Annotated in this window: 52 protein-coding genes (1 of these 52 only partly in view); 17 read left to right on the forward strand and 35 right to left on the reverse strand. The window is 66.3% G+C overall.

Annotated elements, in window-relative coordinates; all coding sequences use genetic code 11:
- The 7 genes from QZX93_RS27460 to QZX93_RS18595 all read right to left on the reverse strand — a co-directional run.
- A partial coding sequence (locus QZX93_RS27460; RefSeq protein WP_366760222.1) for a transposase DNA-binding-containing protein occupies positions 1–71 on the reverse strand: 71 nt, incomplete at its 3' end.
- A gap of 91 nt (positions 72–162) precedes the next feature.
- On the reverse strand, positions 163–426 hold the full coding sequence (locus QZX93_RS18570; protein WP_295385613.1) for a type II toxin-antitoxin system RelE/ParE family toxin: 264 nt from the start codon (positions 424–426) through the stop codon (positions 163–165).
- Positions 426–611, reverse strand: a complete 186-nt coding sequence (locus QZX93_RS18575) for a hypothetical protein (RefSeq protein WP_295385615.1) — start codon at positions 609–611, stop codon at positions 426–428. The genes QZX93_RS18570 and QZX93_RS18575 overlap by 1 nt, the downstream gene beginning before the upstream one ends.
- A gap of 66 nt (positions 612–677) precedes the next feature.
- Positions 678–971: a hypothetical protein gene (locus QZX93_RS18580; RefSeq protein WP_295385617.1), complete on the reverse strand. Its 294-nt coding sequence runs from the start codon at positions 969–971 to the stop codon at positions 678–680.
- Between the two features lie 20 nt (positions 972–991).
- Positions 992–1,159: a hypothetical protein gene (locus QZX93_RS18585; RefSeq protein WP_295385620.1), complete on the reverse strand. Its 168-nt coding sequence runs from the start codon at positions 1,157–1,159 to the stop codon at positions 992–994.
- 38 nt (positions 1,160–1,197) lie between these two features.
- Positions 1,198–1,494 (reverse strand): tyrosine-type recombinase/integrase, encoded by a 297-nt coding sequence (locus tag QZX93_RS18590; RefSeq protein ID WP_295385622.1) that lies wholly within the window; start codon positions 1,492–1,494, stop codon positions 1,198–1,200.
- The gene (locus QZX93_RS18595) at positions 1,491–2,438 is read right to left on the reverse strand and encodes an integrase arm-type DNA-binding domain-containing protein (protein ID WP_295385624.1); all 948 of its coding nucleotides are present in this window, start codon (positions 2,436–2,438) and stop codon (positions 1,491–1,493) included. The genes QZX93_RS18590 and QZX93_RS18595 overlap by 4 nt, the downstream gene beginning before the upstream one ends.
- 421 nt (positions 2,439–2,859) lie before the next feature.
- On the opposite strand from QZX93_RS18595, the gene QZX93_RS18600 reads away from it, so the two are divergent.
- Positions 2,860–3,066, forward strand: a complete 207-nt coding sequence (locus tag QZX93_RS18600; RefSeq protein WP_295385626.1) for a hypothetical protein — start codon at positions 2,860–2,862, stop codon at positions 3,064–3,066.
- A gap of 21 nt (positions 3,067–3,087) precedes the next feature.
- Here QZX93_RS18600 and QZX93_RS18605 read toward each other — a convergent pair whose 3' ends face one another.
- Positions 3,088–3,450, reverse strand: a complete 363-nt coding sequence (locus QZX93_RS18605; RefSeq protein ID WP_295385628.1) for a hypothetical protein — start codon at positions 3,448–3,450, stop codon at positions 3,088–3,090.
- Positions 3,451–3,715: 265 nt separating this feature from the next.
- On the opposite strand from QZX93_RS18605, the gene QZX93_RS18610 reads away from it, so the two are divergent.
- Together QZX93_RS18610 and QZX93_RS18615 are read left to right on the forward strand one after the other, a co-directional pair.
- The gene (locus QZX93_RS18610; RefSeq protein WP_295385631.1) at positions 3,716–5,272 is read left to right on the forward strand and encodes an alkaline phosphatase; all 1,557 of its coding nucleotides are present in this window, start codon (positions 3,716–3,718) and stop codon (positions 5,270–5,272) included.
- Positions 5,269–5,427: a hypothetical protein gene (locus QZX93_RS18615; protein ID WP_295394832.1), complete on the forward strand. Its 159-nt coding sequence runs from the start codon at positions 5,269–5,271 to the stop codon at positions 5,425–5,427. Before QZX93_RS18610 ends, QZX93_RS18615 begins: the two co-directional genes overlap by 4 nt.
- A gap of 144 nt (positions 5,428–5,571) precedes the next feature.
- On the opposite strand, the gene QZX93_RS18620 is transcribed toward QZX93_RS18615, so the two are convergent.
- Together QZX93_RS18620 and QZX93_RS18625 are read right to left on the reverse strand one after the other, a co-directional pair.
- Positions 5,572–6,636: an AI-2E family transporter gene (locus tag QZX93_RS18620; protein ID WP_295385638.1), complete on the reverse strand. Its 1,065-nt coding sequence runs from the start codon at positions 6,634–6,636 to the stop codon at positions 5,572–5,574.
- A 5-nt stretch (positions 6,637–6,641) separates the two neighbouring features.
- Positions 6,642–7,076, reverse strand: a complete 435-nt coding sequence (locus QZX93_RS18625; protein WP_295385641.1) for a hypothetical protein — start codon at positions 7,074–7,076, stop codon at positions 6,642–6,644.
- 585 nt (positions 7,077–7,661) lie between these two features.
- On the opposite strand from QZX93_RS18625, the gene QZX93_RS18630 reads away from it, so the two are divergent.
- Positions 7,662–8,969: an outer membrane protein transport protein gene (locus QZX93_RS18630; RefSeq protein WP_295385643.1), complete on the forward strand. Its 1,308-nt coding sequence runs from the start codon at positions 7,662–7,664 to the stop codon at positions 8,967–8,969.
- A gap of 98 nt (positions 8,970–9,067) precedes the next feature.
- Here QZX93_RS18630 and QZX93_RS18635 read toward each other — a convergent pair whose 3' ends face one another.
- The 3 genes from QZX93_RS18635 to QZX93_RS18645 form a co-directional block, all read right to left on the reverse strand.
- On the reverse strand, positions 9,068–9,547 hold the full coding sequence (locus tag QZX93_RS18635) for a DsrE/DsrF/DrsH-like family protein (protein WP_295385646.1): 480 nt from the start codon (positions 9,545–9,547) through the stop codon (positions 9,068–9,070).
- Between the two features lie 52 nt (positions 9,548–9,599).
- Positions 9,600–9,827 (reverse strand): sulfurtransferase TusA family protein, encoded by a 228-nt coding sequence (locus QZX93_RS18640; RefSeq protein WP_295385651.1) that lies wholly within the window; start codon positions 9,825–9,827, stop codon positions 9,600–9,602.
- A gap of 102 nt (positions 9,828–9,929) precedes the next feature.
- Complete coding sequence (locus tag QZX93_RS18645; protein ID WP_295385768.1) at positions 9,930–10,253, reverse strand: rhodanese-like domain-containing protein; 324 nt, start codon at positions 10,251–10,253, stop codon at positions 9,930–9,932.
- A 95-nt stretch (positions 10,254–10,348) separates the two neighbouring features.
- Here QZX93_RS18645 and cysG point away from each other — a divergent pair, with 95 nt between their 5' ends.
- Together cysG and QZX93_RS18655 are read left to right on the forward strand one after the other, a co-directional pair.
- Positions 10,349–11,770 (forward strand): siroheme synthase CysG, encoded by a 1,422-nt coding sequence (cysG, locus tag QZX93_RS18650; RefSeq protein WP_295385654.1) that lies wholly within the window; start codon positions 10,349–10,351, stop codon positions 11,768–11,770.
- 38 nt (positions 11,771–11,808) lie between these two features.
- Entirely contained in the window at positions 11,809–14,625 is a 2,817-nt protein-coding gene (locus QZX93_RS18655; protein ID WP_295385657.1) for an SUMF1/EgtB/PvdO family nonheme iron enzyme, read from the forward strand.
- 340 nt (positions 14,626–14,965) lie between these two features.
- On the opposite strand, the gene QZX93_RS18660 is transcribed toward QZX93_RS18655, so the two are convergent.
- From QZX93_RS18660 to QZX93_RS18675, 5 genes are all read right to left on the reverse strand, one after another.
- Complete coding sequence (locus QZX93_RS18660; protein WP_295385660.1) at positions 14,966–16,597, reverse strand: pentapeptide repeat-containing protein; 1,632 nt, start codon at positions 16,595–16,597, stop codon at positions 14,966–14,968.
- A 5-nt stretch (positions 16,598–16,602) separates the two neighbouring features.
- Positions 16,603–16,758, reverse strand: coding sequence for a pentapeptide repeat-containing protein (locus QZX93_RS27465; RefSeq protein WP_366760709.1), 156 nt, complete (start codon positions 16,756–16,758; stop codon positions 16,603–16,605).
- A 132-nt stretch (positions 16,759–16,890) separates the two neighbouring features.
- Positions 16,891–17,301, reverse strand: a complete 411-nt coding sequence (locus QZX93_RS18665) for a type II toxin-antitoxin system VapC family toxin (protein ID WP_366760721.1) — start codon at positions 17,299–17,301, stop codon at positions 16,891–16,893.
- Entirely contained in the window at positions 17,283–17,507 is a 225-nt protein-coding gene (locus tag QZX93_RS18670; RefSeq protein ID WP_295385662.1) for a hypothetical protein, read from the reverse strand. Before QZX93_RS18670 ends, QZX93_RS18665 begins: the two co-directional genes overlap by 19 nt.
- 448 nt (positions 17,508–17,955) lie before the next feature.
- Complete coding sequence (locus QZX93_RS18675) at positions 17,956–21,351, reverse strand: DUF2126 domain-containing protein (protein WP_295385664.1); 3,396 nt, start codon at positions 21,349–21,351, stop codon at positions 17,956–17,958.
- A gap of 314 nt (positions 21,352–21,665) precedes the next feature.
- Between QZX93_RS18675 and QZX93_RS18680 the strand changes: the two genes are divergently transcribed.
- The 3 genes from QZX93_RS18680 to QZX93_RS18690 all read left to right on the forward strand — a co-directional run bounded on the left by QZX93_RS18680 (position 21,666) and on the right by QZX93_RS18690 (position 25,202).
- On the forward strand, positions 21,666–23,138 hold the full coding sequence (locus QZX93_RS18680; protein ID WP_295385666.1) for a circularly permuted type 2 ATP-grasp protein: 1,473 nt from the start codon (positions 21,666–21,668) through the stop codon (positions 23,136–23,138).
- 199 nt (positions 23,139–23,337) lie between these two features.
- On the forward strand, positions 23,338–24,300 hold the full coding sequence (locus QZX93_RS18685) for an alpha-E domain-containing protein (protein ID WP_295385668.1): 963 nt from the start codon (positions 23,338–23,340) through the stop codon (positions 24,298–24,300).
- Positions 24,297–25,202 (forward strand): transglutaminase family protein, encoded by a 906-nt coding sequence (locus QZX93_RS18690; protein ID WP_295385670.1) that lies wholly within the window; start codon positions 24,297–24,299, stop codon positions 25,200–25,202. The genes QZX93_RS18685 and QZX93_RS18690 overlap by 4 nt, the downstream gene beginning before the upstream one ends.
- Positions 25,203–25,420: 218 nt before the next feature.
- Here QZX93_RS18690 and QZX93_RS18695 read toward each other — a convergent pair whose 3' ends face one another.
- Complete coding sequence (locus QZX93_RS18695; protein ID WP_295385672.1) at positions 25,421–26,410, reverse strand: adenosine kinase; 990 nt, start codon at positions 26,408–26,410, stop codon at positions 25,421–25,423.
- A 161-nt stretch (positions 26,411–26,571) separates the two neighbouring features.
- Between QZX93_RS18695 and QZX93_RS18700 the strand changes: the two genes are divergently transcribed.
- Together QZX93_RS18700 and QZX93_RS18705 are read left to right on the forward strand one after the other, a co-directional pair.
- Positions 26,572–26,988 carry a type II toxin-antitoxin system HicB family antitoxin gene (locus tag QZX93_RS18700; RefSeq protein WP_295385674.1) on the forward strand — a complete coding sequence of 139 codons (417 nt, stop codon included), beginning with the start codon at positions 26,572–26,574 and terminating at the stop codon, positions 26,986–26,988.
- Positions 26,989–27,014: 26 nt separating this feature from the next.
- Entirely contained in the window at positions 27,015–27,638 is a 624-nt protein-coding gene (locus QZX93_RS18705) for a hypothetical protein (RefSeq protein ID WP_295385676.1), read from the forward strand.
- Between the two features lie 143 nt (positions 27,639–27,781).
- Here the strand turns inward: QZX93_RS18705 and QZX93_RS18710 are convergent, their stop codons facing one another.
- The 5 genes from QZX93_RS18710 to QZX93_RS18730 are packed head-to-tail and all read right to left on the reverse strand — an operon-like array spanning position 27,782 to position 33,165.
- Positions 27,782–28,708, reverse strand: a complete 927-nt coding sequence (locus QZX93_RS18710; protein ID WP_295385678.1) for a glycosyltransferase — start codon at positions 28,706–28,708, stop codon at positions 27,782–27,784.
- Positions 28,696–29,805, reverse strand: coding sequence for a glycosyltransferase (locus QZX93_RS18715; protein ID WP_295385680.1), 1,110 nt, complete (start codon positions 29,803–29,805; stop codon positions 28,696–28,698). The genes QZX93_RS18710 and QZX93_RS18715 overlap by 13 nt, the downstream gene beginning before the upstream one ends.
- A gap of 7 nt (positions 29,806–29,812) precedes the next feature.
- The gene (locus QZX93_RS18720; RefSeq protein ID WP_295385682.1) at positions 29,813–30,067 is read right to left on the reverse strand and encodes a hypothetical protein; all 255 of its coding nucleotides are present in this window, start codon (positions 30,065–30,067) and stop codon (positions 29,813–29,815) included.
- Positions 30,068–30,089: 22 nt separating this feature from the next.
- A complete protein-coding gene (asnB, locus tag QZX93_RS18725; protein WP_295385684.1) occupies positions 30,090–31,907 on the reverse strand; it encodes an asparagine synthase (glutamine-hydrolyzing) in 1,818 nt (605 codons plus the stop codon).
- 37 nt (positions 31,908–31,944) lie between these two features.
- On the reverse strand, positions 31,945–33,165 hold the full coding sequence (locus QZX93_RS18730) for a phosphatase PAP2 family protein (protein ID WP_295385687.1): 1,221 nt from the start codon (positions 33,163–33,165) through the stop codon (positions 31,945–31,947).
- Between the two features lie 245 nt (positions 33,166–33,410).
- Between QZX93_RS18730 and QZX93_RS18735 the strand changes: the two genes are divergently transcribed.
- Positions 33,411–34,289, forward strand: coding sequence for a CPBP family intramembrane glutamic endopeptidase (locus tag QZX93_RS18735; RefSeq protein WP_295385689.1), 879 nt, complete (start codon positions 33,411–33,413; stop codon positions 34,287–34,289).
- 75 nt (positions 34,290–34,364) lie between these two features.
- Here the strand turns inward: QZX93_RS18735 and QZX93_RS18740 are convergent, their stop codons facing one another.
- Positions 34,365–35,099: a GGDEF domain-containing protein gene (locus QZX93_RS18740; RefSeq protein ID WP_295385691.1), complete on the reverse strand. Its 735-nt coding sequence runs from the start codon at positions 35,097–35,099 to the stop codon at positions 34,365–34,367.
- A gap of 207 nt (positions 35,100–35,306) precedes the next feature.
- On the opposite strand from QZX93_RS18740, the gene QZX93_RS18745 reads away from it, so the two are divergent.
- Together QZX93_RS18745 and QZX93_RS18750 are read left to right on the forward strand one after the other, a co-directional pair.
- A complete protein-coding gene (locus QZX93_RS18745; protein ID WP_295385694.1) occupies positions 35,307–36,395 on the forward strand; it encodes a toll/interleukin-1 receptor domain-containing protein in 1,089 nt (362 codons plus the stop codon).
- 160 nt (positions 36,396–36,555) lie between these two features.
- Positions 36,556–40,269: an AAA family ATPase gene (locus QZX93_RS18750; RefSeq protein WP_295385696.1), complete on the forward strand. Its 3,714-nt coding sequence runs from the start codon at positions 36,556–36,558 to the stop codon at positions 40,267–40,269.
- A gap of 1,190 nt (positions 40,270–41,459) precedes the next feature.
- Here the strand turns inward: QZX93_RS18750 and QZX93_RS18755 are convergent.
- From QZX93_RS18755 to QZX93_RS18775, 5 genes are all read right to left on the reverse strand, one after another.
- A complete protein-coding gene (locus tag QZX93_RS18755; protein ID WP_295385697.1) occupies positions 41,460–43,190 on the reverse strand; it encodes a nickel-dependent hydrogenase large subunit in 1,731 nt (576 codons plus the stop codon).
- Positions 43,187–44,464, reverse strand: a complete 1,278-nt coding sequence (locus tag QZX93_RS18760; protein ID WP_295385700.1) for a (Fe-S)-binding protein — start codon at positions 44,462–44,464, stop codon at positions 43,187–43,189. The genes QZX93_RS18755 and QZX93_RS18760 overlap by 4 nt, the downstream gene beginning before the upstream one ends.
- The gene (locus QZX93_RS18765; protein ID WP_295385702.1) at positions 44,461–45,123 is read right to left on the reverse strand and encodes a hypothetical protein; all 663 of its coding nucleotides are present in this window, start codon (positions 45,121–45,123) and stop codon (positions 44,461–44,463) included. Before QZX93_RS18765 ends, QZX93_RS18760 begins: the two co-directional genes overlap by 4 nt.
- Positions 45,120–46,220 carry a hydrogenase small subunit gene (locus tag QZX93_RS18770; protein ID WP_295385704.1) on the reverse strand — a complete coding sequence of 367 codons (1,101 nt, stop codon included), beginning with the start codon at positions 46,218–46,220 and terminating at the stop codon, positions 45,120–45,122. Before QZX93_RS18770 ends, QZX93_RS18765 begins: the two co-directional genes overlap by 4 nt.
- 112 nt (positions 46,221–46,332) lie before the next feature.
- Positions 46,333–46,821: a HyaD/HybD family hydrogenase maturation endopeptidase gene (locus QZX93_RS18775; protein WP_295385706.1), complete on the reverse strand. Its 489-nt coding sequence runs from the start codon at positions 46,819–46,821 to the stop codon at positions 46,333–46,335.
- 111 nt (positions 46,822–46,932) lie between these two features.
- Here QZX93_RS18775 and QZX93_RS18780 point away from each other — a divergent pair, with 111 nt between their 5' ends.
- A complete protein-coding gene (locus QZX93_RS18780; protein WP_295385708.1) occupies positions 46,933–47,181 on the forward strand; it encodes a HypC/HybG/HupF family hydrogenase formation chaperone in 249 nt (82 codons plus the stop codon).
- An 11-nt stretch (positions 47,182–47,192) separates the two neighbouring features.
- On the opposite strand, the gene QZX93_RS18785 is transcribed toward QZX93_RS18780, so the two are convergent.
- Positions 47,193–47,678 (reverse strand): hypothetical protein, encoded by a 486-nt coding sequence (locus QZX93_RS18785; protein ID WP_295385710.1) that lies wholly within the window; start codon positions 47,676–47,678, stop codon positions 47,193–47,195.
- 237 nt (positions 47,679–47,915) lie between these two features.
- On the opposite strand from QZX93_RS18785, the gene QZX93_RS18790 reads away from it, so the two are divergent.
- Positions 47,916–48,353 (forward strand): DUF29 domain-containing protein, encoded by a 438-nt coding sequence (locus QZX93_RS18790; protein ID WP_295385712.1) that lies wholly within the window; start codon positions 47,916–47,918, stop codon positions 48,351–48,353.
- Between the two features lie 412 nt (positions 48,354–48,765).
- On the opposite strand, the gene QZX93_RS18795 is transcribed toward QZX93_RS18790, so the two are convergent.
- Positions 48,766–49,779 carry a Na/Pi symporter gene (locus QZX93_RS18795; protein WP_295385714.1) on the reverse strand — a complete coding sequence of 338 codons (1,014 nt, stop codon included), beginning with the start codon at positions 49,777–49,779 and terminating at the stop codon, positions 48,766–48,768.
- Positions 49,780–49,802: 23 nt separating this feature from the next.
- Complete coding sequence (locus QZX93_RS18800; RefSeq protein ID WP_295385716.1) at positions 49,803–51,668, reverse strand: alpha/beta fold hydrolase; 1,866 nt, start codon at positions 51,666–51,668, stop codon at positions 49,803–49,805.
- Between the two features lie 360 nt (positions 51,669–52,028).
- Between QZX93_RS18800 and QZX93_RS18805 the strand changes: the two genes are divergently transcribed.
- Positions 52,029–52,199 carry a hypothetical protein gene (locus QZX93_RS18805; protein WP_295385718.1) on the forward strand — a complete coding sequence of 57 codons (171 nt, stop codon included), beginning with the start codon at positions 52,029–52,031 and terminating at the stop codon, positions 52,197–52,199.
- A gap of 611 nt (positions 52,200–52,810) precedes the next feature.
- Here the strand turns inward: QZX93_RS18805 and QZX93_RS18810 are convergent.
- Positions 52,811–55,954, reverse strand: a complete 3,144-nt coding sequence (locus QZX93_RS18810; RefSeq protein WP_295385720.1) for an ATP-binding protein — start codon at positions 55,952–55,954, stop codon at positions 52,811–52,813.
- On the reverse strand, positions 55,951–56,616 hold the 3' portion of the coding sequence (locus tag QZX93_RS18815) for a PAS domain S-box protein (RefSeq protein ID WP_295385723.1). The gene runs 591 nt beyond the window's last position; the window shows 666 of its 1,257 coding nt (coding positions 592–1,257); its start codon lies off the right edge, out of view — the gene reads right to left on this strand; its stop codon occupies positions 55,951–55,953. Before QZX93_RS18815 ends, QZX93_RS18810 begins: the two co-directional genes overlap by 4 nt.

Below are 56,616 nucleotides of genomic sequence, written 5' to 3' on the forward strand. Positions count from 1 at the left end.
CGCTTCGCACGGTCGTTGCGGCGCGTGTCGCCCAGGTCGATCGCCAGAAATTCCTCGTCTGCCCAGCCCATGCCGCCCCCAGAAACTATGATGGAGGCGATATTTTATACCGTACACTAAAAGTTGTGTGTAATCGGATGGCCTAGACCCGGCCGTAACTGGTCAATGGTCGCGGTAGACTTCTCGACGGTGGCCCACCTTGACAACGACGATGATTAAGCGGGCGTCTTGGATTTCGTAAATCACGCGATAGTCACCAACGCGCAACCGATACAGGCTCTCGCTCCCTTCAAGCTTGCGGGTTCCCGGCTTACGCGGATCGCTTGCCAGTGAATCAATAGCCTCACCAATGCGCGAGCGGTAAGCATGGGGCAACGACAGCAGGGCCTTGCGGGCGTTGCGCTTGATTTCGATTCGATAGGCCATCACAGCCCTAATTCTGCTTTAACCGTTTCCCATGGGGTGGTCGGCTCATTCATGGCGTTGCGTGCGTCCGCAAGGTCTTCCATGTCTTCAAGCTGTTCAAGAATGGCCTCGTATTCAGCGAGCGACAGCACGACAGACGGATTACCGTCCGGGCCGGTGAGAAATTGCGGGTGTAGTTCGAGCATGGCATAACCTCTAGTCGGAAATCTCCAAGCGGTGTTCAATGCCGTCCAATGGTTGACGCTCTCGTGTTAGATCAGCTTCGCCATCTTGAGCAAGCCAGCAAGGACGATGATTTGCAGGGCACCAGCGCCGATAACCCAGCGGGTCAGGTCGGCTTTGATCTTGGCCGTCAAGGCGTTGCTCTCCGCTATCTTCGCGTCCAGCCGTAAGGCTTCGCCGTCTGGGTCCGGGGTGTTGTCGCGGGCCTGGGTCTTGGCCTTGGTTTTCGCCATCCGGTTGAGGATCTCCGCCAATGTGCGGGCCAAGGTCTCGGCTTGCTGTGCGCTGAACCCTCCCGCCTTGAGGGTGTCGGCATAGGCCAAGGTATCAAGAACAAAAGCGGTCATAGGTGCGCCGCATTGAGATAGACGGCCGCGGTCAGTCCGGCCAGTTGTTGACCGACGGCGGATAGTTGAACGCTGTTGCCTGTGACCTCCCGCTTAAGGTCTGCCAGGTCTGCCCGGATCGCCCGCAGATGCTCAAGAACAAGGCTTTCGATTTCTGCCGTCATGGTGGGGCGCTCCGCGTGTTCGGTTGTTCGTCTTGGGGTCACTTGGTGGCGGTCCGGGCGCGGGTCGGAAGCTCGGTAACCTGTGCCGTGGGGGTCAGTCCGGCCGCTCCCATGATCCGGGCGCCGTGTTGATCCAGAGCCGCCCGTACCGAATCCTCCCCGAACCGGGCATAGACCGCCGTTGTTGACTGGTTGGAGTGATTCAGAACCCGGCCGATCAGGTGCAGCGAATTGCCCGACTGTGCAAGCCAACTGCCGACGGTGCGCCGCAGGTCATGTAAGCGCACGTCCTCGACACCGGCCGCCGCGCGCACCCGGCCCCAAGGCTTGCTCACGTTGACCAGGTGGGCCCCGGCCGCTTGCCGGGCAGGATGAAGGGGTTGTCATCGGCCCGGGGCAGGTCGCGCAGCAAGGCCACGGCGGGAGGGCTCAAGGGGATGTAATGCACCCGCCCGGCCTTGGTATCGGGTAACCGAAGCTCTGCCCGGGTCCAATCCACATCAGCCCATTGGGCCTTGAGTAGTTCGGACTTCCGGCAGCCGGTCAGCAGGTAGAGCCACAGGGCCGCGCGGGCTGATTCGTTCGGTTCTTCGTTGATCGCTTGGGCCAGGCGGGGCAGTTCGTCAGGGGTTACCCAGCGGTCCCGCTTGGTTTCCTGGAATCGGTCTATGTCGCGGGCCGGGTTGGCTTGGCCTTCAGGCACGAACCCCCAACGGCGGGCAAGCTCGAACATCTTGGACAGCAGAGCAAGAACGCGGTTGGCCTCATAGGGTGCCGTCTTGCCTATCTTGCGGTGTAGAGCCTCCACATCCGGCCGGGCAATCGTCCGCGCCTTGAGGCTTGCCCACTTGGGCAGGATGTAGCGGTCTATCCGCCGTTGATCCTCGCTCCCTGACTTCTTGGCGTTGCCGTGGCGGTCCATGTAGGCCTCGCACAGGTCCCGCACGGTTTCGCCTTGGCGTTCCTGTTCCCGGACTTGTGCAGGGTCGGTGCCGCGTACCACATCGCCAAGGGTGACAATCGCCAGCTTGCGGGCTTCGTCCGCGGTCAGGTCCTTGCCGAAGGTCCCCAAGGTCAGGAACCGCTTGCGGTTCCCCACACGATAGGCAACGAGGAACGCCTTGCGTCCGCCCGGATAGACCCGCACCCCGAAGCCCTTAACCTCTGGGTCCCAGGCATAGCACGCACCGTTCCCGGTGCCGGTGTAGGTCAGGGCGTCAACCGCTCGCTTCGTCAGCTTGACCGCCGCCGCTTGTTTCGTCTCGGTGTCCGCGTTCATAATCCCCGCTCGGTTGGCGCCTCACACTGGCCCCGCCGGTTGGTTGCTCAGGAATCTGAGCAACCACTGAGCAACCACAAAGGGGCGAATCGGGGCGTACTGTGTCGCAAAGGATAGCACGGCTTGAGCGGGTAAGCTGTTGTTAAAACGTAGCGAAGCGTAACCGATAGCAACTGAGAGAATGCCCAAATCTCAGATTTGTAATCAGCGGGTCGGGGGTTCGACTCCTCTCGCCGGCTCCAATAAAACAAGGGGATGGGTGAAAGCCTGTCCTTTTTTTGTTTGCGAAATCGCCCGCGGGTTAACCAGGGTGGTAACCAACGACACCTGTTAGGCCCTGTTTTGGGGGGTGTTATAACCGTTTGTCGGATCGCTCTCCCGACCGGGTCGGCGGTCTACAACTGCAAGGGACGAACACGCCATGACCGCAGAGACCGAAAGTCTCGTCTTGGAACATCTGAGCGCGATCCGGGGGGATGTCTCGGACATCAAGGCGCGCCTGGGGCGCGTGGAACTGCGCCTGTCCGCCATCGAACACACCTTGGGCAGTGCGCTGTCCGAGACCGACCATGAAACCGTCCAGTGGGTCATTCGGCGCATGGAGCACATCAACGGCGCGCGCCGGTAACCGTTTCGCTCCCACCGACCCTCATACGAGCGCCATCTGCGGTCGATCGGTCACAATCACCCGCAGCAGGTCCTCCTGGACTTGGCGCGGGGCAATAGTGAGGCCCGCTTCGCGGATCGCCTGGGCCTCCGCGGCGGCACTGTCCAGGGAGGGCCAGCAAACCGGTTCGGTTGGGGCATGGTTGGCGGTAAGCCAGCCCAGGACTAGCCACTCAGCCTGGGGCTCGCCAGGCTCCGCGGCGTCTGCATAGCGCGGCACTGAGTACCCCAGGCGCCAAGCGCCGGGTTCCCATTCCACCAGGACCAAGACCAAGCGCCACCCCTGATCGACATCGGCGGTGCCCAGGACGGCATCTAACCACTCCAGCAGTTCTGTTTTGGTCATTTTGGGTCAGCGACACGCCCAATTAACCCACGACACAACATGGCGTGTCTCCAGCAGAGCGGGCGTCGCCTGGGCGGCGTCGTGTCTGGTCGCAGAGGTGTCAAATTGTTGGTTCAACATATTAATCTGTCCGTTAGGTTAATGTGTTCAGGGTATCGCTGGTGTTCATCGCATCCGCGGTGCGCCTTCCTAGGCTTTTCGCCCACTGCATAGACTACTCTGCTTGTGCATAGCCGCAAGAAGATTAATGTAAAAGTTGTGTTAAATGACGCAGAAAACATACCGGCACGGGCGATTCGCCGCCGCTTACGTCCTGGTCCTGATCTTATCTGGTGCCGCGTTCCCGGCCGCGCCCGAGGTGGCCAAAAACGTGATCCTGATGATCAGCGATGGCGCCGCCTGGGGCACTTGGGCCCTCGCGAGCGATTGGGAATTCGGCGAGAAGGGTCATCAGCCCTATTATCGGTTTCCGGTGCAACTCGGGGTGACCACCTTTCCGCTCAACACCGCCACGGCCCCGACCAACAGCGCCACTCCCCTGATGGGTTACGACGCGGCGCGCGCCTGGGACCCGACCCCGAACTTCGGCAGTCTCCGCGGCATCCCCAATTTCTTCAACGGCTACGCCTATCTGAAGGCCGGCGCGACGGACTCGGCGGCGGCGGCCACGGCCTTCGCCAGCGGCACCAAGACCTATAACACCGCGCTCAACGTAGACAATTTCGGCCAGCCACTGCCGTTCATCACGCAGTTTGCCAAGCGGCTCGGCAAGGCCGCCGGGGTGGTGACGAGTGTGCCCTTCACGCACGCCACCCCGGCCGCCTTCGGTGCGCGCAATCGTAGCCGCGCCAACTATGGCGAGATCGGTCGGCAGATGGTGGGCGAGCCGACGCTCGACCTCATCATGGGCGCCGGCAACCCACTCTATGACGTGGACGGTCGGTTGAATGGCAGCCCCCGCTTTGCCAATGAGACCGGGCCGGGCGGGGCCTATGTGGCGCGCAGCACCTGGGAGGCCCTGGTCGACGGCAGTGCCGGCTGGCGACTGATCCAGTCCAAAGGCGACTTCGCGGCCCTGGCCGCCGGCACCCTGACGCCGACCGGTCAACGGCTGATCGGGGTCCCGCAAGTGGCCGACAGCCTCCAGGTCAACCGCACCGAGGCGGTGCGGGGCGCCGACCCGGCCAACCCGAGCGGCATCGCCTTCAATCCGCAGGTGCCGACCCTGGAGATGATGGCCCGGGGCGCCCTGAACGTGCTGGCCCGCGACCCGGATGGGTTTTTTGTGATGATCGAAGGGGGTGCCGTGGACTGGGCGGCGCATGCCAACGACACCGCCCGGGTCATCGAGGAGCTGATGGACTTCAACCACGCCGTGCGCTCGGTGGTGGCCTGGGTGGAGGCCAACAGCAGTTGGCGCGAGACCCTGTTGATCGTCTTGCCCGACCATGGGACCGGGATGCCGATGGGGCCGGACTCGGCGAGCGTTGCGTTCGAGCCGATCCGCAGCCATGGGGTCGGGAAGCTGCCCGGGGTACGCTGGCACACCGGCAACCACGCCAACGAGATCGTCCTGATGCGTGCCATCGGGGCCGGGGCCGAGCTGTTCAAGGACCATTTGGCTGGCCAGGACCCGGCGTTGCGCACCGTGCTGGGCTTCAATGACGGCAGCTACATCGACAACACTACAGTGTTTACAGTGATGAAGGCGGCGATGCAGCCGGCCGAACCGGCTGTCACTGCGATAGACACGAGATGCGCATGTACTGGCGGGCCGCCGCGCGTCGGGAAGACCCCGGGGAACCGGATACTCTGGCGATGATGCGAGTCATGTCGGACGAGGAACCGCGCGACGCGGCTGAACTGGTCGACTGTGTCCGCTCGGCCCTGAACCGGTTTGAGCAGCACTTTCAGGATCAGGCGCAGGCCCTGCGCCTGATCGTCCTGGGTATGACGGATAAGAGACCCCAGCCCTGAAAGGGCGTGACATCAGGAGGCGCACCGTTATGTCACGCCCTTTCAGGGCTAGGCCGAATAAACAACGCTAACCCAGGGCGTTGCCCTGGGCTGATATGTTCGACCCCGTTGGGGTCGGTATGCAACATAAAGTGGAATGGGGTACTAACCGTCCCGTCCCGCCGCGTGCTGGGCTGGCCAGGCGATGAGGATCGCATGCACCAGGGTCGCGAGCGGGATGGCGAAGAACACCCCCCAAAATCCCCACAGACCGCCGAAGACCAGGATGGCGACGATGATGGCGACTGGGTGCAGGTTCACCACCTCCGAGAACAGCAGCGGGACCAGCACGTTACCATCCAGGGCCTGGACGATGCTATAGACGGTGGCGAGCCAGATGAAGTCCGCGGACCAGCCCCACTGGAACCAGGCGATCAGGAGCACCGGGACCGTCACCACGACGGCCCCGATATAGGGCACGATCACCGACAGCCCCAGGAGCAGGGCCAGAAGCATCGCATAGTGCAGGTCGAAGAGCAGGAAAATGAGATAGTTGACCGCCCAGACGATCAGGATTTCCCAGAATTTGCCGCGCACATAGTTGGCGATCTGCCGGTCCACCTCCGCCCAGATGGCGCTGGCGATGCGTCGGTGGTCCGGCAGGTACTGCCGGAACCAATCGAGAATCAGGTCCCTATCCTTAAGAAAGAAGAAGACCAGGAGCGGCATCAGAATCAGGTAGACCAGCACCGTGAGCACGCCGACCACGCCCGCCAGGGACCACGACAGCACCCGCTGGCCAAAGGCCATGGCGTCCGAGCGCAGCGAACCGATCAGCTCGTCGATCTGCTCCGCGCTCACCAGGTCCGGATGACGCCCGGGCAGCTCCAGCAGGACCCGGGTCCCCTCGTTGACCATGTAGGGCAATTGCTGCACCAGTTCGGTGACCTGCCGGGAGACCAGCGGCAGCACCCCGAACAGGAGCAGGCCCACGAACAGCATGAAGCCGATAAAGACCACCAGCACGCTCGCCGTGCGCGGCAGGCCGTGGCGTTCACAGACGCCGACCAGGCCCTCCAACAGATAGGCCACGACCATGCTCGCCAGCACCGGGGCCAGCATGTCGCCCAGGGTCAGGACCACGATGGTCAGGGTGAGCAGGAGCATCGTCAGGAAGACGAGCTGCGGGTCCGAGAGATAACGACGGAACCAGTCGGTAATAATACCCATAGCGATCAGCCGCCTCCCCGCAGGTCCGCGCGGGAGTCCTGAAAATAGCGCAGGAACAGGGCCTCCAGGTCGTCGATGACCTGGACCGCGGAGCGACCATGCATCATATGGGCGGTCATCAGTCCGGCGGTTTCATGCAGCATGGGGCCGCGATCGAGCATCGGGTAGGTCAGTGACAGGCGCCGGATGGCGGCGATCACCGTCTCCTGTGCCGGCCGGGGGTGCGGGATGGGCTCGCGCTCCGCATCGGCGCTTTCGTCAACCGTATCGTCTGGGCTCGCCGTGGGTGTAGGCGCCGACGGCCGCCCCGCGGCGAGGAACTCGGCAAAGGCCAGGAGGCTGTGCCGATCCGCGTCGCAGAGCCCGGCGAAAATGAGCGTCAGGCGTTGCGCCGGTGCGGATTCGGGCGCGGAATTGGGCGCGGCTTTGAGGGTCGACATGATCGCGTGATAGAGGCCTTCGACAATGGCCGGACCATATAGCATAAAAACATGATTTGAGTCCAGTTTCATCCCGCCGTCAGGCGCGGGCCTTGATCGTCGTTCCGGCCACTCCGGGGCCGGAGTCCAAGGCTTCAGCCTTGGCTGGCCAGGACCAAGGCTGAAGCCTTGGACCCCAGAAGATGGCTGCTGGCCGGAACGATGAGCAAGCCCCGCGGGCAGACTGTCGAATCGCCTGTTGCGTTTTTGCGACGATGTCTGTGATCGCAACAAATAGTGGCAATTGTGGGCCGCTTCGCCTACAGTTCGCCGGTTTAAGGCCCTGGCTGGCTGTCTTAAATGCAGGCGTTCCGGCAGTAGCTTAAGTCCACCGTCAGGCTCGGCCGGGCCGGCGCGGGAACCGACTGCCGTGTCGCCAAGGAGCCACGGCGGGTGCATGCAGCGCGTCCCCCTCCCCGCCCTCCCCCACGAGGGGGGAGGGGGCATTGGAGCGCGCTCCCGGCGCGACTTTCACGCTAACGGCCATGGCGAGGATCGCCCCGATCGAAAGCAGACAATAACTTAACTCTCTGGGGGAATCAGTTCATGCACTCGAAAATCGCACCGGCGCGCGCCGCGGCCCTGATCGCCGGCGTCATCGGCACCCTCGCGGCCCCAGGCGGCGCGCTCGCCTCCGGCTTTTTGCTGCCGGAGGCCTCGACCGCTGGTATCGGCACCGCCAATGCTATGGTCGCCAACCCCATCGAGCTCGGCGCGATCCCCTATAACGCGGCGGCGATGGGTTTCCACGACAACTCCAGCCTCGCCTTGGGTGCCCTCATGATTGCCCCCAGTTTTTCCGTCAACACGGCGAGCGGCAATCACTCAGGGACCGGGGCGACCTGGGTCGCTGGCCCCATGTTCCAGGCGGCGATCAAGCTAAACCAGAATTGGCGCCTTGGACTTGGGGTCACCACGCCCTTTGGTCTGGAGACCCGGTGGGGCTATGGCACCTTCCCGGCGCTCAGTCAGAGTGCAACCATCCCGCTGCCCCCGCCGCTCGGGCTGACCACGATCCCCACCGGCAATCACCCCGCCACGACCAAGCTCGAGGTCCTGGACTTTGCGCCGACCGGCGCCTATCGGGTCAATGATAATCTGAGCCTGGCGGCCGGCATGGACATCTACTGGGCTAAGTCGGCCCAGTTGGACTCCAACCTGGGGCAGATGAGCGGGGACGGGATTGGGCTCGGATTCAATCTCGGCGCCATGTATCGCATCCAGGCCCTGACGCTGGGCCTGACCTACCACTCGGCCTCGACTGTAAGATTAGGCGGGAATTTCACCCCGCTGAACACGACGCTGGTGATGATGGGGCAATTGGCGCAGGGGCAGCCGGCCAGTCTGAATCTCGACCTGCCCTGGCGCCTGCAAGTGGGCGCCCGTTATGAGTTTACCAAGACGTTTGCCGCAGAGTTCGACTGGACCTATACGGGCTGGAGCCAATTCCGTCAGTTGGTGGTCAGTGGCGATCGCACCGGCGGTATCATCTCAACCGAGACCAATAACTGGAATGACGCCAGCGCCTTTCGCCTGGGCCTGACCTGGCAGGTGCGGCCGACCACCCAATTGCGCTGCGGCTATGCCTATGATCAGACCGGCCAGGGCAACGGCTATTTCAGCGCCCGGGTGCCGGACAGCGACCGCCAGACCTTCAGTATCGGTATCGCCCAGGGCCTGTCCCACGGTTTCTCGATTGAGGCCGGTTACATGTATGTCATGGGCCAGAAGCGCAACTTTGCAGGCGGCGTCCCCTATACGGCCACCAGTGGCGTCAACGGGACCACCGCGCTCAATGGCCAATATGAGATGAGCGCGCACATCGTCGGCATCGAGGCCCTCGTGACCTTCTAAGCCGTAAACCCATCGCGGCCTGGGGGCCGCCCCTACACCCGTAGGAGCGGCCCCCAGGCCGCGATGAATCGGTCAGTCCGCGGCGCGGACCCGCAACCTTAGATATAGAGGCAGATATCGCTCTGGCCGGCGAACTCGAAGAAGGTCGCGGCTCCGCCGAATTCCACGCCGTCGATGAACTCGGAGGGGTTGAGATCGAAGAGATCGACCGTCATCTGACAGGCAATCAGCTTGACCTCGGCCTCCTGGCACAGTGAGCGCAAGTCTTCGATACTGGCGACGCCCTTCTTTTTCATCTTGGCCTTCATCATCGCGGTCATGATCCGCTGCATGAAGGGTAGGGCGGTCAATAGTACCGGCATGAACCGCTCCATGCCGCCGGGCATGGGCATACCGGGGTTGCCCAAGGGGGTGACCTTGAGATCCAGCTTCTTTTTCAGGAGCTGGAGGCCATAGAAGGTGAAAAAGATCTGGACCTCATAGTCCAGCGCGGCGGCGGTCGAGGCGAGGATAAAGGGCGGGTAGGCCCAATCCAGCGAGCCCTTGGTGGCGATGATAGCAAGCTTCTTTTGGGCCATCGTGTCCTCCGGGTATGGTTGTCGTCGAGGCGGGGGGGCGCCCGGCCGGGCGTTAGTTTTTCTTGATCAGAAAGTGGAACTTGCCGGCGTCTTCCTTGGACTCCAGCAGCTCGTTACCGGTCTGCTTGGCAAAGGCCTCGAAGTCGCGCACTGAGCCGGGATCGGTGGCGATGATGTGTAACACCTGCCCGGCGGTCAACCCGTTCAGGGTTTTCTTGGCGCGCAGGATCGGCAGGGGGCAGTTCAAACCGCTGGCGTCGAGTTCTTGGTCATGGGCCATGGGGTACCTCCGGGGTTTCGTTGTTGTCGACTGGGTGAAAATACTAAGAGCGGCTTATGGTTAGGCCGCCCGGGGTGAAAGGGGCGGCGCCTGGTGTCGGCCTCAGTGCCGGGGGGACGCGATTTCGTAACCGTGCCGCGCCCAGGCGAGGATCCCGCCGCGCAGGTTCAAGGCCCGTCCCCACCCCTGTTGTTTCAGGTAGGCAGTGGAATGATAGGAGCGCGCGCCGCTGTGGCAGTAGAGTACCAGGTCCCGATCCTGGGGCAGGTCGTTGAGCTGCAAGGGCAGCAGGTGCATGGGGAGCATGCGCGCCCCCGGGATGGCGCCCCCGGCGACCTCGTTCGGGGTGCGGATATCCACCAGCAAAAGGTCATCGCCGGCCGCCAGGCGCCGGTGTAAGGACTCAGAATCGATCTCGTTGACCACGTTGTCCGTCTGCAATAAGCTTCAGTAGGTTAGTATATTAGTATTTTCCGCGCGTTAACTCAATGCCGCACTGGCCCAAGCGATCTCTGACACCTATGGAATTTTTACCGATTTTTCAATCCGTCACTGGCAAGCCCTGCCTGGTGGTCGGCGGCGGCGCCACCGCGCAGCGCAAACTCGGCAGCCTGTTGCGTGCCGGAGCGGCCGTGACCCTGGTGGCCCCCAGCCTCACGGAGGACTTGGCGCGCCTGGCCGCGGCGGGCGAGTTCACCCACCTGGCCCGCCCCTTCGCGCCTGCCGATATCGCCGGGATGCGCCTGGCGATCGCCGCCACCGACGACCGCGCGGTGAACGGTCAGATTGCCGCACTGGCCACCGCGCAAGACATTTTGGTCAATGTCGTCGATGACCCGGACGCCTGCACCTTCCTGCTGCCCTCGGTCATCGACCGCGACCCGGTGGTGATCGCCGTCTCCACCGGCCGGTCCTCCCCGGCCTTGGCGCGCCTGCTGCGTACCCGGCTGGAGTCCATGATCCCCGCCGGCTACGGCCGTCTGGGGGACCTGTGCGCCCACTACCGCGACCGGGTCAAGGCGCGCTACAGCAACCCGGACGACCGGCGTCGCTTCTGGGACCGGGTCCTGGCCGGCCCCGCCGCCGAGCGCATCTTTGCCGGCCAAATGGACGCGGCCCAGGCGGCGATGGAACGCGAACTGGCCCCGGGCGCACTGGAGCGCAACCTGGGCGAGGTCTATCTGGTGGGGGCCGGACCCGGCGATCCGGATCTGCTGACCTTCCGCGCGCTGCGGCTCATGCAGCAGGCCGACGTGGTGGTCTACGACCGGCTGGTCGCCGAGCCCATCCTCAACATGACCCGGCGCGACGCCCGCCGCATCTATGTGGGCAAGGAGCGCGCCCACCACAGCATGCGTCAGGAAGAGATCAACGTCCTGCTCGCCGACCTGGCCCGCGAAGGGCACCGGGTGCTGCGGCTCAAGGGCGGGGACCCCTTCATCTTCGGCCGCGGCGGGGAGGAGATCGACACCCTGGCCGCCCAGGGCATCCCCTTTCAGGTGGTCCCCGGCATCACCGCCGCCTCCGGGTGCGCCGCCTATGCCGGCATCCCACTGACCCACCGCGACTGTGCCCAATCAGTCACCTTCGTCACCGGGCACCTCAAGGACGGCACCATCGACCTGAACTGGCCGCAACTCGCCTACCCGGGCCAGACCCTGGTCTTCTACATGGGCCTCGGCGGGCTGCCGATCATCGTCGAGCAGTTGATCAAGCACGGTGTCTCTCCCGCGCTGCCGATCGCCCTGGTCCAGCAGGGCACCACCCACCACCAACGGGTCTATGTCGGGACCCTGGCGAGCATTGTGGAAGCGGTCGCCGCCGACCCCCCCAAGCCGCCGACCCTGATCATCGTCGGCGAGGTGGTGCGTCTGCGCGACCGACTCGACTGGTTTAGCCCCGGGGCCGAGCCCGCGCATGATGCGGGGGGTCTTGGCGCCTGAGCCGGGACAGGGTCAGCGGCGACAACGACCAGTGCAGCATGACGCAACCGCAGCCGACCCACTTGGAACAGCTTCGGCGCGCGCTCGCCGCCGAGGCGATCGATCAGGCCACGTTCGACGCCGCGGCCGGCGCGATGACCGCCCAGAACGCCGCGGGCGGCGCCATCGCCCAGGGGCCGGACGCGGTGGCGGTGGGCGCGGGCGGCGTGGACATCGGCGGTGACAACCATGGCCCTATCAACACCGGCCGCGAGTTCACCGCCGCCCCGGGCGCCCAGATCGTCTACGCCGAACAGGGCGCCACCGTGGTCATCGGCGATGCCCCGGTCGCGATGACCGCGGTGGAGCGCCAAAGCACGCTCGGCCGCTATCTGCAAGTCCTCATCAGCCAGAACCGTTACCTCCAATTGCAAGGCATCCGCTCCGGCGGCCGGCTGGTCAATATCGAGCTCGATCGGATCTATGTGACCTTGCGCGCCACCCGCCAACCCGGCCAACGGACCCAGGTCGACTGGCTGGCCGCGGAGACGGCGCTGGCACCCGGCGAACGGCAGCGCGGCATGGACGAAGCGCCGCCGCACGACACCACACACATCACGGTCAATGAGGCACTGGCGGCGCACCGGCGGCTGGTCGTCCTGGGCGATCCCGGTAGCGGCAAGACCACCCTGCTGCGCTACCTCGCACTGCTCTATGCACGCGATCTGGCCGAGGGCACGCGCCTCACCGCAGACAAACTCGGCCTCGCCGATGCGGGAACCCTGCCCATCGTGCTGCCGTTGCGGCAGCTCGGCCGCTTCCTGGCGGAACACCATGCGCAGGACGACGGCACCGACGGACACGCGCTGCTGCTGCGCTTTCTGGTTCAATGCTTGAGAAACGAGCGGATCGAGGTTCCGGCCGATTTCTTCGACGAATGGCTTAACGGCGGGCACGCCGCGGTCCTGCTCGATGGACTGGATGAGGTCGCGAATCCGGGTCTACGCCGGCGCGTCGCGCGCCTGGTCGACGCATTCACCCGCGCCTATGCCGGGTGCCGCTTTGTCGTCACCAGCCGCATCGTCGGCTATAGCGATGCCTCGCGGCTCGGTGAGGGTTACGCCAACACCACGGTACGCGATTTCACCCTGGACGATGTGCGCGTCTTCCTCACGCAATGGCATCGCCTGATCGCGATCGGCCATCTGGGTCCAGGTGAGGCCGCCGAGACGCTCGCGGTCACTCAGACCCGCCAATTGCTGGACGCCATCGACAAGAACGACCGCGTGCGTGAACTGGCCATCAATCCGCTCATGCTCACCGTCATTGCACTGATCCATCGCGACCGGGTCAAGCTGCCGGATCGTCGGGCCGAGCTCTATCAGGAGGCGGTGGACGTCCTGCTGGGCAAGTGGGACGAGGCGCGCGGGGTGCAGGAGTCTTTGATCCTCAATGACCGGCCATTCGACATCAGCGACCGGCGGCTGGTGTTGCAGCAGGTGGCCTTGAGTATGCATGAGCAGGCCATCAAGGAGATCGATGCCGAACCGCTGCGGGAACTGCTCAAGGTGCAGCTTGGCGGTGCCGTGGCGGACGCGCGCGAGCTGGATGCGGCCGTGACCCGGTTTCTCAACGTGATTCAGGAGCGCACCGGGTTATTGATCGCCCGTGCCGAGGGGACCTACGCATTCTCCCATCTGACCTTCCAGGAGTACCTGGCCGCGCTCGCCATCGCTGGGCGCGACGACTACCTGGACTATAGCCTGCGCCGTTCCCCCGATGCCTGGTGGCGCGAGGTGATCCTGCTCGCCGCGGGCTACCTGAGCACTCAGAGCAAGGAGAAGACCACCCGCCTGATCCGCGCCATCGCCGACGCCAGGGCCGAGCCGGAGCTTTATCACAACCTGGTCCTGGCCGCCGAATGCGTACGCGATGCTGGCGCGAACCGAATCCTCGGCGATCTGGATGCCGAACTGCGGGGGCGGCTGCAGCGCGAATTGGAGACTCACGTCGGCAGCGGCCTACTCGGAAACATGCAGAGACTCTTCGCCCGAGCAGTCACCCCGCAGCAAGCGACCCGCCGGCGCCTTGCGGCAGCCGAGGCACTGAGTAAGATCGGTGGCAGCCAGTTCTGGACGCTGCCCTATGGCGAGCCGGAGTGGGTGCGGATTCCGGCGGGTGAGTTCACCATGGGCGAAGGGCACGAGGCACATCGGGTGCATTTGGATGACTATGCCATCGCGCGGGTGCCTATCACCAATGCGCAGTATGCCTTGTTTTTGCAGGCGACCGGCCGAGGCGCACCCAACGATTGGACCGGTCAGCGCCCACCGCGAGGCAAGGAAGGGCACCCGGTGGTGAACGTCACTTGGCATAACGCACTGGCGTATTGCCACTGGCTGAGTGAAGCGACTGGCAAGCCACTTAGCCTGCCAAGCGAGCCGGAGTGGGAAAAGGCCGCTCGCGGTGCGGATGATGGGCGCGCCTATCCCTGGGGCGATGTCTTCGATGCAGCGAGGTGCAACGTAGATGAATCAGCATTCGGTGGGACGACACCAGTTGGCATATTTCTCAACGGTGCAAGTCCCTATGGGTGTTTGGACATGGCAGGCAACGTATGGGAGTGGACCCGCAGCCGCTATCAGGACTATCCGTATCGCCTCGACGATGGCTACGAGCAGTTTGAGCCAGGAAATGCCGATACACGTGTCGTGCGCGGCGGCTCGTGGTTCTACCATCGTGACGACGCGCGCTGTGCCTTTCGCTTCAGGCTTCGACCCGGCTCCCGGAGCGACCTCTTGGGGTTCCGTGTCGTCTTGCGTTCTGCCCCTGTTTCTTCAGCTCCGTCCTCTGTCACTCCGAACTCTGAACTCTGATCCTCTGCCTCCAGAGGGGGTCCGGGGGATACTTCCCCCGGAGGCCGCGCGCAGCGCTTTCTCGTTCCCACGCTACAGCGTGGGAATGCCGTGCGGGCGCTCTGCGTCCGTTCGATCTGCTGGACGCGGAGCGCCCGCTCTTGCTCCCACGCAGGAGCGTGGGAGCGAGGCCGCCTTGACTAACGGCATTGCGCTTGACACTCGTGCTCGCAACCGGAGGTCGAGGCTTTAGCCGGTGGCGGTTCCCGACCTATCCAAGAGAAATCAGTGGCGCCTGCACGCCGGCCTCGATCATGGTTCCGAGCACAAGCGGCAGGGCGTAAGAGAAAGACTTGTTCTCTCACGGAGACACGGCACCAAGGGTGAGATCGTCTTCGGCTATCTTCCGCTCGGCCGCGCCAAGCCCTATCAGTGGGGGGATGTCTGGACGCCGCGTGCGAAGTCGAATGCGGAGTCGGAATTCCAGTAGGTTTGCGACGCGGGGGCGACCCTGGCCAACCGGGCCTGGCCCCAGGCCGGCTAATCGATTCCCAAGAAACCGACCACCTGCTCGACGATCTTCAGCACCGGCTCGGCGGTTTCGGCCAGCGACTTGGCCGCCTGCATCAGGCCATCGGCGGAGATGCGCAGGAGGCTCGGGTTCGGCGGTTCGATCTGGGCCTTGTCGACCAACTCCGCGGTCAGGGTCGCGACCGTCTCGGCCTCCTGTGTCCGGTCCGGCGGTACCAGGGCCAGGGCCGAACTGTGCGAGCAGTGCGGTCAACCGCTCCTTGGCCGCGTCGTCGACCTGCGGCAAGGTGCCGATGCCCTGGCTGACCTGCTCCAGTCTGGACTTGATGTTGATGATGCTGCCGCTGAAGTTGCCGGATTGGTGGATGGTGTCGCCGCTGGTCATCTGGCCTATCTCCCGTGCGTTAAGAATCGTGTGGTGGATCGTTACCGGTTGGGGGCGGAGGGCAATTGCCGCGTCGATCATGCGCTCCAGCACGGCATTGTGTCGGCGCTCGCTCGCGACCAATTCCTCATGGTGCTCCAGGCGCACGGCGAGGCGACCGCGTTCAGCTTCCAGCTCAATTAGCCGCTGCTCGTAGCCCGCGACCAGGCGCCGATAATCGGCGTCCTTGTCCCCCTGGTCCGGCACCGCGATGCGGACGATGATACGTCCGTCCTCGGTAGTGTCGATGGACTGGACGCGCACCTGCGCCTCGCTGCCGTCGCCGGACTCGGCATAGTGTGCGCGCAAGTCATCGAAGGCGGCGCGGAAGGCGTCCCAGTCGATGCCATTGCGGAAGATCAGGTCCACGGTCTTGAGCGCCTGCTTAAACAGGGTGGTGAAGTCACCGGGGCCAAAGGTGCCGTCACCCTGGGGTCGGCGCTCGCGGCGCTCGCCGTTCGGGCCGGCCTCCAGAAAGACATAATCGGCGACGACGCCGTCCAGGCGGGTGGCGGTGTCGATGTTCCAGCCGTCCAGCAGGGCGCCGGTCAGGGTGGCGCCGGTCAGATCGGCACCGATCAGGGTCGCGCGGCTGAGATCGGCGTCGGTCAGGTCGGCGTGGGTCAGGTCGGCACCGGTTAGTTCCGCGTCGCAGAGGCGGGCACCGCGCAGGTTCGCACCGGCGAGCCAGGCGCCGTGGAGGTCGGCGTGGTCGAAGTCGCTGCCCGCGCCGTCCCCACTCACCAGCAGTTCACGCACCCGGCGGTCGGCCAGGATGGTCCTGCGGACATGGGCGATGTGCAGGTCGAGGGCACCGCGGAAGCGCGTGCGTGTGAGGTCGGCAGGGCTGCCGAGGCGGGCGTAGGCCATCCGGGCGCCGGAGAAGTTGGCGTCGGTCAGGTGCGCGTCGCGCAGATCGGTACCGGGCCAGGCGGCAATAGGGAGCACCCAGCGGCGCAGCCCCAGAAGCTGCGGGTCTTCGGCGAGGGCGCGGCGACGAAGGTACCAGCCGACCAAAATTAAGGACGTCGTTCCCATAATAGCTAGAGCCGACATCTCAGACACAGACGCGGACACAGACGCCGCAGCAATCCGCAGAACGAAGCCCCACGCAGGTCCGCCCCGCGAAAGCTCGCTCCCCGCAGGTCGCCTTTGAAGCGTCTCCCGCGCAGCCGTTGTCCAGAAAAGTCCTTCGCCATTGTCCCGCTCCCGTTCGTCACCCCAGGAACCCGCCCAAGTCGTCGCCAGATTCTAGCCGAATGGCCACCCTTTGGGAGCCAACCGGAAGGGGAATCGGCCTCACCCTCGCCTTTGCGGACTTGCGCCGGGTCTCAAGCGCCGATCAGGCGGCCAGCGAGTTCCGCGTAGGCGGGAAACTGGCCATCAAGGCTCAAGAGTTCGGCCTGATGCTCGATTGCGGTGGCGATGATGATGCGGTCCGCCGGGTCCTTATGGTGTTGGGTCAGCGCCGCCGCGCGGACGCCGATCTCGCAGGAGACCGGAAGGCAAAGGATGCCGGTTGGTGCCAGGGCACGCTGAATCCACTGACAGGCGGGCAGCGGGAGATCGATCCGATTACGCTGCTCCAACAGGCTGACCTCCCAACAGGAGATACCGGACACCGCAGTCACATCGGCTGTCCGGATCGCTGAGACCATGGCGCGGGGCAGGTCTGCCCCGGCGCTGATGATCCACCGGAGCCAGACATGGGTGTCGAGGACGATCAGTGCAGTGCCTCCCAGTCGTCCGGGTCGCTTGCCGGGGAGATAATGTCGCCCAAGATTCGGCCCTTGCCGGCGATGTCCGGCGGCGGCTGACGGCGCGGGTACGCGGGCGGCTCATCCAGCACCAAGAAAATGGCCTCCATCCGGACGCTCGGGGACAGAGGAGGCATGTTCACGATCTGTCCATTCTCGTTCGTCTCGACGATCAGTCGCGTGGCTTGCATCTCGAATGCCTCCGACCTGTCAATCAATGCCACTGAAAGACTGCGTACTTGCCGCTCCTTTCGTATCACGCTGCAACGTGCGGTCGGCGGGCTCATTGGCCAAGAGGCGCCAGTCTTCCACCGGGGTCTGAATGCCCCCTAACGACCTGGGTTTTGGTGGGGTCCAATCCGACGCCACGGAGGGCACCGGCGGGTTGTGTGGGATTAGGATCTTGATCATGCTCGAAAAATATCATCATCGCGGGTCGACATCAAACCGCGGGGCACCCCGGGAAGCAGTGCTTCCCGGACCGCGTTCCCAAGTGGAACTTGGGAATCAGCGGAACCCCAGCGGGAAGTATCCCGTGGGAGCGGCTTCAGCCGCGACGAGACGCTGGCCGCTTGCGCGGGCGCGTCGCGGCTAAAGCCGCTCCCACCGGGGCTGGGGCCTGGCTTTCAGGGCAATCTCTCAACACCCCGCCCGATACCGCAAATCGAGCGTATACGGATGCTCCCCCGCCGGCTCCTCCGCCGGGGCGTCGATGATCCCGGAGGTGTGGCCCATCAGCCGGAAGCGGGCGATGCGCCGGCTTTCGGCCTCATAGCTGTTGACCGGGAAGTTGCTCTCACTGCGCCCGCCCGGGTGGGCGACATAGTAGGTGCAGCCGCCGAGGCTGGCGCGGTTCCAGGTGTCGACGATCTCGAATACCAGCGGACCCTGGGCCGGGATGGTCGGGTGCAGGCCGGAGGGCGGGCTCCAGGCCTTGAAGCGGATGCCGGCGACGAATTCGGCCTTGCGACCGGTGGGGCGCAGCGGCACGCGCCGGCCATTGCAGGCGAGTACGTGGCGGTCGCCGACCAGGCCGTTGACCTTGACCTGCATCCGCTCGACTGATGAATCGACAAAGCGGGAGGTGCCCTGCGCCGTGACTTCCTCGCCCAGCACATGCCAGGGCTCGATGGCGGCGCGCAGTTCCATGTGGATACCGTTGTCGGTGACCAGGTCCCCGTAATGGGGGAAGCGGAACTCGAAGAAGGGGTCGAACCAGGCGGCCTCGAAGGGGTAGCCGGCGCGCCGCAGGTCACAGATGACGTCCTCGAAGTCCACGCGGGCAAAGTGCGGCAACAGGAAGCGGTCGTGCAGTTCGGTGCCCCAGCGCACCGGCTTGCGGCAATAGGGTTCCTTCCAGAAGCGGGCGACCAGGGTACGCAGGAGCGCAATCTGCGCCAGGCTCATGCGCGCGTGGGGCGGCATCTCGAAGCCGCGGAACTCGACGATGCCCTGCCGCCCGGACGCGCTGTCCGGCGAGTAGAGCTTGTCGATGCAGAACTCGGTGCGGTGGGTATTGCCGGTGACGTCGGTCAACAGGTTGCGCAGCACCCGGTCGACGATCCAGGGCTGGGCGACCTCGCCTTTGGGCATCTGCTGGAAGGCGATGGCCAGCTCATAGAGCCGGTCGTCGCGCGCCTCGTCCACCCGCGGGGCCTGGCTGGTGGGGCCGATAAACATGCCGGAGAAGAGATAGGACAGGCTCGGGTGGTGCTGCCAGTAGGTGATCAGGCTCTGCACCAGGTCGGGCCGGCGCAAGAGCGGGCTGTCCGCCGGGGTGGAGCCGCCCAAGGTCACATGGTTGCCGCCGCCGGTGCCGGTGTGGCGCCCGTCGAGCATGAACTTTTCGGTGCCGAGCCGGGCAAGCCGGGCCTCCGCATAGAGGATGTTGATGTCGCGCACCAGGTCGTCCCAGGACTCGGCCGGGTGGATATTGACCTCGATCACGCCCGGGTCGGGGGTGACGGCGAGCTTCTGGAGCCGGTGGTCGCGCGGCGGCTCGTAGCCCTCAATGATGATCGGCATCGCAAGCTCTGCCGCCGTGTCCTCCAGACACAGGGCCAGATCCAGCCAGTGCTCCAGGTGGGTCAGCGGCGGCAGGAAGCAGTAGAGCCGGCCCTCGCGCGCCTCGATGCAGAGCGCGGTGCGCACCAGGTCCGGGTGCAGCTCGTCCGGTAGTGCAACCTGGGGGTGCAGCGCCTGCTGTGAGTGATCGGCCGGTGTCAGTCGGCCGTAGCGCGCGGCGATGGCCCGCGGGTCCGCGCCCTGTTCACGCAGGGGCTGCGGGGGTTGAGCCGGCTGCACCACCTGGCTGTAGCGGCGCGTGACCTCGTCGGTGGGCGAGCGCAAGGAGCTGACCGGCTCGAAGGGGTTGCGCTCCGGCACCTGGTCCAGCTCGGCCTCCGGGATAAACGGCAGGCTGTCCAAAGGCAGGCGAAAGCCCATCGGTGAGTCGCCGGGGACCAGGAACAGGCGCCCGTCGCGGAAGGTCCACTTGCCGCTCTTCCAGCCGCCCTGATCGCCGAAGCCCCACCAGCGCAGCGGTAGGGTGTAACCGGTGACCTGGTTCAACCCCTGGTCGAAGAGCCGGGCGAGGCGCTTGCGCTCATTGGGGTCCTTGAGCTTGTTGTCGAGCGGGTCGACATTGACGGGCAGGCGTTGCTCCTTCCACAGGTAGTACCAGACGTCCTCGTAGGCGGGTTCCGCGTGCGCCGGGTCGACGCCTAGATGCTTGGCCAGGGTGCGGATGAAGGTCGCCGCCTCTTTGGGTCCATGGCCGTAATCCTGGCTCTCCAGGCCGAACAGGGCGGGGTCGCGCCACACCGGCTGACCGTCCTTGCGCCAGTAGCAGGAGAGCGCCCAGCGCGGGAGTTGCTCGCCGGGATACCACTTGCCTTGGCCGATGTGCAGCAGTCCGCCCGGGGCATAGTGACCCTTGAGCCGCTGCAGCAGGTCCTCCGCCAGGCCCTTCTTGGTCGGCCCGAGGGCGGCGATGTTCCATTCGGCTCCCTCCATGTCGTCGATGGAGACGAAGGTGGGCTCCCCGCCCATGGTCAGGCGCACGTCGTTGGCCTTCAGCTCCGCGTCGACCTTGTGCCCCAGGTCCTCGATGGCCGCCCACTGCTCGTCGGTGTAGGGCTTGGTGACCCGCGGGTCCTCGTGGATTCGCCGCACCTCGTTGTGGAAATAAAACTCCACCTCGCACTTGTCCATGGCCCCGGTGATGGGGGCGGCGCTGGAGGGGTCGGGCGAGCAGGCGAGCGGGATGTGACCCTCGCCGGCAAAGAGCCCGGAGGTGGGGTCGAGCCCGATCCAGCCGGCGCCGGGGCAGTAGACCTCGGTCCAGGCGTGCAGGTCGGTGAAATCCTTCTCCGGCCCCGAGGGGCCGTCCAGGGACTTCTGGTCGGCGGTGAGCTGCACCAGATAACCGGAGACGAAGCGCGCGGCGAAGCCCAGGTGACGCAGGACCTGCACCAGCACCCAGGCGGAGTCCCGGCAGGACCCCTTGGCCAGCCCCAGGCTCTGCTCGCAGGTCTGGATGCCGGGCTCCATGCGGATCACATAGCCGATGGTCTCCTGGAGTCGCTGGTTGATGTCGACCAGGAAATAGACCGTCTCCCGCGGCGTGCGGTCGACCCCGGTCAGCCATTGCGTGAGCAGCGGGCCGCGCTCCTTGATCTCCATGTAGGGCGCCAACTCCTTGCGGAGCTGCTCGTCATACACGAAGGGAAAATTGTAGGCGTACTCCTCCAGGAAGAAGTCGAACGGGTTGATCGTGAGCATCTCAGCGATCACGTCCACTTCCACCGAGAATTTGCGGGTCTTCTCCGGGAAGACTAAGCGAGCCAGGTAGTTACCGAAGGGGTCTTGCTGCCAGTTGAGGAAGTGATCGGCCGGTTCGATCTTCAGCGAGTAGGCGCGGATGGGGGTGCGGCAGTGGGCCGCCGGGCGCAGCCGCACCACGTGGGGCGACAGGTTCACCGGGCGGTCGAACTGGTATTCGGTCTTATGATTGATCTGGACGAGGATCGACATGGAGGGGGTCCGGACTCCGAGGTTGGGCGCAGGCAATAGGGCGGGGAAGCAGGATTTATTCCAGCCTAGCAGCCCATGGTAGCCGGCCGGGTCGCCCACGTCCATGCGCTGGCGTTAACGCGATTCCCGGCCGCGGATCGTGGCAGGCTGCACTGTTTCGGCCCCGCCGCGGTGCGGGCTGCGCGATCTTAGGGCGTGCCGCTCGCCACCCGAGCGCGGCTGACCGCCCGGGGGCGCGGACGCGGCCTGGCTCGATGTTTGGCATGGTTTCTGCTATATATACGCAAACACCCAAGCCACAAGGAGCCCGCATCATGCTGAGGCAATTCCAATCTGGTGGCGGCGGCCAGACCCAGTCCCAGTCGGCTGGCCCCGCGATGGCCTATCACGAGTTCTACAGCGACAACTTCCTGCCCCGCGAGCACTATCGCCCGATGTGGGAGCACATCCAGGGCACCGGGCAGCAGATGCTCGGCGCCAAGGCGCACGAGGCGCACCTCGCCCTGCACACAGAGGGTGTGACCTTCACTGTCTATTCCGACCAGGATGAGGGCATCGAGCGCGTCTGGCCCTTCGATATCCTGCCGCGCATCATCACCGCGGACGAGTGGACCATGCTGGAGGCGGGGCTCAAGCAGCGCATCCGGGCGCTCAACCTGTTCCTGAAGGACATCTATCACGGTCAGCGCATCCTGAAAGACGGGGTGGTGCCGCCTGAGCTGATCTATCGCGGCAAGGACTTCCGTCGCGAGATCATGGACATCGATCCGCCACACGACATCTACACCCATATCAGCGGGGTCGACCTGATCCGTGACGAGGCGGGGCGCTATCTGGTCCTGGAGGACAATCTGCGCACGCCCTCCGGTGTTTCCTACATGATCGAGAACCGGATCGTGGAGCGGCGCATCCTCCCGGAGTTCTTCGCCCGCTACAAGGTCCGGCGGGTCGAGCACTATCCGGCCCTGCTGCTCCAGGCCCTGCGCTTTCTCTCACCGCGCGGCCCAGACGAGGCCACGATCGTGGTCCTGACCCCCGGGATCTACAACTCGGCCTATTTCGAGCACACCTTCCTGGCCAAGGAGATGGGTGTGGAGCTGGCCGAGGGTCGGGATCTCGTGTGCGAGAACGACAAGGTCTATCTGAAAACGACGCAGGGCCTGCGCCGGGTGGACGTGGTCTACCGGCGGGTGGACGACGACTTCCTCGACCCCCTGGTCTTCCGCGCCGACTCCACCCTGGGGGTCGCCGGGATCATCGACGCTTGGCGTGCCGGCAACGTGGCCCTGGTCAACGCCCCCGGCAGCGGCATCGCCGACGACAAGGCGGTCTATGCCTATGTCCCGGAGATCATTCGTTACTACCTGGGGGAGGCGCCGATCTTACAGAACGTGCCCACCTACCAGATGACCGACCACCAGGACCGTGCCTATGTGCTGGATAACATGGAGCGGATGGTAATCAAGGCGGTGGCGGAGTCCGGCGGTTACGGGATGCTGATGGGGCCCGCGTCCACCGCCGCGCAACGCGCCGAGTTCGTCAAGAAGATCAATGAGAATCCGCGCAACTATATCGCCCAGCCGGTGGTGCAGTTGTCGCGACACATCTGTTATCTGGATGGCGAACTGGAGTCCCGTCACCTGGATCTCCGCCCCTTCATCATCTATGGCGACGGCATCGAGGTGGTCCCCGGGGGACTGACGCGCGTGGCCCTCACCAAGGGGTCGCTGGTGGTCAATTCATCCCAGGGCGGCGGGAGCAAAGACACCTGGGTCCTGGCCGACTGAGATGCGGTCGGACAGAATTCAGTCCGCAAATGAACGCAAATAAAGATGCGGCGATCTGCGGTCGGTTATCCCGTTTTTGTTGCGGCGTCGCTCCAGTCGCTCGGTATCCCTCGTTGGTATCGGCGAGGATGCGCGGTGCGTATTTCGTGCGTTGGGTTCATTTGCGTTCATTCGCGTTCATTTGCGGACAATCTCTTCCATGTTGAGTCGAATCGGTGAATCGCTGTATTGGATGACGCGCAACCTGGAGCGTGCGGACGACACCGCGCGGATCCTGGATATCAATGTCGTCTACATGCTGGAGGCGGATGAAGGGGCTACCGAGGAGATGCAGTGGCAGCCGCTGCTGAATATCGTCGGCGCCGATGAAATCTATCCTGTACGCTATCCGGACAAGCGGGTGACGGTACAGCGGGTCATCCACCTGCTGACGCAAGAAAAGGACAATCCCGGCTCGCTCTACAATAGCGTGAGGCTCGCCCGGGAGAATGCCCGCGTGGTGCGTGACCGTATCTCCAGCGCGATGTGGGAGGCGATCAACGAATTCTGGCTGTCGGTTGACAAGCATCTGAAGACCACGCTTCAGCCCTGGCGGGCGGCGGAATTCTACGCCCATGTCCACCGGGAGGTCGCGACCTTTTATGGATTCGCCCAGAGCAGCATGATGCGCGGCGAGGCCTATGGCTTCACCGTGCTCGGCACGCTGCTGGAGCGGGCGGACATGACCGCGCGTATCCTGGACGTGCGTTACCATCTGTTGCTCCCGGACCTGAGCCTGGTCGGCTCGCCCCTGGACTATTACCAATGGGGGGCCTTGCTCAAATCGCTCTCCGGGTTCGATGCCTATCGGCGTCAATACCATGCCGGCATCCGTCCCATCGAGGTCGTGGAGTTCACCATCCTCAATCCGGATTTTCCGCGCTCGCTGACCTATTGTCTGAATGGCATGGAGGGGGCGCTGACGCGCATCGGTCTGGTGGAAAAGGGTGAGGTCCCGCAGGCCTTGGCGGCCCTGCGGCAACATCTGGCCGTGGCCTCCCCGCGTGTCATCCTGGACCAGGGGCTGCACGAGTATCTCGATCGTTACCTGGTCCTGTTGGCGGACCTGGCCACCGCCCTGCAGGGGGACTATTTCGAGGCCCACCTGGGAGAAGCGCCTTGAAATACCGGATCGAATGTGACTTCGGCATCCGCTTCCCCACCCCGGTGCGGGAACACCATTGCCAAATCCGTCTGGCGCCCTGGGAGGACGGCAGCCAGTCATTGATACGCCTGGAACTGCGGGTCTCACCGTCGGCCGAGCCAGTCGCGCGCTATGACGGCTTCGGCAATCTGGCTCACCACTTCGGCGTGCTCGGCGTCCACCGCGAACTGGGGTTCACACTCACCGCCGAGGTCGAGACCCGGCTGTCGAACCCATTCGATTTCCCGGTCCTGGACCCCTCCCGGGAGCGTGCCTGGCTGCTCGATAGCCTGCACCAGGCGCCACGCCTGTGGGACTTCGTCTATCACCAGGGGCGCCTGACCCCTAAGCTCCCCGAACTGATCGCGGAGCGCCCGACGCCGGTCTGGCAGGAGGGGGTGCCGGTGCTCGCACAGATTCAGGACGCCTTCGCCTGGGTCCATGGGGTCGCTGCCTTCGCCCCCCAAGCCGCCGAGTCGGTGACCGACCTCGATACCCTGTTCCAGGCCCACCAGGGCACCGCCGCGGACCTCACCCACCTGCTGATCGCCCTGCTGCGGGGCTGGGGGCTGCCGGCCCGCTTCGTCTCCGGCTATCAGGACGCCGCCTGGTTCGAGCCCGACGACGAGGCCCCGGCGGGCACGCCGCCGCGCCCCCAGACCCTGCACCACTGGGCGGAGGTCCTGGTCCCCGGCGCCGGCTGGCGCGGCTTCGACCCCGCCTTCGGCCTGCTCGCCGACGACACCTATATCCGGGTTGCAGTCGGGCGCGACGCCAGCGACGTCAGCCCCCTGCGGCACACCTGCAAGGGCACCGGCGACCCCCCGGAACTGACCGAAACCCTGAAGGTCACCCGCCTGGACCAGACCCCAAGCGCCTGAATTTCAACGCGCGGGAGGATGGGGCGCCGGGTCCCCGCCGCTCAGGCGTGCGGATTGCTCCACTTGATGGCGACCTTGAAGGTCGCCTTTCTCGTTCCCACGCTCCGCGTGTGGATGCCGTTCAGGCGCTCCGCGTCCGGTCCCGGCACTGGACGCGGAGCGCCCGCGCTGGCTCCCACGCGGGAGCGTGGGAGCGAGAAGACGGCATCTGCTCGGCGTCAGATGAATGCCTTCAGGACCGCCTGAGTCGCCTCCCGCGCGATGCGTGGCCCGAGCGTCGTGACCAGCCGGGCGGAGGCGGCGGAGGCCAGGTCGCCGGCGCGCTGGTGGTCCCAGCCCTGGGAGAGACCGTAGAGGAAGGCCCCGGCAAACATGTCGCCGGCGCCGACGGTGTCCACCACCTCGACCTTGTTGCCGGCGATCTCGATCAGCCCCTTGCCGTCCCATACCAGGGCGCCCTTGGCCCCGCGGGTGATGGCGAACTCCCGGCTGACGGTCTTCAAATAGTCGACGGCGTCGTTGAGGTCGGTGGTACCGGCCATCCCCATGGCCTCGGCCTCGTTGGCAAAGATGAGATCCATGCCGGGGCCGATCATCTCCAGCAGCCCGTCCTTGAAATAGGCGACCATGTTGGGGTCGGAGAGCGACAGCGCGGTACGCACGCCAGCCGCCTCGGCGATCTCGCGCGCCAGGATCGAGGCGGCGCGGGCGCCGGGGGAGGTGACCAGATAGCCCTCGGTGTAAAACCAATCGGCGTCGCACAGGGCATCCTCGACCAACTCATTGGCCGAGAGGTTGCCGCTGACCCCCAGGAAGGTACACATCGTGCGGTCGCCGTCCGGCGTCACCAGCACCACGCAGCGCCCGGTGTGTCCCTGTTCCTTCTCGGTGTGGTGGTTGGTGTCGACGCCCCCATCGAGCAGGTCGCGCATGTAAAAATGGCCCAACTCGTCGTCCGCCACCCGGCAGGAGTAGTAGGCGCTGCCGCCGAGTTGGCTCAAGCCGATGACGGTGTTGGCCGCGGAGCCACCGGAGGCGCGCGCGTGGTGGTGCGAGCCCAGGTGCAGCATGATCTCGAGCTGCTTGGCCTCGTCCACCAGGGTCATGACGCCTTGGTCGATCCCGAGCACCTCCAGATCCTTGGGGGCCACCTCATACTCCATGTCCACCAGGGCATTGCCGATGCCGTAAACGTGATAGCGTGCCATTGGTACTCCGGGGTCTGTGCATAAAGGCGTGGCAGTTTACCGCAGAAGCCCGCCCGGGGCAGTGCCAAACCGCTGCGACGAACCTGGGTACGATCGGTTAAATTCGGGGGAACACTGTCCTGGACATCGGGGCCACTTTACATAGAGGAGGATTCGCCAGCATGAACGACGACGTCCAGACCTGCGCCTGCGCTGTCGCGCCCTGGCCATTCGAGGCCTATGCCTATACCATCAGTCCGGTCCCCGCCGAGGATGGCGGCGGGTTTTTGATGACCTTCCCGGATTTGCCGGGCTGCATGGCCGATGGCGCCACCGTGGCCGACGCCGCTGCCAACGCCCGCGCCGCCTTTGCCGCCAGCGTTTCGGCGCTGCATGCGCTGGGCCGCGAGATCCCAGCGCCGACCTTCAGCCCGGACACGGCGGCGGCGCGCGATGCGGGCGGCCGACTCGTCGTGCGCCTCCCGAAATCCATTCACACCAGACTGGCCTATCGCGCCAAGGCCGAGGGTGTCTCCATCAACGCGCTGGCGTTGACCTTCATCGTCGAGGGCTTGGGGCGGCGTGAGCCGATGGTGTGACCACTCCACTCTGAGTATCAACAACGATGAACTATACCGCCATTCTTGAAGCGCTGGGCCAGGCCAGCCTATTTCAGCTCTATCGCCTGAACGCGGCCATCACCAACCAACTCGATGACCCGGCGCGCGTCGCCGCGGTTAAGGGGGCGCTGCGGGTCGGTCAGACACTGCACTGGTTCGACAGCACGGCGAACCGGCTGGTGGAGGCGCAGCTCTTGAGCGTCAATCGGACGCGGGCGCGGGTGCAAAATGTCGCCGACGGCAAGATCTGGAACCTTCCGTTCTATTTCATCGATCTTGACGGTCAGGACGTGGCCATTGCCGCGCAGAAACGCCAGGCGCTGGATCGCAATAGTCTCAGGGTCGGCGATCGGGTGGGATTTAAGGACCGCAGCGGCCACGAGCGGTTCGGCCAGGTGGTGAAGCTGAACACCAAGTCCGCGTCGGTGCAGGTCGATGGGCTGCGCTGGCGGGTGGCCTATGGGCTCTTGCTATCGGTATTCGATGGTGCGCTGGGGGAGGATACGCTGGCGTTGCCGGGGCAGTGGGTTGCGCTCACTGATGAGGAGGCGCGCGACGCAGATCCAGCGTTACCGGGCCAGTTGTCGTTCTTGGAGTCCGCCGACACCGATGAGACCGAGCTCGCCTGACCGAATCATGGGGTCCCGACTGGAGGTCGAGGCTTTAGCCGGCTCGCCGTGGGGGCTGCGGTGCTTCTGGACACACGCGCAACCGCCACCGGCTAAGCCTCGACCTCCAGTTGTCGCCCGAGCAGCGGAAGATCGAGGGTCTATCAGGACCCTGCCTCAGTACGCCTCCCCAGGAAGGCACGCGCCCAGCGCGACCAGGCGCGCGGTGTCCAGGGCGCTAACCGCAGTGCCCGGCCGTGCCAAGTGAGTGCCTCGGCGCGCCGACCCGCGCGGGCATACAAGAGCCCCACCTCTGAGCAGCGGGCGGCGAGCTTGCGGCGGGCGGCGGGCAGGTAGGTTTGCAACCGCGCGTCAGTGGACCAGCGCGGATGGCGGGCGATGCGCTCCAGGGCCGTCTCCTGCACCGCGATCCCCTCGGCGAGGATCGCGATGCGCCCGTGCGAGAGGTTGCCGCCGTGCCAGCAGTAGTCGATCAGCACCTGCGGGACGGCGGCGATGGGGGCCTCCTCGGCCAGCCGCAGCCACAGGTCCCAGTCCCCGGCCAGGTGGTAGGCGGGGTCGAAGGTGCCGACCCGCGTGAGCACCGAGCGGCGCAGCAGCACGGTGGAGGCGGCCATGATGTTGACCCGCAGCAGCCGGCCCAGGGCGTCGGTCTGGTCCTGCGGGACCTGCAAGGGGTTGTGGCGTTCGGAGAGCTCCTGGCCGGCCGGGTCCACCCCGCGGGTGTCGGTGTAGCAGAGTCCGAGCGCCCGGTCGGCATCCATCAGGGCGAGTTGGCGCTCGAGCTTCTGCGGCCACCAGGTATCGTCCTGGTCCAGCAGGCCGACAAACTCGCTGTCGCTCGCGGCAATGGCGGCGTTGCGGGTCGCCTGGGTGTTGCCGTGACGCACCCGGATCAGGCGCACCGGTGCTCCGAAGGACTCGACGATCGCGACGGTCTCGTCACTGCTGCCGTCGTCCGCCACCAGGACTTCGAGGTCGGTGCAGGTCTGGGCCAGCACGCTGCGGATGGCGGTGCCGATGAAGGCGGCGCCGTTGTGGGCCGGGATGACGGCGGTTACTCGGGGCATGGTGGGAGTCCCAGTGCGTTCAGATAGGCGTCGGTGCTGGCCTCGATCCCATAGGGGCGGGCGGCCTCGCGCAGTTGCTCGGGGGGGAGCGGATGGTCAAGGGTGGCAATCAGGGCCTGCGCCAGTGCCTTGTCATCGTCCACGTGGACCAGTGGGCCGTAGCGCCCGTCGGCCAGGATTTCGCGCGGGCCGCTCGGGCAGTCGGTCGAAACCACCGGGGTGCCGACCGCCAGGGCCTCGATCGGCACGAAGCCCAGCCCTTCCCAGCGAGAGGTGAAGGCGAACACGTCCGCATGGGCCATGTAGGCGTAGGGTTCAGGCACATAACCGGGCAGCGCAAAGGCGTCTGCCACGCCCAGCTCGAAGGCCAGGGTGAGCAGTGCGTCGCGTTCCCCGCCCCGGCCCAGAATCATGAGCCGGCAGGGGCGCTGCGCCCTCACCCGCGCAAGCGCGCGCAGCAGGGTGTCGAAGCCCTTGCGGTAACACAGTTCCCCCGCGCTCAGGATCAGGGGTACGGCCGGGTCGCCGAGCCAGGGGTGGTCCGGGCGCGGCAGCACCGCCGTGAACAGTGACTCCGGCACCACCGGTGAGGGCACGACCCGGATCAGCCGGCGGGCGAGCCCGGTATAGGCGGCCATGTCATCGGCGACCCCCGTGCTGGTGACGATCACCTGGTCCGCGAAGGGATAGAGCCGGCCCATGGACTGGCGCTGTATCCAGCGCTCCAGGGGGCCGCGGGTGGCCAGGTCGATGGATATCGTGGTGCCGGAGCTGAAGACGAGTCGCGTCGGGACCCGGGCCAGGGTGCGGGCGAGGAGCGCTGTGCGGTTCACCCGGTCCTTGTCGGAGAGCAGCACCGCCGGGCGTTCGCGCCGCAGATAGCGGGCGATGGCCGGGAGGCAGGCATAGGTGTGGCGGGAGCCCAGGTCGATGACCCGCACCCTCGGCGGGATCGCCGAGAGGTTCGGGCCGTGCCGGCGCACCTTGAGCAGGTCCACGCCGTAGCCGCGCCGCGCCAGGGCCGGGATCAGGTGCGCCGCCGCCCGGTCGACACCGCTGTGACCGGAGGTGGAGAAGAAGCAGGCGATGCGGGTCATGGTATGGCTATGAGGCAATATCTTGAGTAAAAAAAGAAAGTCCGTCCGCAAATGAACGCAAATGAACGCAAATAAGAGTGTTGTGAATCCCGCGCAAGAATGCCTTGGTCGTTTGATAGTCTTTTAGTGAAACGGGAATGAACTGTAAAAATGCAGAGGCGCAGGAATAGAGCAGGGGCGTGAATCGCCTCTCAGGCTCACTGCGCGTCTGGCGCTTTTCCAACGCCAAGCCTCTTTTGCATTTGCGTTCATTCGCGTTCATTTGCGGACAATAAACTTTCGACCTAGACCCACTCCAACGGGTCCTCATCCGGCGCCGGTTTGAGGCCCGGTTGCTCGATGAAGATGCGGTGCCAGATGGCGAACTGCATGAGGCCGAAGAGTTCGCGGGCGCCGCCGCGGCCGGCCCGACGCGCCGCGACCAGGGCGGGGAGGGCGTCGGGCTCGAACCACTCGCGGATCCCCTGGTTGGCGGCCAGACGCTCACCCAGGCGCTGCGCGAGGGCCCCGGTCAGCCAATCGCCGACGGGGACGTGGAAGCCGCGCTTGGGGCGGTCCAGGTGTCCGGGGGGCAGCAGCGGTTCGGCCCACTGCCGCAGCAGCCACTTGCCGTGGTGTCGCCGTACCTTGAGCCGGTCCGGCAGCGAGAGCCCGAATTCGACGATCCGGTGGTCGAGAAAGGGTACCCGGCCCTCCAAGCCGAAGGCCATGAGCATGCGGTCGGTCTTCACCATCAGGTTGTCCGGCAGGGAGGTGACCAGGTCGGTGTACTGGCGGCGCTGCATCGCCGACCACCGACTGGGTGTCGCGGCCCAGGCGGCGAGGAAGGGGGCGCGGTCCGTTCCGGGGGCGCCGCGCAAGGTCGACCCGAAGACCCGCTGCGACCAGTGCCGAGACCACTGTCCGCGGGTGCGAAAGCCCCCGCTGCCGGGGTGCAGCAGGGCCTTGAACCAGCGCTCCAGGGGGCGCGGGTGATAGCGGCGGTAGCCGGCGAAGGCCTCGTCGCCGCCCTCTCCGGAGAAGACCACCTTGAGCTCGGCCGCGGCGGTCTGGGCGAGGATGGAGGTGGGGAGGCTCGCATAGTCGCGCATCAGCTCATCCGCCGCCCAGATGCTGTGGGGGATGCGCGCAAAGACCTGCTCCAGCGACAGCTCCAGTGGCTGGTGGTCGAAGCCGAAGTGGTCCGCCACCCGCGCCGCCTCGTCCAGTTCTTGGGCCATGGCGGTGCCGCGGTAGCCGACCGAGAACGAGCGGATGCGCCCGGCCCCGTGGGCGTGCAGCAGGGCCGCCAGGACCGCCGAATCCACCCCGCCGGACAGGAAGAGCCCGAACGGCACATCCGAGCGCATGTGCTCCCGCATGGCCAGGTGCATGAGTTCGTCCAGTTCCGCCTGGGCCTCCTCATGGCCGATGCGCCGGCGGGTGACGTTGAGTGGCGACCAATAGCGGTGGTGCTCGATCTTGAGGTCCGGGTGGACGATCAGGGCCTCGCCGGGGAGCACCCGGCGGATGCCCTGGAGTACGGTCTCCTCCCCCCCGGCGAACTGGTGCTGCAGGAAGCGGCGCAGTGCCCCCGGGTCGATCTCCGGGCGGCCCGGGAGGCAGGGCAGCAGGGCCTTGATCTCGGAGGCAAACGCGATCCGATCCGGCAGCCTGACATAAAACAGCGGCTTGATGCCGAGCCGATCGCGCCCGAGCAGCAGTTGCCCGGAGCGTGCGTCGTGCAGCGCAAAGGCATACATGCCGCGCAGGCGCTGCAAGCAGTCGAGCCCATGGACCGCGTAGGCGTGCAGGATGGTCTCGGAGTCTGAGTCGGTCAGGAAGTGCCGCCCGGCCCGCCGCAGCTCATCGTTCAGTTCGAGATAGTTGTAGACCTCGCCATTGGCGGCCAGGGCGAGTTGCCCGTCGGCGCTCAACATGGGCTGGTGCCCGGTGGCGAGCCCAATAATAGATAGCCTGGTCTGGGTGAGCCCGAGCGGGCCATGGTAATGACTGCCGTGGTCGTCCGGTCCGCGGTGGGCCAGGGTAGCGCCCATGGCCCGGAGTTGGTCCGGGTCCGGGCGCAGCCCCGGGCGCATTAGCATACCGGCTAGGCCGCACATGGTGGCTTCTCAATGGTGTGGTCGCGGCCCGCGGGATTCATCGCGGCGTGTCCGGCGGGCGATTTTCGTCCAAGACCACCCCGTTGCCGGTCTTGAGATCCAGTTGCGGCAACGGCTGACCCAGCGGGAGTACGCGGATATCCCCCGTCTTGGTGACCATCTCGATGCGCTTCCAGGCGCGCGGCTCGATGCCGACGGTGAGCGAGCTGTCCCGCTCGGTGAAGACCCCGGTGTGGGTCACGGTGTAGGTCAGGGTACTCTCGGTACGCTCCAGACGACCCCGCACGCGGTTGGTGGGCAGGCCGAAGCCGCGCCCCTTCAGCCGGATGGAAACGGCCTCGCCAGTCGGTCCCAGGGGGAAGAGGATCAGGGTCGCCGTATCCGCCACCAGTCGCAGGGTGCGCGGCCCGGTCGCGGGCAGCGCCTGGATACTCAGATTGCGCGTCTCCTGCACCGGGGTGGCGAGCAGTACACCGAACAGCAGGAGCGCCGTGGCCAGCACGTAGGCCGCGGCGCTCCATCCCGGGTAACGCAGTCGCCGCAGGGGGGCGCGCGCCGCGTTGTCGCGCTGCGGCAGGCGCAGGATCAGCCAATAGAGCACGAATGCCATCGCGTAGGTCATCACCGCGGACCAGATGACGTCCGACAGAAAGTGATCCCCGGCGGTCATGCGCCCGAGCCCGAGCAGGGTGCCCAGAACGGCCGAGACGATGAGCGTAGCCAGGGCCAGCCGCGGCCGGCGGCGCTGCCAGATCAGCGCAAAGGCCCCCAGGGCGAAACCGACCGAACTGTGACCGCTCGGGAATGACTTGCCCTGAAACTCGGGGGTGCGTGCCAGCGGCGGGACATAGGCATGGGTACCACCCAGGTCGAGTGTCTGGTGCGGTCTGGGGCGTCCCCAATAGTCCTTGAACACCCCGTTGATGACGAGGCCCGGCCCCAGCAGGGTTGCCGCCAGGACAAAGATGGCCGACCAGCGCCGGCGCCGCCAGTACGGCCACACCATGCCCGCGCCGATGGCGAGCAGGCTGCCCAGCAGGATCAGCCCACTGAGCAGTGGTGACGCCTGATAGAAGAACACCCACAGGCCCTTGCCCGACTCCCACCAGGGGTCCGGGGCCGCGGGGTGATAGAAGGATGCGGCCGCGCGCAGGTCCAGGTCGCTCAACCAGAAGGGTAGGGTACCGATCAAGGCAAGCAACCCGAGGGCCAGCAGTTGGGGGAGCCAGTAGCGACTTGAGTGTGTGGGTGTCTGCACCGGGGAATTGCACCGGGGAAGTGGGACCAGTGGGCGTCGCTGGTGGTGGCTGGTGGAGGCGTGCGCGTGCGGACTCATCCGCGACGGCAGGTTATACGCCCGGCGCCGGAATCTCAATTTTTATGACGCCGGGGCGGCGTTGGGCGGCCAGGGGGGTTACCATTCCGGGCCGGGGTGCCGCGGGTTGCGGTGCCGGCGGCGGCCTGTCCCCGACCTTTTTTCTCTGATGCGAGCGCGAACAATCCATGCGTCCGACCTTACTCGCTTTCTCCTTTCTCTTCGGCTGTCTGGTCCTGGCCGCCGTGTTGAGCGTTCCGCTGGTGCAGACCGGGTGGATCGACGCGCCATCCTCGCGGGTCGTGGGTCGCCTGGCCCAGGGTTTTATCCTGCTCGGCCTGTGGGTCTTTCTGCGGCGCTTGGGGCTGGCCGACCGGGTCTCTCTGGGGTATGGCGTCGCGGGACCGGCGTTGCGCCGCGCCCTGGGTGGCGGCTGGCTGCTCGGGGTGCTGCTCCTGTTGCTGCCGGCGTTGCTGCTGGTACAGCTCGCGGTGTTGGTGCCGGTCGCGGCACCGGACTGGGCAGCGATCGCGCGTAAGTCCGGGCAGGCACTACTCGGCGGACTGCTGATCGGCGTCCTGGAGGAGACCTTCTTCCGCGGGGCGCTGTTTAGCGCGATTCGGCGGCGCGAGGGTTGGGTCGCCGCGGCCGTCTTTCCCGCGGCGCTCTACGCCCTGGTTCACTTCCTGAAACCGGGACACCTCCCGGCGGGGATGGCCTTCGACTGGTCAGGGGCCTTCTATATGGTCTCCCACGTCTTCGTCGATGGCCTGCGCTGGCAGAATCTGGACTCCCTGGCGGCCTTGTTCGTGGCCGGTGTGCTGCTCGCCCTGGTGCGGGAGCGCACGGGTCACATCGGTTGGTGCATCGGTCTGCACGCCGGGTGGGTCTGGTTGATCCAGACGACGCGCGCACTCACTGACGCGAACCCGGATGCGCAACTGTCCTTCCTGGTGGGGAGCTATGACGAATTTATCGGTGTGCTGACGATGGCCTGGGTCGGGGTGGTGACCCTGGCCTACTGGTACTGGACCGGGCCGCGGGTCGCGCGCTCGGGTAGGCACTAGCCCGGCTGCGACGTCTCGATCAGGCCCTCCTTGATGACGACCCACGCTGGAGCGTGGGAACGAGAAGACCGCCGCTCAACCGCGGGGCGTTCCAGTCCCGGCACCCTTTGGCGCACCGGCAGGGTCCAGGGCTGCCGCATTGTCGCCCGCCAGCACCACCCGGCCCTTGCCCGCGCGCTTGGCCCGGTACATGGCCGCGTCGGCCGCCGCCTCCAGGGCCGCGGCGGTACGCCCATCGGCCGGGAATTGCGCGATGCCGATGCTGGCGGAGACCCGATAGGTGCCGCCGCCGAGCGCGATGGGTTCGGCGACCCGTTCGAGCAGGCGCCGGGCGGTCTCGGTCAGCGCCTCCCGGCTGCCGGACTGGGGCGTCAGGATCAGGAACTCGTCCCCACCCCAGCGACAGACCGTGTCCATGGTGCGCACCGCGCAGACCAGCCGCCGGGCGATCTCCTGGAGTATCGCGTCGCCCGCCTCGTGTCCGGCGCTGTCGTTCACCGCCTTGAAGCCGTCGAGATCCAGAGACAGCAGGGCGCAGGACGCCTGATTGCGCTCGGCGGTCAGCAGGCTGCGTCCGAGTCGGTCGGCGAACAGGGTGCGGGTCGGCAGCCCGGTGAGTGCATCGAACAGGGCCAGGTCACGCACCCGGCGATACAGCGAGTGCAGGCGTCGGTTGGCGATGGCGAGTCGCTCGCGGCCGTGCAGGACTGAGGGTGAATGACTGCGGGTCGATGGTGGCGAGGACCAAGCCGCCGAAGGACCCGTCCGGGTTGTCGATGCGCCGCGTGATGCGGAAGTGATGGGGTCCATGCGGTGCGGTGCGGACTATCAACCGGCCATCCACGGCGCGCTGTAGAGGGCGTTCGGGGAGCGGGGCGGCCCGCCGGTTGTCACTCGGCAAGAGCGAGCAGGATAATGGGAAAGGCCCCGCGGCCCAAGCGTCCTGCTGCATCGATCGAGACACCCCGGCGCGCCTCGGTTATTATCACAGCCCGGTTACCACGCCCGGCAGCTACGATGGACCAGCCCAGCCACCATTTTTTTGTCAGCTACGCCTGGGTCGATGACCAGACGTTCGTCGACCCGTTGCCGACGGCGGACCACCGCCTCGGCTGGGTGAGCACCTTTGTCGACCGCCTGGCCAAACACCTGGGTGGCACCCTCGGGCGCGCCACCGAGGGCGAGCGCTACTGGATCGACTATGAGCAGATGCGCGGCGGCGAGCCCTTGGGCGAGACGATCCGCGCCCAGCTTGCCGCTGCCAGCCTGCTGCTGCCCATCCTGTCCCCGGGCTGGTTTGCCTCCCATTGGTGCCTGGAGGAACTCAGCGCCTTCCTGCGCCTGCACCCGGATGGTCTGAACCGGGTCTTCCCGGTCTGGAAGGAGCCGGTGGAGCGCGCGGATCTGCCCCCCGCGGGCCAGGCCGCCTGGGACACACTGCGCCAGGTCCTGGGCAGCGACTTCTGGTATCTGGATGCCGACCGGCAGGTTCGCACCCGCTGGTTCCCGCAGCCCGACCCCACCGACCGCGACTATGGCAATCTCCAGCAAGACCTGGCGCGGGGCATGGCCAAACGCCTGCGCGGACTCAGCGCCGCCGAGCAGCCCGCGCCCGATCCTCAACCCAATCCACAGCCCGATCCCGCGGCGGCCGTCGCCCCCATCCCCGGCCGGCATCTGGTCCTGGTCAACGGCGGCAGCGCCGATGCCGACCTGGTGCGCGACCTGGCCGAGTGCCTGGCCCAGCGCGGTCTGGGCTATATGATCCCGCTGATGGCGCAGGGCGACCGCGACCCCAGCCTTAAGCCATCCGCCTTGCGGCAAGACCTGCGCGAGAATCTGCGTCTGTGTACCGCCGTGCTGATGCTCTATCGCGATGGCCCGGTGGATCAGGTGCATGAACAGTTGCGCGAATATCTCCAGTGTAACGCCCGCCGGCCCAAGGGCAGTCCGGTGCCCAGCCTGGACCTGTGTCATGCTGGTGCCCGACCCCTCAGCTTCCGCCCCCCCGAGATGCAGGTCCACCCGATCGGCGAGGGTGGTGCCTGCACCGATGCCTGTGTGCAGGCATTCGTCGTCCGCCTGATTCAGCAGGCCGCACCATGACCCTTAAGTCGGCAGCGTCTCACGCCAAGGCGCCAAGGCGCCAAGAACACCACCGGGGATGCATCGGTAGCCGCGCCGCCCGCCGGGTGACTCGTCGACGCATGACATGCTCAAGCACCTTGGCGGGCTTGGCGCCTTGGCGTGAAACCGAGTCTTGCGCATGACCGCCCCCGAGAGCCAAGCCCGGCGCCGCCCCTATCCCGGCCTGCGCCCCTTCCGCTGTGACGAGTCTAACCTCTTCTTCGGCCGCGACGAGCAGGTGGACCAGCTCCTGGACACGCTGGCGGAGTCCCGCTTTCTGGCCGTGATCGGGACCTCGGGCTCGGGCAAGTCCTCACTGGTGCGCGCCGGGCTCCTGCCGGCCCTGGCCAGCGGCGTACTCACCCGCCCGATCGCCGACGGCCCGGCCCCCGGCACCCGCTGGTCCATCGCGGAACTGCGCCCCGGCGAGCACCCCTTCCGGCGCCTGGCCGCCAGTCTTCCGGTAGGGGCGGCCCCCGGCCGCGACTCAAACCCAATTGACTCCCTGGAACAGGACCTGCGCCGCGGCCCCCGCGCCATCCCCTGGCTGCTGGGCGTCCAGCCGCTCCCGCCCGGCGAGCGCCTGCTGATCCTGGTCGACCAATTCGAGGAGCTGTTTCGCTACCGGCGTGCGGACCCCGCCGCAGCCGCCGCCTTTGTGGCACTGCTGCTGGGTGCGACCGCCCACCCGGACTGCTTCATCGTCATCACCCTGCGCTCGGAGTACCTGGGCGACTGCTCCCGCTTCCCGGGCCTGCCCGAGGCGATCAACGCCGGGCTCTTCCTCACCCCCCGCCTGACCCCGGAGCAGCTCGCCGACGCGGTGCAGCTCCCCGCCCGGCTGCCCGAGTTCAACGGCGACCTCACCCCGGGTCTGGTCCGCCGCCTGCTGGCGGAGGCGAGCGGCGAGCAGGACCAGCTCCCGCTGGTGCAGCACCTGCTGATGCGCCTGTGGGACAGCACTGCCCCGGATGCGGATGGCGTCCGGCTGCTGAACGAGACCGGCTACGACGCACTCGGCGGCCTGCAACAGGCACTGAACGACCACGCCGAGGAGGCCCTGGCCGAACTCACGGAGCCCGGGCAACCGGCCATCGCCGAGACCCTGTTCCGCGCGCTCACCGAGCGCGCCGACGGCGAGCACGACACCCGCCGCCCGGTGCGGATCGCCGAGGTCGCCGACCTGGCGGGCGCCACGCCAGACCAGGTCATCGCCTGCGCCGCGCCCTTCCGCCGCCTGGACCGCAGCCTGCTGATGCCGCCGCCGGAGCAGTTGCTGGGTGCGGACGACCAGCTCGACATCACCCATGAGGCGCTGATCCGCCAGTGGACCAGGCTCCAGGCGTGGACGCACGAGGAGGCCGCGCGTGCCGATCTCTACCGGCGGTTGGAGTCCGCCGCCCAACGCTGGAAGGAGGGGATTGGGGCACTCTGGATCGAACCGGATCTGGGGATCGCGCTCACCTGGCGCGACCAGCAGCACCCGACCGTGCTCTGGGCCGCCCGTTATGGCGGCGATTTTTCGCTGGCCATGCGTTTTCTCGAAGCGGGGCGCCAGGCGCGCGATGAGGCGCGCGCGGCCGAGGATCGCCGCCGCCGCGCTGAGGTCCGCCGCGCCCGCCGGGTCGCCGCCGCCTCGCTCGGTGCCCTGGCGATCACCCTGGCGCTGGCGGGCTGGGCCTGGATCGAGCGGCAGGGGGCCGAGGCCGAGAAGCACGCCCGCACCGAGAGCCTGTTCGAGTCCAAGCTCACCCACGCCGCACTCCTGGCCCAGGGCGAGGACTATGCCGGTGCCTGGCGCACCCTGGGCGAGACCGTGGCGCTGGACCGCGACGGCATCGACCCCAAACGCGGTCAGGTCCGCAACCTGCTGGCGGGGCTGGTGGACCTGCGGCGCGGGGCGGCGGATTTGGTCTACACCGGGGCCGATGCCGGATTGATCGACCTGGCACTGAGCCCGGATCGGCGCTGGCTGGTCGCGGGGGGCGAGCGGGGGACGCTGGTGGTCTTCGATGCCGCGACCGGGGCGCTGGTCCGGCGGCTGGAGGGGCATGACCCAGCCGCGGGCGGGCTCGGCTCAGTCAGTGCGGTTTGCTTCAACGCGGGCGGCGGCCGGCTCTATAGCGGGGGCGATGACGGCCGGATCATCGCCTGGTCGGTCCCGGACTGGCAGGAGGTCAGTCGCTGGCAGGCCCCGGCCATGGTCAGGTCGCTGGCCCTGAGCGCGGATGGCACCCGGCTCGCCAGCGCGGGCGTGGACAATGGCATTACCCTCTGGTCCACCAAGACGGGCGACAAGCTCCGGACCCTGAAGGGCGAGACCAGCAACACCGCCGACGGGAGCGCGCTCGCCTGGCTGCCGGACGGGCGCCTGGTCAGCGGCGGGTTCGAGGGGCTGGTGGGTATCTGGGACACGAAGACCGGCAAGGAGCAGGTCTTGGCGCGGGTCCATACCGATGCCGTCTCGGCCGTCGCGGTGAGTCCCGATGGGACCCGGATGGCGACCGGCAGTGGTGACACTGTTATTGTTTGGGACTCAAAGGGCTTGCCGCTGAACCGACTGCGCGGCCATCGCAACCGTATCCTCGGCCTCAGCTTCGACCCGACCGGCCAACGCCTGCTCTCGGCCAGCTATGACAACGACCTGAGGTCCTGGGACCTCGCCTCCGGCACCACGCTCAGGGTCTTCCAGGGCCATACCGCCGGGCTCTGGTCTGTCGCCGTCGCCGATGGCTTCGCCTACACCGCCGCCAACGACGGCACCCTGCGCCGCTGGCCACTGAACGGCGCGGGCCAGTGGGTCTGGGACTTGCCCGGGGTCGAGCCCGCCTCTGTTGCACTGGACTCGGACGCAGGCCTTGCGCTGTTGGGGCTGGCCAGCGGGGGGCTCCGTGCCTATGGTCTGCCCGGGTCCCGTCCTGCCGCGGCGTCGGGCGGACCCCAGCCCGCTGGTACGGCGGCGCCGCCTGCGGACCCCTACCGCCCAGGCCCATTGCTCACCGAGGTCGCGGACGCGCACGCAGCGAAAATCAAGCGCATCGCCTTGAGCCCGGACCACCGCACCATCGCCACCGCTGGAATGGACGGACTGGCCCGCCTCTGGCGCCCCGAGCGGACCGCCGAGGGTCTCACCCTGACGCCATTGCACCGGCTGGAGGGCCATAAGGACGTGGTTCACGCAGTCGCCTTCTCCCCGAACGGTCGCCAGGTCGCCACTGCGGGCTATGACGGTCAGGTCGGGCTCTTCGAGACGGCCACCGGCGCCGGTTCGCTATCCCGGGCGGCCGAGGCGGGCCAAGTGGCGTCCGTCGCATTTACCCCTGACGGCACCAGGCTGGTTAGCGCCCAGGGCGTTGACCGCACGCTGCGCCTCTGGCCGCTGGATGGGCCCCGACTCGGCGCCGGTCGCATTATCGCCAGGCTCTTCTCGGACTTGCCGACGTGGGCCGCCCTGAGCCCGTACGGACGCGAGGCCGCCGCGGTCGGGCGCCAGGCGGTCGTCACCCGCCACCCGCTCGACCCGCCCGCCGACGGCTCCGCACCGCCCGAGCCCAGGCCGCTGGTCGGTCATGAGCAGACCGTCTTCCGCGCTATCTACACCCCGAACGGCCAGGCACTCGCGACCGTGGGCGGCGAGATGACCCTGCGCCTCTGGGACCTCACCACCGGCCAGTCACTCTTCCGGCTGCAACTGCCCGACCTTGCCCAAAGCGCGGGCCCCTGGGACTTCGATCTGAGCTGCACCGCGGATCAGATCGCCTGCTGGATCGCCGTCCCGCTGACCATGGGCCGCCTGGCACTCTATCGGCTGCCCTACGCCAACCCGCCCCCCGGCCTGGCGCCGCCGCCCTGACCCGCCCACCATCCCCCCAACTGGAGGTCGAGGCTTCAGCCGGTGGCGCCCGCACGCCGTCGCCGCAGTCCCATCCGGTTCTCCACCGGCTGAAGCCTTTTCTAGCTCCCACGCTCCAGCGTCACTGCCATTAAGTTAAGGATTTCCCGTTCGCCCTGAGCCTGTCGAAGGGTGAACGGGAAATCCTTAACCGACTGAAGTTAAGCCGTCCGTGGTTCGACAAGCTCACCACGAACGGCTTAACTTCATGGCAGTGACGCTCCAGCGTGGGAGAAAGTGCGGGCGCTCCGCGTCCAGTGCCAAGACCGGACGCGCAGCGCCCGGGAGGCATTCCCGTGCTTGCGCGACTGGGCAAGCATCGGTGCCTGGTCGCGGACGGTCGCGCCTGGGAGCGCCGACATCCTGTCGGCCAACCGCCGCCGGCGGTTCGCGGTTTCGTGGTTGATCGCAAAGGCGTTGTTTTCGCGAGAACCCAACGGCGCTGCGCGCCGTCGCCGACAGGATGTCGGCGCTCCCAGGCGCCACAGCCCGTAGCCTGGATGGAGCGCAGCGGAATCCAGGTCCCCACGGCAATCCGCTGATGCCGCGCGTATCTGCGAGGCCGCCCCCGGATTCCGCTGCGCTCCATCCGGGCTACGGGGGGCGCGTTTTCTGGCTCCCACGCTGGAGCGTTTCTTGGTCCCACGCTCCAGCGTCAATGCCATTAAGTTAAGCCGTTCGTGGTGAGCTTGTCGAACCATGAACGGCTTAACGCTCAGCGCCTTAGGATTTTCCGTTCACCCTTCGACAAGCTCAGGGCGAACGGAGAATCCTTAACTTAATGGCAGTGACGCTCCAGCGTGGGACCAAGTGCGGGCGCTCCGCGTCCAGTGGCGAGACCGGATGCGGAGCGCCCGCACGGCATTCCCACGCCGGAGCGTGGGAACGAGAAGAGAGTCAGCGCGGATGCTGGGAGCGCCGCACCCCAGTGCGGCGAAACCTCGCCAACGACCGCGGCGTTGTGTGTTTCCGAGCGATCGGGCCGCACTGGGGTGCGGCGCTCCCAGTGCCCCTGCGCTCCGTGTCGCGCAGACCAGTGGCCGGCAGGATGAGCAAGAGATTGTTCTGGGTGGTTGCAGCCCCGGGAAGCGGGAGCCTCCGGGACTGGCGTTACCAAGCGGAGCTTGGTAACGAGGGCTACTCTCGCGAGATCAGGTCACCTTGATCTCGATCCGCTCCCCACTGTCGGGATCGGCCAGATGGACCGCGCAGGCGATGCAGGGGTCGAATGAGTGGATGGTGCGCAGGATCTCCAGCGGCTGTTTCGCATCGGCCAGTTGGTGATTGTCCGCCAGCGCGGCCTCGTAGGCGCCAGGCTGGTTGGCGGGGTCGCGGGGGCCGGCGTTCCAGGTGGAGGGGACCACCGCCTGGTAGTTCTCGATCAGGCCCTCCTTGATGACGATCCAATGACCCAGTGCGCCGCGCGGGGCCTCCATGAAGCCGGCGCCGCGGGCATCGTTCGGCCAGGTGGCGGGGTCCCAGCGCCCCTCGTTGAAGGTGCGGTCATCGCCCGCCTTGATGTTGGCGATGAGTGCGTCATACCAGCCCTGCATGGCGTCGACCAGAATCTTGGTCTCCAGGGTGCGGGCGGCGGTGCGCCCCAGGGTGGAGAACAGCGCACGGGGTTCGAGCTTGAGGGTCGATAATGTCGAATCGACAAGCTCCTTGGTCTGGGCATGGCCGGTGGCATAGAGCATGAGCACCCGCGCGAGCGGTCCGACCTCCATCGCGTGGCCCTTCCAGCGCGGGGCCTTGAGCCAGGTATAGCCGTCGGTGACGTCGAGTTGGGAGTAGGGCGGTTTGACCCCGCCGCGCCCGTCGTAGTCGAGCGTGGTCTCGCCGGCGTAGGGGTGCAGACCCGCGTCCTTGCCGCCCTGGTAGTCGTACCAGGAGTGGGAGACGAATTCCTGGATTTGGGAGTCGTCGTGCAGGTCCACCTCGTGGATGGTGCTGAGATCGCGGTTCAAGATCACCCCGCGCGGGAACAGGAAGCCCGCCGGGTCCATGGTCCCGGTGGCGGGCAGGTCGCCATAGCAGAGGAAGTTGCCGAGCCCCTCGCCGCGCTGGAACCACTCCGGGTAGAAGCTGGCGATGGCGAGTGTATCCGGCACATAGACCTGATCCACGAACTGCTGCATGGCGGCGATGACGGTCTGCACCTCGGCAAGCTTCTTGGCGTTGATGGCCGAGTCCGAATTGAGATCGATGGGGCAGGCCACGCCGCCCACGACGAAGTTGGGGTGGGGGTTCTTGCCGCCGAAGATGGCGTGCAGGCGCGCCGCGTCGCGCTGCCAGGCCAGCGCCTCCAGATAGTGGGCGACGGCCATCAGGTTGGCCGCGGGCGGCAGCTTGTAGGCCGGGTGGCCCCAATAGCCGTTGGCGAAGATGCCGAGCTGGCCGGAGTCGACGAAGCCCTTGAGGCGCTTCTGCACATCCCGGAAATAGCCGGGGGAGGACTTGGGCCAGGGGCTGATGGACTGCGCGAGGGTGGAGGTGGCCTCCGGGCTTGCGCTCAAGCCGCTCACCACGTCCACCCAGTCGAGCGCATGCAGGTGGTAGAAGTGCATCACATGGTCGTGGATAAACTGGGCGCCGATCATCAGATTGCGGATCAACTGGGCACTGGCCGGCAGCTCGATCAGCAGCGCGTCCTCCACCGCGCGCACCGAGGCCAGGCCGTGTACCAGGGTGCAGACCCCGCAGATGCGCTGGGCGAAGGCCCAGGCGTTGCGCGGGTCGCGGCCCCTGAGGATGGTCTCGATGCCGCGCACCATGGTGCCTGAGCTGTAGGCCTGCGCGATCTGGGCGCCCGCCATCTCGACCTCGATGCGCAGGTGGCCCTCGATACGGGTGATGGGGTCGACGACGAGGCGTTCGCTCATGATGGACTCTCTTCTTTATCGACCAGGTGCTCGGCGATCAACTCGGTGAGACCGATCACCGGGATGTCCATGTTGAAGTGCTCCAGACCCTCCTCGAGCTGGGTCCGGCAGGAGGCGCAGATGGTCACCATCCGCGCCGGTTCCACCTCCTCGATCTGCGCCTTCTTACGCTTGAAGGCGGCGAGTTTGAGCCCCTCCGCCCGCTCGTTGGAACTCACCCCGCCGCCCGCGCCACAACACCACTGGAAGCGGCCGTGCTCCTTCAACTCGACAAAGTTCTCGGCCACCAGGTCGATCAGGTGGCGCTGCTCGTCGATGACGCCGCTCTTGCGCGCCAGGTTGCAGGGGTCGTGCATGGACAGCCGGTCCAGTTCCTTGCCCGCGGTCTTGATGCGGCCCGCGGCGCGCAGTTGGTCCAGCACCTCGACGATGTGGAAGACCTTGAACGGGTAGGATTTGCCGATCAGGTTCGGACCCTCCCAGCGGATGGCGGTGTAGGCGTGACCGCACTCGGGGCTGATGACGTTTTTCACCCCGAGCGCGATGGCCGCGTCCACCACCCGCTGCACCAGGATCGCCGCCACGTCCTTGTTGCCGATCTGGATGCCGGCGTTGGTCGCCTCGAAGCACTGGGTGCTCAGGGTCCAGGCGACCCCGGCGTGGTCGAAGATGCGTGTAATGGCCTCCAGATACTCGGGGAAGTTGATGACCTCCATGGAGGAGAGCATCACCAGATAGTCCACGCCGGCCTGGTCGATCGGTACCGTCAGCCCAGTGCTGGTCTCGACATGGTTGATCTGGACCTGGAGCGTCTTCCACTGGAGCCCCATCGGGCTGCCGGTCTGGACCGCCCGTACCGCGGCGCCGATCAGCCCTTCGGGCGCGTGGCCGGAGGCGACCATGCCTTCGCGCGACTTGCGCACCATCGCCTGGATGTCGTTGCCCACCGGGCAGACCAGCGAGCAGCGTCCGCACATGGAGCAGGAGTCATAGATCAGCTCTTCCCATTGCGTCAGCATCTCATCCGTGACCTTTTTGTTGAGCCCCAGCAGGCCCTTGAGCCGGCCCATCAGGGTGAACTCGGCGGCCCAGATGCGGCGCAGGGGTTCCAGCTTGAGGATGGGCGTGTACTTGGGATCGCCGGTTTCCAGGTAGAAGGGGCAGGACTGGGCGCAGATGCCGCAGTGGACGCAACTGGAAAAGAAGGCGGCGACGGGCCCGTCGATCTCGGCCCGGAAGGCGGCCAGGCCGCGTTCAAGGGTGAAGTCACTCATGATTGGACTCCCCGGCGGCCGAAGCTGGCCCCGTTGTACCAACGCGCGATAAATGCAGTGAAGATGTGCGTGAGCTTGGTGAAGGGTAGAACGATCAGCAGCACCTCGGCGCACAGGATGTGCAGGCCCAGTGCCAGCGGATAGGGGGTGACGATCCGGTTGTAGGCCAGGTAGCCGGAGAGCGCCACCAGGAAGACCACCGCCCACAGCAGATAGTCCTCCACCGTGCTGATGCGCCGCTTCACCGGGTGGGTGAGGCGATGGACCAGGGTCGCGACCAGGGCGACCAGGGTGACGGCGGTGATCAGATCGACCGCCGGGTTGGGCAGACCCGGCCAGGACAGGCCTAACAGGCTCTTGATCAGCGCGATGTGTGGGATGAAGAACAGCAACGTCACGATGAACCCGAGGTGCCAGAGCCACCCCACCACCACGTTGAAGGGTGCGCGCTTGATGGTACCCGGGTCCGCGATGGTGCGGCTGAGGACGGTGCGCAGGCCCGGCAGCCATTCACCCGCGCGGGGTTCCGAGTAGTTGTGCTTGCGCCCCATGACCAGGATCTCCAGGAGGCGCGCGGCCAGCCCCAAGGCACAGATGCCGATCGCTAAGGTGAACAGCGGGCCCTTGGTGAGCAACAAAAAGTCCATCGGGTCGATCATAGTTTTTGCTCCAATTCGTCGACCGTAACGGGCTGGCGGTCGGCCGCGTCGGCCCTGACCCGTTGCTTGGCCTTGGTCGCCACCACGCCGCCGATCGCGGCACCGGCCGCGCCGGCCGCCAGCAGGGCCTGCTTGGGCACGCCGGTCGGCACCGACAGCGGCGTATAGAAGCCGCCGGCGTCCCAGAAATGGGGTTCGGAGCAGCCCAGGCAGGGGTGCCCGGCCTCGATCGGCCAACTGGTGCCCGAGTTCCAGCGCATAGTGGCGCAGGCGTTGTAGGTGCTGGGGCCCTTGCAACCCAGCCGGTACAGACACCAGCCGGCGCGCGCGCCCGCGTCGTCGAAGGTCTCGGCGAACAGGCCCTTGTCATAGAAGGGGCGGCGATAACAGCGGTCGTGGATGGACTGGCCGAAGAAGGCCAGCGGGCGGTGGTATTGGTCCAGTTCCGGCAGCCGGCCGAAGGTCAGGTAATGCACGAGTACGCCGGTGATCACCATGGGCACGGGCGGGCAGCCGGAGACATTGACCACCGGCTTGTCCTTCACCACGTCCATCACCGAAACCGCCCCGGTGGGATTGGGGTCGGCGCCCGGCAGGCCCCCGAAGGCGGCGCAGGTGCCGACCGCGACCACCGCCGCCGCCCCCTGGACGGCCTCCATCAACATGGCGTAGTTGCTGACGCCGGCGATGGTGGAATAGCCGGGGTTGGAGTCTGCGCCCGGCAGCGAGCCATCGACGATCAACAGATACTTGCCGTGGTTCTCCTGCATCGCCTGTTCGCGGGCGGCCTCGGCGGCGGTGCCGGCGGCGGCCTGGAGGGTGTGGTGATAGTCGAGCGAGATCGTCCCCAGGATCAGGTCCTCGATGGTCGGGGAATGGCTCCGGGTCAGTGACTCGGTGCAGCCGGTGCATTCCTGGAAGGAGAGCCAGATCACGCTGGGGCGGCGCGCCGCCTCCAGGGCCGCCGCAATGGCCGGGACCGCGCCCGGCGGCAGCGCCATGAGCGAGGCGATGGCTGCGCAATAGTTGAGGAAACTGCGTCGCGAGATGCCGTGCTCGCGCAGTCGCTCACCCAGACTCGTATCTTTGACTGACATGGTCCCCCCTCAATCAGGCTGATCAGGACGGTTGCCCGGCGCCAGCGTCAGGCGGTCGTCGAATGCTTGGGAATATTAGCGCTTTTTTCTGGACGCGAGCGGTTTTATGGGGTCAGCGTTGGGCGCCGTCTTGCGCATCCCAACGTGTGAGCAGTGTGCGCACCTGCGCCATGGCTACCGGGACCGCCGCAGCGACCGCCGGGCTGAGTCCGTCGCCCCAGTCGATCACCGCGGGCTCGATGCCGATCAGTGCGCGGCGCGCGGGCAGGCGCTCGGTGAGCCGCACCATGTCCATCAGGTCGGCCAGGCTGACCTCGTGTACGCTGGTGGCGGGCCGACTCACCTGGCGGTCCATCGCCTCGCCCTCGAAGACCCGCACGCGGCCGGGGGCCTCGCCCATGGCGGCGGCGTCGACCACGATCAGGCGGTCGCACGCCTCGATGGGCGGGGCCAGGGTAAAGCTCAGGGTCCCGCCGTCGATGAAGCGCAGCGGGGCGGCGGGGTCGGTCTCGGACTCCAGTCGCGCCACCACCGTGGGTCCAGCGCCGTCATCGGTCAGCAGCACGTTGCCGAGTCCAAGGATCAGGGTGGTCTGGGTCATCGGGCCGCTCGAGTCGTCAACAATGTTGGTCGCGAGGCAAGTCCTGCCTTGCCCCGCGCGGCCCCGGCGCCTAATCTGTAGCGCTATGCCAGGGTTCGGAGTGTTCTTATCGTGTGTCTCGGCATCCCAATGCAGATCCAGTCGATCGACGGCTTCCTTGCCCGCTGTACCGCCAAGGGCGCCGAGCGTGAGGTCAACCTGTTCATGCTCCAGCACGCGCTGCCGGCCGTCGGCGACCATGTGGTCGTCCAACTGGGCTACGCCATCGAGTGCGTCAGCGCCCAAGACGCGGCCGCCGCCTGGGCCATCTACGACGAGATGCTGGCCGCCGACGGCGGTGGCCAACAGGCAACTCTATGATTTTGAAATAATTAACCCTGAGCGAAAAACGCATTCGCGATGGCATACTGACGCCCGACCTCGCTCTCTTCGGTCAACTCATCGGATTCCATCATTGCGCAATTGATCGCCATGCGTGCCTGCACCGCGGCCCGCCAGGCGCGGTTCTGCCGCTCGGTCTTGTTGTCCGCTGGGGGCGTCTCCGGTGTCGACTCGGGCGCCAGGGCGGCGGTGGCGGCGGCGGCGACGAAGTGATCGGCCTGAGCCAACCAATCCGTGTCCTTGCCGCACTGGGTGTAGGTCCTGATCGCATAGCCCCGGGCGGCCTTGAAGGCGTCTTCGAGCTCACCCGCGGTGGGGTCCTCGCGCAGTGCAGTCGCGATGGCGCGGTTGACGCGCTCGTCGTTGCAGAGGTGCGCAACGCCCTGGGCGAAGCGGGCGCCGAGCCGCCGCTGTTGCTCGGCGGTGAGCGACTGGAGGGCATCGCGCAGTTCGTGATCGTTCTGGATCATGGTCATGAGACGGGCTCCTCAAACCTGCTGGTGACAGATCGGGCACTCGGCACCGGGAAGCGCGCCCCAGGCCGTCGCCAGAATATCAGCAAATGCCAATGTGCGCAGCACCGACCTGGCTTACCCGACCCCCAGCGTCGGGCGACAGCGCCCCCCGCTTGCCCGTCACCCGCGCCGGGCATAAGATCGCAGCCAGAGCCGGCACGGCCGGTTGACCTTTCTATCCGTTCATCGGTGATCAGCATGACGGCCGCCAGATACGAAACAGACGTGGTTGCCTGGTCGAATGAGCAGGCACGCTTGATCCGTGCGGGACACTTCGACCAACTCGACCTTGAGCACATTGCCGAGGAAATAGAGGACGTGGGCAAGAGCGAACAACGGGAACTCGCCACCCGCATGGCGGTCTTGATTGCCCACCTGCTGAAATGGCAGTATCAGCCGGGACGCCAAAGCGCCAGTTGGCAGCGCACCATCAAAGAGCAACGGCGGGCGCTCGCCTTTCATCTGAAACAGGTCCCCAGCCTGAAGCCCAAGCTTGCCGATCCCGAGTGGCAAGAGGCGATTTGGGCCGATGCGGTCACGCTCGCCATCAATGAGACCGGCATGGGCGGGTTTCCTGACCAGTGCCCTTGGGCAGTGGCAGATATCCTTGCGCAGGAGTGGCTCCCTGCGGGTTGAGTCGTCGTTACAGCGTCGGTGAGACGCTGCCAGCGGTGATAGGGCGTTGATCATCCTAGAAAGAGCAGTTGTCACGCCAAGGCGCCAAGCTCGCCAAGGCTTTTCAGTGCGTTATGAGCGTTGCGCCATTCACCCGGAGGGTGATCTGGATAGTGGCTCTACCCGATTGTATTTCTTGGCGAGCTTGGCGCCTTGGCGTGAGCAATTCCCGGGTTTAGGATCATGGTTCCGGCCAGCGGCCAACTTCTGGAGTCCAAGGCTTTAAGCCTTGGTCTTCTCCAGCCAAGACTGAAGCCTTGGACGGCCTCGATCAAGATTCCGGCCACTTGGGTTCGCCCGGTGCGTAGTCAGGCCATCTTGGCCTGACACCGTCAGGGCTGGAAGCCCTGACTACGCACGCCGCTGGCCGGGATTATGATCGAGGCCCCTTGGACGTCGACCCCGGGGTCGCCGCAACGACGATCGAGGACTCGTCCGCGGTGGGCGGGAATTGGCGAGCGAGTAACGCGGCAATCGGATCGTGAATGACGATATAAATCAGCGCCGCGCTCAGGTTCAATAACAAAAACGCCCAGGCCGCCTGCAGTGCGGGATCCGGGCTGAGCCGGGCGATCGCGGCCATGACCAGCGGGATATGCAGGTAAAGTTCAATATAATACAAGAGGATGAAAAGCGCCGCACCGGTGACATTGAAGAGATTCACGAACCGAACCAGTTGACGGGCCGATCCGGTGAGCGCGGCACCGAGCAACGCCTTGAAGGCGGTCGAGCCCAGCGCGGCGCCATAGGTGACCAGTAAGACCTCCTCGCTCGTCAGAATACCGCCCTTGGCCAGGCCGATCGCCACCACCACGACGGCGGTCGAGGATTGCACGATGAATCCCAGCAGGACGCCCACGAAGATGTTCAGTCCATGCCACTCACCGGCCACGGCCAGGACCCGCACGAACCAGGGCTCCGCGCGCAATGGGCGCACGCCATCCAACATCATCTCGATGCCCAGAAAGATCAGCCCAAGTCCGAACGCGACGCTCAGGATGTTGCGCAGCCGCTCGTCTTTACTGAAATAGAGCAGGATGGACGACACGCCGACCAGAAAAAAGACCGCCGTCCGGATCTTGAAGGAAACCAGAAAAGGTATGAGACAATTGCCGACGCTGAAACCGGTCAGGATGGAAATCGCCTGACTCGCGCTCACGCTACCGACCGAAATGAGGCTCGCCAGCGTGAACATCGCCGCCGATGTACTCTGCAGTGCCGCACCGGCGCCGAGTCCCAGTAAAAGCGCCTTCCAGCGCGGCGACATATACCGCGCCGCCAGGTGGAAAAACCGGGGGCCACCAATGCGCTTGAGTGAATCCGACAGTAGATTGATGCCGGTCAGCAATAACCCGATGCCTAACAATAAGAGTGCCAGCGATAGCATGCTATTGCTTGCGCCTGCCGTTCTCAGGTGCCCAACACATAGGTCCCCGGTGCCGCGCAGAGTGGATAGAGGCCCTGGTCGGGCGCCCCCAGCGCGGGTGGCGCCACGCGCTGCTCGGCCGAGTGTTCGGTGAGCCACCGCTGCCAGGCCGGCCACCAGGAGCCGCTCTGGGTGGGGGTCGTCGCCTGCCAGGTATCGGGATCGATATAGCAATCCCGCTCGCTGCGATGGGCCATCTGATAGCGGCGCCGGGCATGCCCGGGCTCGCTGACGATACCGGCATTGTGACCGCCGCTGGTCAACAGGAAGGCCACCTCGTCGGCGTCCGTCAAGAGATTGATCTTATAGACCGAACGCCAGGGCGCGACATGATCCCGCTCGGTGGCGACGGCGAAGATCGGCGCGCGGATATCGGTGATGGCGATCGGGCGGTCATTGACCTTGTAATGGCCGCTGGCCAGTGCGTTATCGAGGAAGAGCTGGCGCAGATATTCCGAATGCATGCGGAAGGGCAGGCGGGTCGGATCGGCATTCCAGGCCATCAGGTCGTTCTGCGATTGACGCTGACCGAGCAGATAGTCATGCACCAGTCGCGACCAGATCAGGTCATTGGAGCGCAGCAACTGGAAGGCACCGGCCATCTGGTCGGCGTCCAGGCCGCCTTGATCCCACATCATGTCCTCCAGAAAGGCGACTTGACTCTCGTTGATGAACAACAACAGCTCGCCGGCCTCGCTGAAATCGGTCTGGGCGGCGAGCAGGGTCAGTGTCTTGATGCGGGAATCGCCGTCGCGCGACATGGCCGCCGCGGCGATGGCGAGCAGGGTGCCGCCCAGGCAATAGCCCACCGTGTGGACCTGGTGTCCCGGCAGGACCGCGGAGACGGCATCCAGCGCCGCCATCACGCCGCTCTTGCGGTAATCCTCCAGGCCCAGGTCGCGGTCCTCCGGGGTCGGATTGATCCATGAAATGGTGAATACCGTGTGCCCTTGCTCCACCAGATAGCGGATCATGGAATTGTGGGGCGACAGGTCGAGGATATAATATTTCATGATCCAGGCGGGCACGATCAGGATCGGCTCGGCATAGACTTGCTGACTGGCCGGCTGGTACTGGATCACCTCCATCAGATGGTTGCGGAAGATGACCTGCCCCGGCGTGATGGCGACATCGCGCCCGACCACAAACTGCTGCGCGGTGTCGTCCGGGGCTTGACCGCCGGCCTGACGCTTCATGTCGGCCATGAGATTGGCCCAACCGCGGACCAGATTCTGGCCGCCTTCCGCCATGGTGGCCTTGAGTATTTCCGGATTGGTGAGCGGCGAGTTCGATGGCGAGAACATATCGAGGATCTGCCGTGTCACGAATGAGACCATGGCCTCGTCCTGCCGGTTGACCCCGCGGTTGTCGGTGGTGGCGTTATGCCACCATTGCTGGGTGAGCAGGAACGACTGATAGATCAGGTTATAGGGCCATTGCTGCCAGTCCTCGCCGGCGAACCGGCGATCCTGCGGCAGCGGTTCGATACAGGGCGGCGTCTGGTGGTCATGCAAGGAGTCGCCGGAATAGAGCGCCAACCGCACCAGCTTGCGCACCGCCTTTTCGGTCAACAGCGCCTGTTTGCCCGGCGCCAGACCCAGGTGAATCATCCAGTCGAAATAGGCCATCGCCAGCACCGCCGGGGAGATACCGCCGGTGGCGCGCGCGATGTTGGCGTTGACCATCCGGTCGATGGTCTCGGGGATATGGGCGCCGAGCAACGAGCGCTCGATGCCCTCGCGGCGGCGTGGCGGGGGCGGGCGGTCGGCCGCTCGCTCCGTCTTCGGGGGCGCCGGCTCGGCGACCGGAACTGCGGCGGCGGTCGGGATCGTCTCTTTGGGGTCAGGCATGGCGGCTTACCTGCGGCGGTCGGAGCGGATGGACTTGGGCGCCAGGCAAGGTTGCAGCAACGCCCGATGCAAGGTCTGTGCAGTCTCGACCGCCGAAGCATAGCGCATCCGCGCGGCCGGGGGGGCTTGGGTGCGCCCTTAGGAGCGGCCCCCTGGCCGTGACGGGTCGCTGAGATGATCCGCGGTCGGAGCTCCGACACCGGCCGCTGGCTAGCAACACGTCAACGCCCAGTACATCCACACCTGACCGTTTGCTGAAGGTCACGCTCAGGCGTTGTCTAACCGCCCTCCCGTACGCTGTGCCCAAGGTCGCGATCAACCGCGCCCCGATCACGCCAAGACAGCGTCAGGAGATCAGCCATGTACACCTACCCAATCCACTCCCGCGACTCACGTACCACTCAGCAGTCCCGGACCGCGCGGCCGTCCAAACCGGCGTCGCGCGACAGCATCAAGCAAGACCGGGCGGTCGCCGACATGATCGCCCGCGCCTTCAACGAGAACGCGTCGCAGCTCTATCGCGGTATTTGATCGACCTGCCGAACTCGCCCAGTTCCCCCCACTGCGTCCGGAGTCGGCGCCCTAACGCCGGCACAGTTCCCCCCACTGTGCCGGCGTCAGTGCCCCGACTCCGGCCAGTCTCGCCCGTCCGCCGCGGTGGCAAGGCCTCCGCCTATGCACGCCACCTTGCTGACCGGAGCCCTGTGAAGCATCGTGTTTTCAGGTGACTGCGGGTGCAATGGGGTACTAGCCGATCCCAGATGGCTCCCCTGGTAACACGACCGTTTGCGTCCAAAAGGTATTGCCTCATGAACGTCTCACCCTCCTCAATCTGGGTGCAGGACCTGATCATCCTCGCCGTCGTGCTGGCGGTGGTGGCGGCCGCGCTGCTGGGTTGGCTATGGCGGCCTTGGCTTTGATGTAGTTATCGGTCGAGCGAGTTGTCTACTGGTGACGGTGCAGGCACCGGCAAGGCCGGAAGCGACGGGAACTGCGACACCATTACAGCGGCCAAGTCGGCCAGCAGGCCGCCGGTCGCGGTCACGCGGTCCCACTTTCGCGGCGAGCAAGGATCGTCAGGCTGTGAGCGGCCGAACAACGGCCGCTGTGGCAACGAGAGCCGCCCGACTCGGCGGGGATTGTCATCCGGAACCAAAGGTGCAACCGCTCTCCAGCGCATGACGCAGCTTCCCTCGCACGTGCTCCAACGCGTCCGCGAGGCGCAGCGCCTGGGCGGGCGCTTCGGGTCCCTGTCGATGTAAGGCCGCCAGCACCGACTCGGCCAGTATGCGCACATCGCTGACCCCAAGGTTACCCGCCGCGCTCTTGAGCGTGTGGGCGATGCCTTGCATCGCCGCCGTATCCCCGTCTTGAACCGACTGACGCAGGCGCTCGGGGTCATCCGTATGTTGCTCCAGGAACAGCGACAACAGGTGCGCGTAGAACTCCAGGCGATTGTTCGTGATCGACAACCCTTGCGTCAGATCCAGGCCATCGATCGCGGCGAGGCGCGTGTGCAGAGTATTGGCCGCGGCGCCCGCGACCGCCGCGTCAGCAGCAAAGGCCGCGCGGCCGCCAGGCGGCAGCCACTTCAACAGCACCGCATACAGGACGTCTGGGTCGACCGGCTTGGCAATGAAGTCGTTCATACCGGCGGCCAGACAGTTGCGCCGGTCCTCATCGAAGGCATTGGCCGTCATCGCCAGAATGGGCACCTGACCCCGGCCCGGCAGGGCGCGAATCGCCCGCGTGGCCTCGATCCCACTGAGTTCCGGCATCTGCATGTCCATCAGGATCAGGTCGTAGTCTTGGGTACGCACCTGCTCGAGCGCCTGGCGACCATCGGCCGCGACATCGATTGCGAGGCCCACCGCGCGCAGGATCTCGCAGGCCACTTCCTGATTGATCGCGTTGTCCTCGGCCAGCAGGATGCGCGCACCGGCGCGGGTGCGGGCGAGCTCGGCGGCGGCGTCCTTGGCCCGCACCGTGTCCGGCTCGGTCTTGGTGCCCTGTCCGCGCCGAAGCTCGGCCGTGAACCAGAAGCGGCTGCCCTTGCCCGGTTCGCTCACGGCACCCGCATCGCCACCCATCAGACGTGCCAGCCGGCGCGTGATGGCCAGCCCCAGCCCGGTGCCGCCATAGCGGCGCGTGGTCGACTGGTCGGCCTGCTCGAAGGCATCGAACAATCGGGCGAGTTGGTCCGGCGCGATTCCGATCCCGGTGTCCTCGACCTCGAAGCGCACCCGCAGCCGCTCGCCGTCCTCCTGCTCTAACCGGGCACGGATGGCGATCCGACCCTGCTCGGTGAACTTGACCGCATTGCCGGCGAAGTTGAGTAACGCCTGGCGCAAACGGGTCGGATCGCCGCGCAACCACAGCGGCACGGCATCGCCATCCGTCTCCACCGTCAGCCCCTTGGCCCGGGCCGACTCGGCGATGAGTGAGTCGACGTGTGCCAGGATCTCCTGCAGGGCAAAGTCCGTTTCCTCCAACTGCATGCGACCGGCCTCGATCTTGGACAGGTCGAGGATATCGTTGATGATCGACAGCAGGTGATAGGCCGCCGCGTTGATCTTGGTCAGGTGCTCGCGCTGCCCCTGCGTCAGCCCCGATTGTTGCAGCAGATGGGTCAGCCCGACGATGGCGTTCATCGGCGTGCGGATCTCGTGGCTCATGTTGGCGAGGAAGGCGCTCTTGGCCGCCTCCGCGCGCAGCCGCGCCTCGGACAGCTCGGCGGTGCGCTCCGCCACACGCTGCTCCAGATCGCGGTTGAGCAGGCGGACATGCGCCTCGCTCTCCCGCAGGGCGGCCAGCGCCGTCTGCGCCTCGCCCAGGGCGGCATTGGCGTCCTGCATCTGATTGAGGATGGCGAGCCGTGCCCGCTGCTGTTGTTGGAGCGCGGCGGCGTGTGCCTCAGTCAGTGCCTGCTCGGCGCGTTTGCGCTCGGTGAGGTCCAAAACAAAGGCAATACGGCTCAGGGGCTGCCCGTGCGCATCGCGCATGACGGTGATATCGAGCAGCACTGGGTAGCGACGACCGTCTTTGCCGATGTGCTCCATTTCAAAGACGCCATGGGAGGTGGCATCCAGGGTCGCGATCATGGCGCGCGCCTCGGCGGCGCGGTCGCTGGGAAAGAGTTGCCGGATCGGCATACCAACCATCTCCTCGCGCTCGTAGCCACGCTCACGGGCAAAGGCGGGGTTGACCGCGGTCACGGTGTTGCTGCGGGCGTCCGTGATGACGAGTCCCAACTGGGCCTGTTCGAACGACTCGGCCCAGAGTCGCAGTCCCGCCTCGCTCTCGCGCAGGCCGGCCGAGGCGGCGTCGAGCAGGCGCCGGGCGGCGGCGATCTCGAGGATGGCCGGCGCCCGCGCGTCCGCGTCCGCGGCAGCGCGCGTCAGCGTCGCCACCGCGCGCGCCAGCCGCCGACTGGCCGCCAGGCCGCCGAGCACGCCCGCCAGCGTGGTCCCCAGGAGTCCCAGCCCCAAGGCGGTACCGGTCACCAGCAGGGGCGCCCGTGCAACCGCGCGCGGGACCTCCACCGTCACGGACCAGGGTGAGACCGCCGAGCGGACCTCAAAGCGCCCGGCCGGGTCCACCTCGCGCGCCGCGTCGAAGCCCGGCGGCGTACGGCGGGCGATGACATCGCCGCGACCGTCGCGCAGGCTCACCACCCAGCCGGCGGGCAACGCGACTTGGTCGAGGCGCCGCTGGAATTGGCTGGTCTCAAAGGTCGTGACCAGGACGAAGGCGGGCTTGCCCTCGCGCAACGCGGGCACGGCGATGGCGACCAGGGGTTCCTGCGCCACTGGACCGACAAAACTGTCGCCCACCGCCGGCTTGCCCGTTGCCACCGCGGCGGGCGCGGCGGCGTGGCCCTGGGGTCGGGGCAGCAGTGGCAAGGGGGCGCCGAAGGGCGAGCGGGTATTGAATAGCATGTGCATCGGCTCGCCGACATCGGCGAGGATGACATGGCTGCCGAAGCTCTCGCGGAAGCCCTGGGCCTCCTGGTAGAGATCGCCCCAGCGTGCCTGGTCGTCCAGCAAGGGGGAGACCGCCAGCATGTTCAGGGCGCGTATGCGGGCCTCCAGGCGCTGGTCGATCGCGGTGGCGATGTTCTGCGCCAACCGCGCGGCCTCCCGATTGCGCTCGGCCTGCTCGGTGCGCAGGCTGTCGTAGGCCAGCCACAGCGCCAGCAACAACAGCGGCAGGATGCACCACCAGATCAGCCAATGCAGAAAGGTCTTGAGCGGCATCGCCGCGTGTTGTTCGCCGGCATCGCTCATGGCACTGGACTCCCGGCGGGGGGCTCAACCGTCTGCGCGAAGGACAGGTCGAACGGCGGCTCCCGGCCCAGTTGCCGCGACAGCGCGTTGACCTGGCGTTTCAGCGCGATCATCTGTAGCTCGCGCCCGATCGCGGCCTGATTGAAGCGCTCAAGCTCCTCATTTTTCTGCCGTAGCGCCTCCTCGGCCTGCTTCTGCTCGGTGATGTCGTTGCCGACGGCCAGTATTCCGGCCACCTCGCCGTGCGCGTCGCGCAGCGCCCGGTTGGTCCAATGCATCCAGACGCGGCGGCCATCGCGGCAGATATTTTCATTGATGTTGTTGAGATAACGCTCCGGGTGGTTCGCGATGTCCTCGACCAGACCGGTCAGGTCCGCCCCGCTGGAGTCCTGCGCGGGCACCAGCAGGCTGACGGCCTCGCCGATCGCCTCCTCGGCCCGCCAACCGAATAGCCGCTGGGCAAACGTGTTGAAAAAGGCGATCCGGCCGTCGGGCGCCCAGCGCAGGATGGCGCTGTTGGCGCTTTCCACCAACTCACGGTAGCGCTGTTCGCTCGCGATGGCGTCCGCCTCGGACTCCTTGCGCGCCTGGATGTCTTCGATCACCGAAATGAAATAGTCCGGCGATCCGTCGGGCTTGCGCACCAGGGCGACGGTGAGCTT

This window comes from uncultured Thiodictyon sp. (assembly GCF_903946935.1).
In the GTDB taxonomy this organism is placed as follows: Bacteria; Pseudomonadota; Gammaproteobacteria; order Chromatiales; family Chromatiaceae; genus Thiodictyon.

Bases quoted from the DNA above. Each gene is read 5' to 3' on its own strand.
- QZX93_RS18735 (WP_295385689.1), top strand. From the start codon at position 33,411: ATGCGTCCGACCTTACTCGCTTTCTCCTTTCTCTTCGGCTGTCTGGTC.
- QZX93_RS27465 (WP_366760709.1), bottom strand. From the start codon at position 16,758: ATGGCGAAGGACTTTTCTGGACAACGGCTGCGCGGGAGACGCTTCAAA.
- QZX93_RS18695 (WP_295385672.1), bottom strand. From the start codon at position 26,410: ATGGCACGCTATCACGTTTACGGCATCGGCAATGCCCTGGTGGACATG.
- QZX93_RS18775 (WP_295385706.1), bottom strand. From the start codon at position 46,821: ATGACCCAGACCACCCTGATCCTTGGACTCGGCAACGTGCTGCTGACC.
- QZX93_RS18575 (WP_295385615.1), bottom strand. From the start codon at position 611: ATGCTCGAACTACACCCGCAATTTCTCACCGGCCCGGACGGTAATCCG.
- QZX93_RS18615 (WP_295394832.1), top strand. From the start codon at position 5,269: ATGATGCGAGTCATGTCGGACGAGGAACCGCGCGACGCGGCTGAACTG.
- QZX93_RS18655 (WP_295385657.1), top strand. From the start codon at position 11,809: ATGACGCAACCGCAGCCGACCCACTTGGAACAGCTTCGGCGCGCGCTC.
- cysG (WP_295385654.1), top strand. From the start codon at position 10,349: ATGGAATTTTTACCGATTTTTCAATCCGTCACTGGCAAGCCCTGCCTG.
- QZX93_RS18670 (WP_295385662.1), bottom strand. From the start codon at position 17,507: ATGCAAGCCACGCGACTGATCGTCGAGACGAACGAGAATGGACAGATC.
- QZX93_RS18585 (WP_295385620.1), bottom strand. From the start codon at position 1,159: ATGACGGCAGAAATCGAAAGCCTTGTTCTTGAGCATCTGCGGGCGATC.
- QZX93_RS18675 (WP_295385664.1), bottom strand. From the start codon at position 21,351: ATGTCGATCCTCGTCCAGATCAATCATAAGACCGAATACCAGTTCGAC.
- QZX93_RS18770 (WP_295385704.1), bottom strand. From the start codon at position 46,220: ATGTCAGTCAAAGATACGAGTCTGGGTGAGCGACTGCGCGAGCACGGC.
- QZX93_RS18740 (WP_295385691.1), bottom strand. From the start codon at position 35,099: ATGGACCCCATCACTTCCGCATCACGCGGCGCATCGACAACCCGGACG.
- QZX93_RS18610 (WP_295385631.1), top strand. From the start codon at position 3,716: ATGACGCAGAAAACATACCGGCACGGGCGATTCGCCGCCGCTTACGTC.
- QZX93_RS18720 (WP_295385682.1), bottom strand. From the start codon at position 30,067: ATGAACGCGAATGAACGCAAATGCAAAAGAGGCTTGGCGTTGGAAAAG.
- QZX93_RS18640 (WP_295385651.1), bottom strand. From the start codon at position 9,827: ATGGCCCATGACCAAGAACTCGACGCCAGCGGTTTGAACTGCCCCCTG.
- QZX93_RS18660 (WP_295385660.1), bottom strand. From the start codon at position 16,597: ATGGGAACGACGTCCTTAATTTTGGTCGGCTGGTACCTTCGTCGCCGC.
- QZX93_RS18795 (WP_295385714.1), bottom strand. From the start codon at position 49,779: ATGCTATCGCTGGCACTCTTATTGTTAGGCATCGGGTTATTGCTGACC.
- QZX93_RS18810 (WP_295385720.1), bottom strand. From the start codon at position 55,954: ATGAGCGATGCCGGCGAACAACACGCGGCGATGCCGCTCAAGACCTTT.
- QZX93_RS18805 (WP_295385718.1), top strand. From the start codon at position 52,029: ATGTACACCTACCCAATCCACTCCCGCGACTCACGTACCACTCAGCAG.
- asnB (WP_295385684.1), bottom strand. From the start codon at position 31,907: ATGTGCGGCCTAGCCGGTATGCTAATGCGCCCGGGGCTGCGCCCGGAC.
- QZX93_RS18715 (WP_295385680.1), bottom strand. From the start codon at position 29,805: ATGACCCGCATCGCCTGCTTCTTCTCCACCTCCGGTCACAGCGGTGTC.
- QZX93_RS18705 (WP_295385676.1), top strand. From the start codon at position 27,015: ATGAACTATACCGCCATTCTTGAAGCGCTGGGCCAGGCCAGCCTATTT.
- QZX93_RS18755 (WP_295385697.1), bottom strand. From the start codon at position 43,190: ATGAGCGAACGCCTCGTCGTCGACCCCATCACCCGTATCGAGGGCCAC.
- QZX93_RS18595 (WP_295385624.1), bottom strand. From the start codon at position 2,438: ATGAACGCGGACACCGAGACGAAACAAGCGGCGGCGGTCAAGCTGACG.
- QZX93_RS18765 (WP_295385702.1), bottom strand. From the start codon at position 45,123: ATGATCGACCCGATGGACTTTTTGTTGCTCACCAAGGGCCCGCTGTTC.
- QZX93_RS18700 (WP_295385674.1), top strand. From the start codon at position 26,572: ATGAACGACGACGTCCAGACCTGCGCCTGCGCTGTCGCGCCCTGGCCA.
- QZX93_RS18570 (WP_295385613.1), bottom strand. From the start codon at position 426: ATGGCCTATCGAATCGAAATCAAGCGCAACGCCCGCAAGGCCCTGCTG.
- QZX93_RS18600 (WP_295385626.1), top strand. From the start codon at position 2,860: ATGACCGCAGAGACCGAAAGTCTCGTCTTGGAACATCTGAGCGCGATC.
- QZX93_RS18750 (WP_295385696.1), top strand. From the start codon at position 36,556: ATGACCGCCCCCGAGAGCCAAGCCCGGCGCCGCCCCTATCCCGGCCTG.
- QZX93_RS18605 (WP_295385628.1), bottom strand. From the start codon at position 3,450: ATGACCAAAACAGAACTGCTGGAGTGGTTAGATGCCGTCCTGGGCACC.
- QZX93_RS18680 (WP_295385666.1), top strand. From the start codon at position 21,666: ATGCTGAGGCAATTCCAATCTGGTGGCGGCGGCCAGACCCAGTCCCAG.
- QZX93_RS18800 (WP_295385716.1), bottom strand. From the start codon at position 51,668: ATGCCTGACCCCAAAGAGACGATCCCGACCGCCGCCGCAGTTCCGGTC.
- QZX93_RS18785 (WP_295385710.1), bottom strand. From the start codon at position 47,678: ATGACCATGATCCAGAACGATCACGAACTGCGCGATGCCCTCCAGTCG.
- QZX93_RS18745 (WP_295385694.1), top strand. From the start codon at position 35,307: ATGGACCAGCCCAGCCACCATTTTTTTGTCAGCTACGCCTGGGTCGAT.
- QZX93_RS18710 (WP_295385678.1), bottom strand. From the start codon at position 28,708: ATGCCCCGAGTAACCGCCGTCATCCCGGCCCACAACGGCGCCGCCTTC.
- QZX93_RS18760 (WP_295385700.1), bottom strand. From the start codon at position 44,464: ATGAGTGACTTCACCCTTGAACGCGGCCTGGCCGCCTTCCGGGCCGAG.
- QZX93_RS18625 (WP_295385641.1), bottom strand. From the start codon at position 7,076: ATGTCGACCCTCAAAGCCGCGCCCAATTCCGCGCCCGAATCCGCACCG.
- QZX93_RS18630 (WP_295385643.1), top strand. From the start codon at position 7,662: ATGCACTCGAAAATCGCACCGGCGCGCGCCGCGGCCCTGATCGCCGGC.
- QZX93_RS18635 (WP_295385646.1), bottom strand. From the start codon at position 9,547: ATGGCCCAAAAGAAGCTTGCTATCATCGCCACCAAGGGCTCGCTGGAT.
- QZX93_RS18620 (WP_295385638.1), bottom strand. From the start codon at position 6,636: ATGGGTATTATTACCGACTGGTTCCGTCGTTATCTCTCGGACCCGCAG.
- QZX93_RS18685 (WP_295385668.1), top strand. From the start codon at position 23,338: ATGTTGAGTCGAATCGGTGAATCGCTGTATTGGATGACGCGCAACCTG.
- QZX93_RS18790 (WP_295385712.1), top strand. From the start codon at position 47,916: ATGACGGCCGCCAGATACGAAACAGACGTGGTTGCCTGGTCGAATGAG.